This is a genomic window from Coleofasciculus sp. FACHB-542 (assembly GCF_014695825.1).
Lineage (GTDB): Bacteria > Cyanobacteriota > Cyanobacteriia > Cyanobacteriales > FACHB-T130 > FACHB-T130.
Genome location: NZ_JACJPB010000005.1, coordinates 1 through 55,831, shown reverse-complemented (window position 1 = coordinate 55,831; position 55,831 = coordinate 1). Strand labels below are relative to the sequence as shown.

Genomic DNA, 55,831 nt, shown 5'->3' with positions numbered 1-55,831 from the left:
CTCTTGCTAAATGTTTCAGAATTTGTAATTCTACATCCATTGCCCTACTTACCTTCCAGAGTTTTTTCTTTTAATCCTTTTATTCAGAATACTCGGAAAGTGACAGAAGAGGGGTAAAAACTTAACTCAGTGGAATCGTTCATTGTAGAAAGTCGAGTCTTAGAGCATTTACTGACTGCCGTTGACTTCACACTTCATGAATTCCTGTTCGTCCAGCAAGACTCGCTACAATGGTTGCTAATTCAGAAGGTTCCACAGGTTTAGGGATGTGCATTTGAAATCCGGCAGCGATCGCTCGCATCCTATCTTCAGCCCTAGCGTATGCTGTTAGAGCAACAGCAGGAGTTCGTCCCCCCTCTTCTACGTTCAATGCCCGTACTCTACGAATCAATGTGTAGCCATCCTCTCCAGGCATCCCGATATCGCTCAATAGAACATCTGGTTTAAGAATTTTTATCGCTTCAATCGCTGAATCAGCCGATCCAACGGCACACACAGAAGCTCCGCACTGTTCCAATAGCGTTGTGACAAACACGCGCGAATCAACCTCATCGTCTACGACGAGTATTTGTAAGCCATCTAACGAAGGCGGATTGTTAAATGAAACTCCCCTCCCAACCGTTGGGTGTACCCGCTGTCCCTCACTTGTCTCCATACGGACAGGCATCAGAGGAAGCTTTACGATAAATGTCGCTCCCTGCCCCTCGCCTTGACTTTCTGCACGAACTGTGCCACCGTGTAGCTCTACCAAGTGGCGTACAATCGCTAGACCAAGACCAAGTCCACTGTATGACCGGGTAATAGAACTATCAGCTTGACGAAAGCGGTCGAAGACATAGGGCACAAAGTCAGAGTTAATGCCAAGTCCTGTATCGATTACTGTTATTTCAACATGGGAGTTAATCCGTTCGAGGCGAACCTGAACTCGCCCTTCTTTAGGTGTGAACTTGATTGCATTGGATAATAGATTCCAAATTATCTGCTGTAAGCGGTCTGAGTCACCGGCAACCGGGCCTGCTGCCGGATCGACTACACTTTGGAGTCGAATAGCCTTAGCATCAGCCGCCGGACGGACGGTATCAACCGCCGCCTCAACAACCAAAGCCAGCTCAATTGGGCGGACATTTAGGCGTAACTTGCCCTGAATGATGCGGGAAACATCCAGCAAATCCTCCACCAGCTGAGCTTGTGCCCTAGCACTGCGTTCAATGGTCTCCATCGCCCGCGCAGTAGTCGCCTCGTCAAATTTGCGGGTATTGAGTAATTGAACCCACCCTAGCATTGCGTTGAGGGGCGATCGCAGTTCGTGAGACAGTGTTGCCAAAAACTCATCCTTCATGCGGTTTGCTGACTCCGCCGCAGTGCGTGCTTCCTGTTCGGCAACGAGTAGTTGGTTGCGTTCATCTTCAACTTGCTTCCGTTCAGTGAAGTCACGCATGATTTTAGAAAAGCCTCGTAGCTGCCCAGTCTCATCTCGTAAGGGCGTTACGATGCCACTTGCCCAGAAACGGGTGGCGTCCTTACGCAGGTACCAGCGTTCATTTTCAGCACGACCTTCTATTACTGCCGTTTCCAGTTCTTGCTTGTCTGCACCGAGTTCTAGGTCTTCAGGTATATAGATAATTGAGGCAGACTGACCGAGGATTTCGGCTTCCTGATAACCGAAAATGCGCTCTGCTCCAATGCTCCAACGAATAACACGCCCGCCTGGGTCGATGAAGAAAATCGCGTAGTCCTTTACATTTTCTAATAACAAGCGAAACCGTTCTTCGCTGGTTCGCAGCGCTTCTGATGCCCACTTGCGATCTGTGATGTCAGCTACGATATACACGGCACCCGTAAAAACTCCACTCTCGTCGAACACGGGATCTGTGGTTACAGAAAACCATCGTTCACCACACCGTAGCTCCTCGTTCTCGCGACGACGGGTTTCTTGGACACGAGTTAAGGGAGTTACCTCGACGCAGCCCAGGATATCGTGCATTACCTCCTGATAAAAGCAACCCTCGATCTTTCCGAACGGTTTTTTCAGAAGATTCGTCATGGCGCTGTTAGTTCGCAAGATTCTGCCACGGTGATCTAGTAAACAAACACCATCCTTCATGGCATTGAATGTCGTTTGCCACTCTTTCGCCAAAGCCATTGCCGATTCTTCAGCTTCTCGGATGCGGAGCAAAGCTTTCACAGTAGCGAGCAACTCGATTGGCTCCACCGGCTGGGCTAGATAGCCATCTGCACCACTCTCTAACCCTTGTGCCTTGTCTTTACTCTCGACAAAACTAGCAGACAGATGCAGGACAGGAATAGAGGAAGTAGCAGGGTTTGCCTTGAGGCGGTGGCAGACCTCAAACCCATTAATATCAGGAAGCTGCACGTCAAGGATAATTAAGTCAGGCGGTTGCTGCGCTACTAATTGCAGACCCGTTTCGCCAGTAGCAGCCTCTTGAACCTTATACCCCTCTTTCCGAAGCATTCGACTGACGACATAGCGGTTCGTTTCATTGTCGTCTACGTGCAAGATCGTGATAAGGGTGCGGTCAGACATGAGCAGCCTCTCCAGGCTCTAGAACTAGCCCAGCTAAAAGAAGTGCTTCTCGGACAAGAGCGATCGCTTCTTCACGAGATGAGTTTTCTTTTGAGAGAATCGCTACTGTGCTTTCGACAAGTATCGAGCGTTCCTCTGGTTCAAGAAGCTTTGAAGTATTAATAATTACTGGAATATTTTTAGTAGCTGGATCGGCTTTCATCTGTTCCAAAACCTCGAACCCGCTCATATCTGGCATAACTAGGTCGAGAAAAATGCAAGAAGGATTTTCTAAGCGGGCGTGACGGATACCTTCGTCCCCTGAAGTTGCCTCAATTATCTTAAAATTAAAACATTTTTCACGAGTGCTGCGACCCGTAAAATCGGCTAAATATTGCTTTAGTAGATAGTGGGATGCTGGGTCATCGTCAATAATCAAAACTTTTTGTAAATGCTCTTGTTTGACTAAAGTATTAAGTTTTTCAAGAAGCGATAATCGTTCTACTGGTTTCACAAAAAAGGCATCTGCACCTAAAGCACGAGCTTTCTTTTCGTTGTCAATAACAGTGATAACAACGATCGGGATATCTCGTGTCGCAGCGTTTCCTTTCATCTCTGAAAGGAAATCCCAGGTATTTTGCTCCTCAAGCAAAATGTCTAATAGCACAGCTCGTGGCTCAAACATTTGAAATGCTTGTTTTACTTGCTTGAGCGATCGCGCTGGGATAATTTGATAGCTCGACCCCGCAAAATACTTCTCGTAAATGAACAGTGTCTCTGGGTTATCCTCTACAACTAATACTGGATAGCGAGTCGCATCTAACTGCAAAGGAGCATCCGGTTCAGATACCTCCTCTATATCACCCTCGCCCCGGTAAACGAGTGGTATGGTGGCGAAAAACGTGGAACCTACCCCTTGTAAGCTTTTGATGGAGACACTCCCTCCCAGTAACTCGGCTAACTTCCGCGAAAGGGGCAGTCCTAGACCTGTTCCTTTAACCCGCTTTTGAAGGTGAGAATTTACCTGAATAAATTCCTCAAAGATCCGTTCAGTATCCTCAGGCGCAATTCCGATACCTGTATCAGCCACCGAGAAGACGACAGTGTTTTTGTCCAGTTCAGCTCTGATGCGAACTTCACCTCTTTCGGTATATTTCAATGCATTAGAAATAAAATTTCTCAAAATTTGGGCAACCTTCCCCTCATCGCTGTAGAGTGGGGGAAAGCCAACAGGTTCTTCAAAAACAAGAGAAATTGAGGAATTATCACTAAGAAGTGGGCGCAGCATTCCTCGAAGAGTAGCGAATAGCTCGCTAACTTCAAACGCATTCGGATGAACCACAATTTTTCCTGCCTCGACCTTTGCCAAGTCCAAAAGGTCGTTCACCAACTCCGAGAGTCCTTCAGCCGATTGACGGATAAACGTCACTTGCTGTTCTTGATCGGGTGTCAATTCACCATCCATCCGATCTAGCAGCAGTCGAGAGAGAGACATAATCGAGTTGAGCGGCGTGCGAAACTCATGGCTCATATTAGAGAGGAAGCGAGTTTTAAGTTCATTGGCTCGCTGTAAAGAAACTGCTTTTTCGTCTAACTCGGCATATAATGCCACAACACCCCGATTAGTATCCTCTAGCTCGCGATTGACCTGCGCCAATTCAGCTTGACGCTTTTCGAGTTCTGCTAGAGTGCGAAGCAGTTCTTGGTTTTGTTGCTGAATTTCCTCAAAGGGATTTTGAGACCCTCGCATCGCCAACTCATCAGCAATTTGCGCCAAGCGCTTTGCTGTCAAGATCGGTGCCCGCTTTGGCAAGGTTTTTTCCATCAGCACCTCTGTTCCCTGCCCTGGCGTGGACGCGATATGAAACCGATCCATCAGCCGCTTGGTGCCAATAATGCCTAAACCCATTCCGGTTTTTGATTTATACTGCCCATCCAGAATGCTCTTCAGATTGGCGATACCCGGCCCTTGGTCACGAATGCATACCACCAAGCTCTGAGGCAATTCGCCTTCCACCCGAAACTCTATTTTTCCCCCACGGGTATATTGGAAGGCGTTGCGGGCAATTTCCGATACAGCAGTGGCAATGCGCGTCTGATCCTGAGAGTCAAACCCCAAAGCTTGAGCAATCTGGCGTGCCTGCTGACGGGTCATCACGACATCTTGCTCAAATCGTATTTCTATCGTAAGAAGATTGGTCATTGGTCAATTGCTAATGGCTAATCGCTTGTTATTTATTATTCATCAGCCCCTGCTGTACTCCTTTGGCCTTCAGTCTTCTTCGCGAGCAACCAGCACAGTGATGTCATCGCGACCTCGGTAGAAATCCCGGTACAAAACTCCAGCAATTAGGCTGGGATGTCTGGTTATGAGACCAGCATAGCGATCCAATCGCCACTGTGTACTCAACCCATCGGAATGCATCACCAAAAGCCCTCCTTGAGGCCACTGATAGACAAATTCCTGGATTTTACGGACTTCATGCCCCACTGTGCCATTGTGGGAAACCATGCTGTAGCTTCCTGCGGGAGAAAAAACGCTGCCAGCGATATTACCAACTCCAGCAAAACGAACGACAAGAGTTTTAAAGTCTACTTCTGCGATCGCTAAAGCAGCTCCACGAGTACTCCGCAGGGCTACGTGAGCCGCTTCAATAATCTCTGCGGGACTTTTGCGGACATTCTCTCGAAATATCTGAATGGCTTCTAAGGATGCCTGGGCGGCTAGAGGGCCGTGACCCAAACCATCTGCGACTAATAGCAGACTGCGACCGGGCTGTTGGTCGGTTGCCCACCCATCACCCGATACCTCCTCCCCTGCCATCGGCAGGCACACCACGCCAATCTCTAGATTGTTGGTCGATTGGTTTGCCACTTCTGGGCAAGCCCAGAGGTGACTTAATAAAGCTGTACCCACGTTGGGAACAGAATGAATCTCAAAAAAAGCAGAAAGGCGGCTAACTGCCCCCAAACCATTTCCAGGCGTCCCTGCTGTAGAAAAACCGTCGCGCAGACACTCCTGGATATTGCTGATCCCTGGCCCTTTGTCCAAGGCTAGGATTTCTATACCCGTTATCTCGTTTTTGCTTAAAGGCTGTAGCAGCAACAGACCGTCTTTAGCGTGCAGAACCAGGTTATTGGCGATCTCAGTAACGACAATACCAACCTGCCCCCGCTCAGTTTCGTTGAAGCCGAGACGAGTCGCGATCGCGAGGGCTATTCGTCTCGCTTCACCAGCCTGACTAGACTCTAAAATGGGTAAGGCGACGGGAGCATTCATAATTAACTCACTTCCACTTTGTAATAGTGACTTTTGTGCCTTCTCCGACACGGGAAACGATATTGAATTCGTTCACCAGGCGCTTTGACCCACTCAAACCCATCCCCAGCCCGTTTCCGGTTGTGAAGCCATCTTTTAGCGCCAGATCGATATCCGGAATTCCTGGCCCACTGTCTTCAAAAGTTAGCCGCAGACCCCGACGGAGTCCCTCCTCTAGGGCTTCGAGTTGCACCGTCCCGCCGCCGCCATAGTCCAGGGTGTTGCGTGCCAGCTCGCTCGCCGCTGTCACGATTTTAGTCTGGTCTATTAGGCTAAAACCCAGTCCTAGGGCAAACTGACGCACGGCTTGCCGTACTAGGACAACGTCTGCCGAAGACTGGATGCTTATCGTTTCAGACCTCTGCAAGACCATCTATGCTCCCCCTAGGAGAAGCCTCCAACGATTTATGCAGGAGGGACATTCCCTTTTCAACGTTTAAGGATGTGCGAATGCCGGTTAAGGAGAGTCCCAACTCTACTAAAGTGATGGCGACTGCTGGCTGCATACCTACAACAACCGTTTCAGCATCAAGTACTCGCGACATCTTGGCAATATTTCCCAGTATCCGTCCAATAAAAGAATCAACGATCTCCAGTGCTGAAATATCTATCAGCACACCACGGGCACTTGTTTGGCTAATGCGGTCGGTCAGGTCATCTTGCAAAGCGATCGCTAGGCGATCGTGCATATCAACCTGAATCGTCACTAGCAGGAATTCACCCATTTGTAATATGGGGATACGTTCCATAAAACTCCTTAAGTGCGTGTTTGGGCGCGAGAGATCGTGGCTCCAGTTCGCTTCAGCGCCAAAGCAAATGCGTCGCATAGAGAAGCCTTGGTGATCACATCAGCCAGATCCACGCCCAAGTAGACAATCGTTTGAGCAATCTGGGGCCGAATCCCGCTCAGGATGCAATCAGCGCCCATTAGACGAGCCGCAGTGACTGTCTTAAGTAAGTGCTGAGCGGTGAGAGTATCAACGGTGGGCACTCCCGTAATATCGATGATGGCGACTTCCGAACCCGTCTCTACAATCTTCTGTAAGAGGGACTCCATCATCACTTGGGTGCGGGCGCTATCAAGGGTGCCAATGATAGGTAGGGCTAAAATGCCTTCCCACAGTTTCACGACCGGCGTTGAAAGTTCCATCAGCTCCTCTTGTTGGCGCAAGATCACTTCCTCGCGAGCTTTCTGATAGCTCTCAGTTGTCCAGAGACCAAGCTTGTCCAACAGAGTCGTAACTGACCAAATCTCTTCCAGAAGGCTTTCGCTATCCTGTGCAAGTTCTAGGCGCAAGCGGCTGAACAAAGGTTGCTTCAAAGAGAAAACAAAAGTTGCGGTTTCTGTTGGCGTGAAGCCTTTCTGGCTGCGCGATCGCGAAATCGAGCCAAGCATCTCGCGCACGCTACGCCATTCAGTCGATTTAATGTCGGTGAAGTTACCTTGCTGGACAGATGCCGAGAACAAGTCCAGGAATTCTCTGCATTCTTCACGCAGCTCTATTTCCTTAATTAGGTCTTTGCGGATACCAGCAGTTATTTGCTCTGAGATCCAGTCTGTTAGCAGTTGGGATTGATCGGTTTGGAGAATTTTCGGAATCTTACTTTTGCCGCTCAAGTTCATATTAACGGCCCCTTGTTTTAGCCTGTATTTGGCAAATTATTGTACAAGTCAACGATTTAGGCTTTTCGGCTAACTAGCTCAGTGGAGCCATTGAACAGCTTTCGTTGCGAGAATCCCTAGATGTACTTTTTTATCGTTAAGAAAATCTAGTTGACGAACTAGGCAGTATGAGGTAGTCCCTGAAAGGCTGATTGACCAAGATTAATTATAAGGATAAGGCGGGACAAAATAAGTACGTGTTACCGAAGTTTCACCGTCACGTTCCTACGCTTATGGTTCGCCCTAAAATCTGCAAGCCAGCCTAGAAATCATACCCATCATCTAGGCTAAAGGTTGCTGAGTGCGTCCTGTTGCGTTGCGTAATCAACTGTAATTGAACCAAGGCGATCGCGCGAAGGCACCCTATAAACTGCTCTGTGACAGTTACACAAGTCCTAAGCAAGTATCTTCACGTCTTCGCACTCGCTACAAGTCCTCTATTGAGAACTTTTGTGCTAAAGCAGCAGTGAGAGTCAGGAAGTTTTGAGAATCTCGAATTGTTAATTGCAGAGGATGAGTGGGAAAAATATTAGTAACCCACTTGCTTATCCACTACATTTCGCAGCGGTAAACCAGCTTGATAGCGGCTCAAATTCTCCAAAAACAGTTCTAAGGATCGCTGGTAAGTTTGTGGCGAATCTGCCGAACAGTGGGGTGAAATAAAGACGTTAGGCAGAGACCAAAAAGGACTATCTGGCGGTATGGGTTCTGCGGAAAAAGTGTCTAATGCAGCGCCTGCAATCCAGCCTTCTCGAAGAGCAGTCAGCAATGCAGCTTCATCGACGATTGCACCTCTAGCAATATTAATGAAAAAGGCAGATGGACGCATGGCTTGAAAAACTGCTGCGTCCATCGTGCCTTTCGTCTCCGGTGTCAAAGGTGTGCTAACGACGACATAATCAGCTTCCGGAAGCAGCGATCGCCATTCGGTTGCACTCACGACTTTGTCAAACTCCGGTAGCGGTTCGGGATGGCGACGGCTACCCCAAACTCTCATTCCAAAAGATGACGCACGTTGCGCGATCGCGACGCCAATACTTCCCGCACCAATAATTAGCAAGGTTGCATCCTTCAACTCTTTCAGTGTTATGCCTCTCCCCCAATTACGTTCAGCTTGAAACGCTTGTAGTTGAGGTAAATTCTTCGCATGATAGAGCATAAACATCAGGACAAATTCCGCAATCGGAATTGCATGAACCCCTGCGCCATTCGTGAGCGTAATCTCCCGTTCCAAAAACGTTGGTGTCAGAATGTGATTTACCCCGGCACTAGGGGTGTGTTGCCAACGCAGCGCGGGTGCAGCCGCGAGAACTTTATGCAAAGTAGTTGGTTTTAGCAGAATCCAGTTGAAATAAACTTCAGCATCGCTGGCATCGCCGTCAAGATTGCCCTCACTATCCACACGTACCACCTGTAAATTGGGAGGTAAACGCGGCTCGATATCAGATGCAATTTCGGTAGGGATTATTAGTTTCATATTTGGTCTGATATCGGAACGAATTTGCCATCCATCGCGTGATAGCAGATGGTTTGGTGAATTCTGGACTATGTATGCAGGAAGTGGGGGGAAGTGACGACACGCAAGGGTTTTGGTCTTTAGGCTGTTTTTGATTCAACCGCAGATGGTTTGGTAAGCTTGGGGCGGGAACCGCAAATAGTTTGGTGTAAACTCTCCGATATTGAGGAGAGTGATGTTTTCTGTCGTTGCAGAATTCTGCACGAAATTCGTTCTACTTAGTCTCCAGTAGAGTAGAGTGTGTACGCCAAACCATCTGCGATCGCGACTCAGGAACACCTAGTTTGAGATGTTAAGCGCTAGCTCTGTGGAACTTTGGGCAAAAGTTTCTTAGAATTTCAGGAACTTCCGCGAACATTTGGCAGATTGAATGGACGCACGGGAGGAGCAGCCGCTGCACCATAATTCACTCGGCAGCCAATATTCAATATGTTGGCTCCACACTCAAGTGGTACGACTTCGCCACCTAGCATGGCGCTACAGCTAACATAACCATCATTGTTCGTGTCCTTAATCATGCACTCAATCGGTGTGGCACGCGCATGGCTAGACCAAGACCTCATACCCATCCCTGCAATCATGTGCTGCCAAAAGAAACCGAGAACAAACAAGCCAAAAACAACAGCAATGACTGCCGTAGCGATAATCCCGACTCTGGTTTTCCAATTGCTGAGAATTCCTCCCGGCTTGAGTTGTGGAGAATTCTGTACGGTGGGAGCAGCATTGGTTTTTTCTGGTACTGGTTGAGTTTCAGACATGGTAATGCTTCTTTACTCAGTAAGCCGCCACTTTGAGTGGCTTACCTAAAGTCTACAAAATGGCGCAAAAATAGGGGTGCGATGTATAAAATCGAGTGGCAACAGAAAGAATCAAATTCTCTTGAGGATTTCTAGAGAGCGATCGCATCCCACTCTTACTTCTACTGAGTGTAGGGAATCTCTATCCGCAGAAGCATCTTTTCGCGTGGTTTCTTTTCCCCGTTAGTCTTTTTGGCAGTCATCACCGGCGACTGCATCGTAACGAATGCATCGTAACAACCATCATTGGATCATCCGCCGACAGAAAATTGAAATTTATCAGTTCCACGATGAGCGCTACGTTTTAGTTCAACAGAGCCAATTTTTCCCTAGATTTGACTTGAATGACATCTTTAGCGAGTGCATTTCTGAGGCAGACTAATTGGGATCTGGCGCGATTGATAAATTAAGCGATCGCTATCCTCACCAATGCTGAAATGCGATTGCTGCCTTTGGCGTAGATATTGGACGGAAGTGGGCGTTGGCTTACAAGAGCGTCAACCCAAGCTACGGCGGTAGGCGATCTCACTAAAAGTTTAAGGCAATTGTCATTGCATAGATTTAGGTATTAGTTTTAACTTTACAGCTAGATTTTTGACAGCTGGTTTAGATAAAACTAATTCTTGAATATTTTTTCGATCCCAACGAATAACATGAATATATGAATGAATCTTTTCCCAATCTGATATTTCATCTCTACAATTATTAGCTAAATGACTTGAAACAGCAATAACAAAAACTGAAGGCTTGAATTTTTCTGCCCAAGTAAATGCATTTGAAAGATGTACCCAGTTTACGCCTTTTTTAAAGTGCTTGGCTTCAATAAAGTAGAGTTCTTCTCTCTCTTCATCCAAGCCACCATTTATTTTGAACTTAGCCTCTATATCTCTGCCCTTACCACCTGTTCCAGTTCTCCAATCGATATAATTTGGATTATAAGACTTGACTAGTTCATACACAATTTCTTCAAATTGCTTGTCATTAATAGCAGTCCAATTAAATCCATTTGCTTTTGATTTTGATTGATTGCTTTGACGAATGTTATGTGTATTAACTTGGTAATCTCTTTTTGCACCGTGTCTATTCCATGCTTGAATTACTTCGGGAGCTTCGTAGCCACATTTCTTGATCCAATTACAGACTGTGCGCTCGCTAACACAACATATAGCAGCAATTTTATAGGTTGACCAGTTCAATTTCTCATCTTCACCCATTGCCTCTAGTAGGGATAGTACCTTCTTAACAGTCCTACCCTTATCGTCATTTTTGCGTGGATAAATATACGGGTTAGAATGAACATCTACTAGGATAGTCTTCTGTCCCGCTAATTCAGCAGCTTTCAAAAGATTAATACCGTAAATAAGTCTGTAATGCTTGCCATCAAAAAAGCATATAACTGATGGATAATCGTCACCATCTCGCATAACTTTGGCAAAACGTTTAATTATACATATATGTTGTTTTTCCTTAGATTCAATATCACTGTCAGTGCGAATCATATCTAATGAGACGGATATTTCTTCTGATTGCGTCATGGTAAGATATTTCTGCAAGATCAAATCTTGATAGTAATGTGTATGTTAACAAACAGGTAATTTGCCTCTATTTGCTCTTCTACCGTCTTAGTTGTTCTAACTTGAAAGCCTATTTTTACAGCATTTCCTGCCCTAACTCCTCAATAGGGCGTGTTCGACCATGCTCTATACTCTCTATTCCTCGTTTGATGCCTGTACTTGTCTCCATTTGAGAGAATGAGGAGCGATCGCACTCTGGTTAATCTTTCTTTTTTTTACCTTTTTCCTTTTCTTTGTCCTTGTGCTTTTTCTTTTTGTCTTTACCTTTACCTTCAGTTTGTTCGGCTGCTCGTAAAATCAAATTTCGAGCTACAGTTTGCGTACCCGTATGCTCGTAGTAATTGGTTGACATATCTAGGAATGCAGCTAGATAATCCAACTTACTATCAGCCGTATTCATAAACTGTTGTAAGTGCCCCAAAACATTTTCTTGTGTTAACCCGCGAGATGCAACAAAGTTATTCATCCAGCCGTTAACTGAGGCAAAACTCTCACCGATGAAGCCTAATTTTCCAGCCGTAGTACCGCCAGGGATTGCACTGTTGATACTCTGATAGGTCGTATTTCCTTCTAATTGCGAAGGATTGACCTGGCTAAGAATAGATTGAGCTTTGAGGATGAAGTTGGGGCCAAGCGGAATCAATCCATCAACAGCAACTAGCGCAGCCATTCGCATTATGGATTCGTTGTGATAGTTTCCTAAAGAAGTTCTAAATGCTTCAATGCTGGTAGGAATGCCGTGCAACCGACAAAAGGCAATCAACTCGACAACCAGCTTTAGGGACAAATCAATCGCTTGTACGGTATCCGCTTTGGGAGTAAGCTGGTTTAAAAAATTCAGAAAACTGATTTTCTCGCCAACTTTGTTCGCCAGTGCTGCTGCACCGATAGCGCTATCGGCACGATCAATTGTTTGGTAAAGCCATAAGGTTTGTTGATAACTCTGGGTTGGATCGTTGTACAGCGCGATCGCTCTCTCGCCAATCTCCTCAATCAGGTCTTTGTCGGTAACACCTGTCACCGCACGGATAGTGTTTTCAAACCCTACGACGTTTTGCCACTCACCGGGAACGACATAATCAAGCGATCGCAGCATATAAACGGTCATGCTGCTACTTGGCAGGTTATCTACTAATCTAGAAATAGATTGATTCATGAATTTAGCTCCTTTTTTCAGTAGATGTCTACTTCTTTTTAGCCTAATTTATAGGAAGAAGTGCTTTTTTTAAGTGACAGAATCAAGGTAAAATCGCTAGTGCTACCGCAACAAAGCCCATAAATTAGGTTGAGCATTGAAAACTTAACCGCTGTTTTGTTAAACTGCTGTCTGATTACAAATTACTCGTTATTACTACTGTTGCTTAATTAATGTTCGGAGTGAAAACCAAGCAATGGCAGCAAGGGGAAGGACAATACCCATACCAATGGCAGCCCCTTTTAAGCGTTGCATCCAGAGTAGAGTCATTTTGATACCAAACACTGTCACCACAGTGTTTGTCCATTCTTCTAGTTGATTAGGAGAACTGGTAGGAACCAGAACCATAATCGAAAAAAACAGTGCCAGATAGAAAGCTAATAACGCCGCTCCACCACCAACTAGCCCTAGAATGACTTTTTTGAGTATCTCAAGAACTTCTTCCATAATCTAAATACTCGAAATGAATCGGAAATCCGTCACGTCCCCTACGATAGCGAAGATCGTACAAAAGCGATCGCGCTTTCCCAATTAACGGTCTGATGAAGCAGGGAGCGGATAAATAGCTCTTTTATAGTCCGAATTTCTTGTTCTTGGAGGTGCTTCGCCAAATGCGCCGCATAGGAGGGTCTATTCGTTACAGAAGTCGTTGCGAACCAGCGGTCAATTAAGGCTGGTGTAATATGCATAGAGGTTTGCGATCGCTCCTCAGTTACTTCAACCACCAATCCCGCCGACTCGAAAGCTTTTCTCAAATCAAACGCATCCCAGTTGACCATTGGATCTGACATGTCGCTGTAAATTGCCTCTTCCGCTGCCACTAATCGCTGGTATAAGTCGGCATTGGGTTTCGACTTTTCGAGCAAACGATAAAGTCGTTGCGTGTGGCGTGGCACTGTTTCTGCAAGTACCAAAACGCCCGACTGTTGCAGTAATTGGGCTAACCATTTGGCTGCTGCTGCTTTATCCGGTTCGTGGATAAGTGCATTGCGCCCGATGATGCAGTCAAATCGGATATCAGAGGATTGGGCAGCTAAAACCTTTGGCAATTGGGTTAAGGTAGCACTCAATAGGACGGGACGATTGAGTTCTGGAAGCGCTACCACTTGCTCTTGGAGTGCCTTTGCTTCATCAGCAGTGCGAGTACAGGCATAAACGCCACCTTCTGGCACGCGACGCAAAGCTTCAAAGGTGAGTAAACCACTCCCGGCATTTAAGTCCAAAATGACATGGTGACGCTGAAGTTGAGCAAGTGTGAAAATGCGATCGCGTATCCCTCCAAGTTGCTCGCCAATCTGACTCAACGTGCGCTGCAACCAACGGTCAACTGTGCGGTCAGTCGGGCCTGTTGTTAGCACTTCCACGGGTGAGATAAAAACACCTTCTGCCACTGCTTCCAACTGTGCTTCCCGATGACGCGCCACCTGCGTCTTAATTTCTCCTTCAAATCCCTGTGTTGAAGGTTGATAAAACACCTGTCCCTGCAAACTACTCGGTAAATACTGTTGTGCTACCCAGTGGTCGCGGTAGGCGTGAGGATAAAGATAGCCTGCACCATGTCCCAATCCTTTCTTGTCCCGGTTGGCATCCTTGAGGTGATTGGGTACCTCTGCCTCCCGTTCCTTTTCAACCACCGCTAGCGCATCAAAAAATCCCATCGTGCTGTTAGATTTGGGCGCATTGGCGAGATAAAGCGTGGCTTGAGCCAAGTGATAGCGTCCTTCTGGCATCCCCACCCACTCAAAGGCACTGGCGCAGGCATTTACAACAACTAAGGCATTGGGGTCAGCGAGTCCCACATCTTCACTGGCTAAAATTAACATTCGCCGGAAAATGAAGCGGGGGTCTTCCCCGGCATAAACCATTTTTGCTAGCCAATATAAAGCTGCATCCGGGTCGGAACCGCGCAAACTTTTGATAAAGGCACTAATCGTATCGAAGTGGGCGTCTCCTTCCTTGTCATAGAGTACAGCCCTCTGCTGAATCGATTCCTCCGCGACAGATAGCGTAATGCGAATCGTTCCAGTTTCGTCGGGGGGTGTGGTTTCGACGGCTAATTCCAAGGCATTGAGTAAGGAACGGGCATCACCGTTAGCGACATTGACCAAATGTGCGATCGCATCCGGCTCTAAGATTACAGATAGCTGACCATAACCGCGTTCTGAGTCAGCGAGTGCCTGTTCGAGGACGCGGCGTAAGTCAGCTTCATTGAGAGGTTTAAGCTGAAAGATGCGGGAACGGCTGACAAGAGCTTTGTTAACTTCAAAATAGGGATTTTCTGTGGTTGCACCAATCAGAATCACCGTCCCATTTTCCACCCAAGGAAGCAGGGCGTCCTGTTGAGATTTATTGAAGCGATGAACCTCGTCAACAAAAAGAATTGTGCGCTGAGTGTGTTCTTTTTGGCGTTTTTGAGCGGTAGCGATCGCATCCCGAATTTCTTTTACCCCAGAAAGGACGGCATTAATCGCAATGAAGTGAGCGCGGGTGGTATTGGCGATAATCCGAGCCAGAGTTGTTTTCCCCGTACCCGGTGGACCAAAAAAAATCAGGGAAGAAAGCTGGTCAGCTTGAATCGCACGGCGTAACAAACGCCCGGAGCCTAGGATGTGGTCTTGCCCGATAAACTCATCAAGAGTACGTGGGCGCATCCTCGCAGCCAGGGGTGCATCTTTTTCCACTAATTGTTGGCTATGCTGGTCGAACAAGCCTCTCTTCACCCGCTAGGAATTGCCATCTGTCAGTATAGACTAACCCATTCGACCTCCCCAGAAATTAGATTTCGGCTCAAGTCGCAAAAAGGTTTCTGGCTCTTTGAGAGTCGTCACGTTTCGTCGAAACTGTTGCCGAACACTTGCGTAATTTGCATGAGTTTAGCGCTAAAGGAAGGAACGCTAGCCCGATTCTCGTAGGTACCATCCGTATCCGTATTCCCTCTCTCCAAAGCATCTCTCTTAAGACGGATTCTCCTGACGTAGCGACTCAGATTGAATAGAGAAGACCGTGTATGTATACGGATGGCTGTTCATGAAGCGCGACGGCACAGGCAAGTTTGTTAGCAATTGGAACTCAGAGACGAAACAACGGGTTAGCCTATCTCTCACCGATACAGCATGGCGATCGCTCGATCAAGAGGCTCACAGGCGAGGAATTTCTCGCTCTGAAGTCATTGAACGCTTTGCCCGCACTCTTGAAAGCGAACAGTTGTTCCCTGCCCAAGAAACTGAACACAAGGTTGCAACGATTCTAGAAAGCATTACAGATGCTTTTGTCGCCTTCGATCGCGACTGGCGCTACACCTACGTGAATCGGGCGGCGGCTCAAATCCTGCACAAAACGCCAGAAGAGTTATTGGGCAAGGACGTTTGGAATGAGGTTTTTCCTGAGTTGGTCGGTGGCATTGCATATCGGGAACTACATCGGGCAGTGGCACAACAGGTTCCTGTTTCGTGGGAAGAATTTGGGGAACCGATCCAGTGTTGGATAGAGGCGAATGCCTATCCCTCGACGGCAGGGGTAGCCATTTATTTTCGAGATGTTAGCGATCGCAAGCAAGCGGAGGCAGAACGAGAACGGTTGTTGCACGAGCTTGAAATTGAACGCGCCCGATTTGAAGCCGTATTGCGACAAATGCCTGCTGGAGTCATGATTGCTGATGCGGCATCCGGTAAGTTAGCTCTGGCGAACGAACAAACCAAGCAAATTGTTGGGTATGGTTACGAACAGTTGCTTGAGCTTGAGGAATATGCACCCCTGATTCCCTGTGAAATCTTTCGCTTAAATGGTCAGCTCTATGCCCCTCATGAGTATCCATTGGTGCGATCGCTAAAAACAGGTGAGATCGTTACCAACGAACAGATAGAAATTCATCGAGATGATGGTAGCCGCGTCTTCATTAACGTCAACTCAGCACCGATTTTAGATAACCAGGGACAGATTATTGCAGCCGTCGTTATCTTCAAAGACGTGACCGATTACAAACAAATTGAACAGGCATTCCGAGAAAGCGATGAACGCCTGCAATTAGCACTGACGGCGGCTCAAACGGTTGTCTGGGATATGGATTTGCAGAGCAATCGAGTGGTGTGTTCTGCTAATGCTCTAGACTTTTGGGGTCTTTATGAAGGGACGGGAGAAGAGTTTGTTGCGCTCATTCATCCAGACGATCGACAACAGGTGATCCAAGCGACGGCAGGGGCAATGGCTGGAGAACAGCCCTACACACCGGAGTATCGAGTAATTTGTCCAGACGGCGTTGTGCGCTGGCTCAACAGTCAGGGGCAAGTCTATCGGGATGAGACGGGACGAGGAGTTCGCATGATTGGCGTTTCGGTTGACATCACCCAACGCAAACAAATGGAAGCGGAGCGCGATCGCCTTTTAAAACGAGAACAATCTGCCCGACTCGAAGCCGAAACCGAACGCCAGCGGTTGCATGACATCCTGATGCAATTGCCTGCCATGATTGGAATTGTGAAAGGTTCCGATCTTATATATGAATTTGCCAATCCAACCTATCTGCAAGTGGCTGGGCGCACTTCAGATATTATCGGCAAATCAATGCGGGACGTTTTCCCGGAGCTAGAGGGGCAAATTTACTTTGAAGCGCTCGATCGTGTTTACCGAACGGGAGAACCGTTCATTGGAAATGAGTCGCCTGCTTACTGGGATCGAAACAGCAATGGTGTGTTGGAAGAAGGATTTTTCAACTGCATCTTTGCGCCTTGGCGGGATGCGGAGGAAACCATTCAGGGCGTGTTGGTTTATAACATGGACGTGACAGCCCAGGTGCGGGCAAGGCAACAGATTGAGTCACTGCTGGCAGAGCTACAGGAAAAAGAACGACAGCAGCAGTTTCTGATTGAACTGAATGATGCGATTCGTGCCATTCAAGACTCGAAGGAAATTATGTGGCGGGTGGTTCGCTCCGCAGGAGAGCACTTCAATGTCACTCGCTGTACCTACGGTGAAATTGATTCCACTCAGGAATACGTCATCGTCGATCGCGACTATTGCAATGGTGTCATCAGCATCGTCGGTAGCCATCATATGGATTCCTTTGGTCGTGAACTCATTGCTGAATTAAAGCAGGGCAAAACTATTGTCGTAGACGATGTCGATCGCGATCCTCGGACAACCGGAGTTGGGGCGGCTGCCTTTGATGCAATTCAAACTAAATCTCTCGTGTGTGTTCCATTGGTGAAAGAAGGGCGATTTGTTGCATTGTTGGTGTTGCACCATGTGGCTCCCCGGCGCTGGACGGAGGAAGATGTGGTACAGATGGAGCGAATTGCTCAAAAAACCTGGCTAGCCGTAGAGCGATCGCGGGCAGAAGAACAATTGCGAGAAAGTGAAGCTCACCTGCAACTCGCCTTGAAGGTGGGACGCATGGGAACGTGGGACTGGGACATCCAGACCGATGCATTGCTTTGGTCAGAAGGCCACTTCACCGTCCTGGGTCTACAACCGAATGAATGCGAACCCAGCCATGAAGTTTGGGCAAGTCGGGTTCATCCCGATGACCTAGCAGAAGCTGAGGCGAAATTTCAGCAAGCGATAGCCCAAAAGAAAGAGTATCACCATGAATATCGCCTACGTTGGTCAGATGGCTCGGTTCACTGGGTGGAAGCGAGAGGAAAGTTTACTTATGATGTTCAGGGAAATCCCAAGCACTCGATTGGTGTCGTCATAAATATCACAGAACGCAAGCAAGCGGAAGAGGCGTTGCGTCAAGCGCTACAAAAGCTCAACTTCCATGTTGAAAACTCTCCAATGGCAGTGGTTGAATGGGATCGAGACTTTCGAGTCATTCGGTGGTCTGTTGGTGCAGAGCGCATTTTGGGCTGGAAAGCCGAAGAAATCCTGGGCAAATCTTTAACAGAGATACCTTTTGTCTTTGAGGAAGACCTGGAACCAGTTGCTGAAGTCTGCCAACGGCTGGTCTATGGTGAAGAACCCCATATTTTTTCATACAACCGCAATTACACGAAAGATCGCAACATTGTGCATTGCGAGTGGTATAACTCCAGTCTCAGGGACGAATCGGGACGGATGATTTCGGTGTTATCGCTTGTGCTGGATGTGACGGAGCGCAAGCAAGCAGAACAAGAACGAGAACAACTGTTAGAACGCGAACGCCTTGCCCGTTCTCAGACAGAAGCCGCACAGCGCCAACTGGAAACTATTTTTGAAACATCACCCATTGGACTTGCTCTGTTAGATGAAAAGCAGCGATTTATTGCCATCAACGAAGCATTAGCAGAAATTAATGGATTAAGCCGCGAGCAACACTTAGGACATTCCATTCCAGAACTTTTTGGGCAATTCGATCCCAAATTAGTTGAAGTCTTTCATCAGATCTACACCACAGGAAATCCCTTTATTTCACCGAACTTTGCGGTGAATGTTCCCGGACGCAGCGATCGCCGTCCCGGTTATTACAACGTTTACTATCTTCCGACTGTTAACTCAAATGGTCAGGTAGAAGGGGTTTTAATTTATGTAGTCGATGTGACTGAACGCGTCAGGTTAGAGCTTGCCCAACGCTTTCTCTCTGAGGCAAGTGCGGTGCTTGCATCCTCACTCGATTATCAAACGACTCTAGAGCGAGTCGCGCAGCTTACAGTGCCGGAATTAGCGGACTGGTGTACGGTTCACATGATAGAAGAGGAGGGTGCGATCGAGCAGATTGCAGTTGCTCACATCGACCCTGCCAAGCTGGAATGGGCCTATCAGATTAGAGACAAGTATCCTATAAACCCCGATGACCCTCGCGGTGCTGCATTTACATTGCGAACTGGGGAATCTGATTTGGTGCCGGAGATTCCCGATGAACTGTTGGTACAGGCAGCGCGTGATTCAGAGCATTTAGAGATTCTACGGCAGGTGGGATTCAGATCGGTAATGACGGTGCCACTACGAACTCAGGCACGAATTCTAGGGGTTATCTCCTTTATCGCCGCCGAATCTGAACGACAGTATACCCCGGCAGATTTGCAACTAGCAGAGGAATTGGCTCGTCGTGCTTCCTTGGCGATTGACAATGCTCAGTTGTACCGGGCGGCTCAAAGCGATCGCGCAAAAGCAGAAACCGCTAACCGGATTAAAGACGAATTTTTAGCGGTGTTGTCCCACGAGTTGCGATCGCCTCTCAATCCGATTCTGGGCTGGACAAAATTGCTCCGAACTGGGCGACTCGATGCCACAAAAACGCAGCAAGCCCTGGAAACGATCGAACGCAACGCCAAGCTGCAAGCCCAATTAATTGAGGACTTGTTGGATGTTTCCCGCATTCTGCAAGGAAAAATGACGTTAAACGTCGCTCCCGTAAATCTAGCAGGAACGATTGAAGCCGCCCTAGAAACGGTACGACTAGCAGCCGAAGCCAAACACATTCAAATCCAGACTATATTTAATCCCGTTTCAGGAACGGTTTTAGGCGATACGAATCGCCTGCAACAAGTAGTCTGGAACCTCCTTTCCAATGCCGTGAAGTTCACCCCAAGCGGAGGACGAATCGAAGTGCGACTAGAGCAAGTTGGCACGTATACTCAGATTCAAGTCAAAGATACTGGAAAAGGCATCAGTCGAGACTTCTTACCCTATGTGTTTGACTACTTCCGTCAAGAAGATGGGACAACGACCCGACAATTCGGCGGATTGGGATTGGGACTAGCGATCGTCCGTCATTTTACCGAACTGCATGGAGGAACCGTTCAAGCAGACAGCTTAGGACAAAACTTAGGGGCTACATTTACCATCCGGCTCCCGTTAAACCTCGTTGAGCCGGAACCCTCTTCCGATCGCAGGCATTCAGAAAGTGCGACAGACTTAGCAGGTGTTCGGGTCTTGGTTGTGGACGACGATGCAGATATGCGGGAGTTGGCAGCATTCACCCTGACGCAATCTGGTGCAGAAGTTACGACAGCCGCTTCGGGTGTACAGGCATTGACCCACCTGAATCAATCTGTCCCCGATCTGTTGTTATGTGACATTGGGATGCCAGAGATGGATGGTTATGCGCTGATTCGGCAAATTAGAAAGTGGTCGCCCCAACAGGGAGGCACGATTCCTGCGATCGCACTTACTGCCTATGCTGGAGAAATCAATCAGCAGCAAGCCTTAGCTGCCGGATTTGGGATGCACATCTCGAAGCCTGTCGAACCGGAAGAATTGGTGCAAGCGATCGCCCGTTTGCTAAGACGCTGAATGATTTGAGGACTAGCCTAATGCTGCTTGGCATAGATTTAGGAACAGGCTCTGCTAAGGCATTGCTCCTAGCGACAGACGGAACCACTATAGGTGAAGCATCAAGCTCTTATCCCGTTCATTCACCCCACCCTGGATGGGCTGAGTCGGAACCACAAGATTGGTGGTTAGCTGTTGCCTCGGCTGTTAGGAAGGCAGTGGGAGATCGCGCTGATGGGGTACAGGCGATCGCACTTTCAGGACAAATGCATGGTGTTGTCCTAGCTTCGGAGTCGGGTCAGCCTCTGCGTCCTGCTATCCTCTGGGCAGATACTCGCTCTAGTGCCACGCTTAACACTTATCATTCGCTCGATGCCACTATTCTAGAGCGCTTGGGCAACCCGGTTACGGCTGGAATGGCCGGCCCCACTTTGTTGTGGCTACGAGAACACGAGGCTACTGTCTACACCGAAGCCCGTTGGGCACTCCAGCCAAAAGATTGGCTGCGGTTACGGATGACTGGAGAAGTCGCAACCGAACCATCTGATGCTAGCGGTACTTTGCTTTACGATGTTGTGTCGGACAACTGGGCAGGGGATGCCATCTCAGCGCTGAATCTACGTTGCGATCAGTTACCTAAAATTATCCCGTCTAGTGCGATCTCCGGCTACCTAACAACTGTTGCTTCAGAGCATCTTGGCTTACCTGTTGGCTTACCCGCGATCGCTGGTGCTGCGGATACGGCAGCGGCGGCACTTGGTAACGGACTACTACCTGGTTTAGTTCAACTAACCATCGGCACAGGCGCTCAAATCATTACACCTCGATCCCAACCCATTATCGATCCTCATGGTCGTACACATCTCTATCGAGCCGCCGTACCGAACCAGTGGTACACCCTTGCCGCAATGCAAAATGCGGGGTTAGCGCTTGAGTGGGTGCGAGGTATCCTCGGCTTGAGCTGGGAGCAAGTCTATACTCAAGCGTTTTCTGTTCCCCCAGGATGTGAAGGGTTGACATTCTTGCCATATCTCACAGGCGAGCGAACTCCACATCTTGACCCCTATGTACGTGGGGCATGGGTAGGGCTTGGACTTCATCACACACAAGCGCACCTGATGCGGGCGGCTTTAGAGGGAGTTGCTTTTGCCTTGCGACAAGGTTTTGAAGCACTAGAGGCAACAGGTTTTAAAGCGACACAACTGCGTTTAGCCGGCGGTGGAACGGCAGAAATGCCTTGGAAACAATTACTAACTGATGTATTGAGAATACCCCTCTATGCAACTACCGTTGCTGCTGCTTCCGCGCGTGGTGCTGCTCTATTGGCGGGTATCGGAATTGGTGTATACGCAGATGCTAATGACACGCTCAAACTGGCAGCCACCCCAACGCTTGCTGCAACTCCCCAATCAGTTGATTCAAACTTAGAAGAGGCTTGGATGCGATATCAATCCCTTTATCCACAACTTAAAAAAATCTGAGAGAAGTTATGCCTCAAGAAGGTTAATTTAAAATGGGTATAAACTGAAATCTGTCTCTTCAGGTAGCGCCTGACTTCATCCTGAAACCCCTAGAAAAGAAGCTGGGCGACTGCCCAGAACTTGGCTTCTGTCAATGCGTAAGTCCTACCATCGGGCAATTTTATGAAAATATACTCTGTAGCTGTTGATACTGATGAAGCCAGCAAATAATGACCAATCGAAACTACGCCAACCGAAACTTGCAAAATTGCTCTTTCAAAGGGCAGGACTTGGCTGACGCAGACTTCAGTGGCTCTGACTTGCGGGGGTGCAATTTCACCGGGGCGACCTTAATTGGGGCAACGTTTGAGAGGGCCAAAACGGGTCAGAGCCGCCGCCAGGTAAATATTCTAGTTGCTGCCGCTATCGTTGGTCCAGTTGTTTTACTTGTCTTCAGCGCGATCGCTGCCCAAGTGTCAATGGTATTGTTGGGCGATCGCTCTAATAAGGGACTCAACTTCTTTTTCAGCGCGCTTCCGATATTAGCTCTGGTGTTGGGAGGCTTCATCCGGGATAAGATTGCCTTCCGCTTTCCACAAATCACGAGCTTCTTGAACATTGCAGCCATTGCTGTACTGTTTGCAGTAATGGTGACGCTCACCCTTGGGCTTGTGATTGTTAGCATCCTTGGCTTCGTTGATGGAGCAATCGTTCAAGGATTGTTCCTCCTACTGCTGATGTTCGTTTCCGCGTTCTTGACCTTCCGTATTCTCAAATGGCTAATTCAAGCGATTCAAAGTAATCCTGGAACGTCCTTTAGGAAAGCGAACTTAACCGATGCCAACTTCAGTCATTGTGCGATTCAAAATACAGATTTTTCCTTTGCTGTGTTGACAGGAGCTTGTATCTTTGATTGGGCGATTAAACGCCACACTCAATTTACGAATATTTATTGTGAATACCTTTATTTGGAACCAGCGCACCAGAATCGGCAACCTGCTGAGGGTACTTTTCAACCGGATGAGTTGGAACGTGTACTAACTCAATTCATAGACTGAATTTTATTGAAGAATAAATTTTAACTTTTCAATAGCCGCAGGCAAGTAGTATTACAGCTTATAACAATCTTAAATAATGCGTAAATTTCAGTAAAAACAAAATACATCGCGTCTCTAAATTAGAAAAAATACCTGTTTACAGCTTTAAAAAGATTGCTATATTACGGCGTTCATACCTATTTTTGAGCTAATTTGCAAGAGATATAATAAACATGACGAACATCATTTTTAGACGAGCATTAGCGGCTGATTATCCTGAAATTCTCGCTTTGCATAGAAAGAATCTCGTGTCTAACTTGTCTGAGCTAGAGAGGCAGAATGGCTTTCTATCAATTGACTTTAAGGATGATTTTCATCTGGCAGCGCTCAACGAAAATTTGGCAGTAATGGTTGCTGAGCAGGAGAACCTAGTGGTTGGATATGTTTGTGCAACAACTCAAGAATACTCTCAGGAGATTCCCTTGCTCAAATATATAATGAGCTTGTATCCAGACATAATGTTTTATGGGCAACCTTTAAGCAATTATCATTCCTTTTGGTATGGTCCGGTTTGTGTTGCAACTGCTTACCGTGGAAGTGGTATCTTACAAGGTTTATTTCAAGCACTTCTAGCTCAAGTCGCCACACGGTTCAATGCTGGCGTTGCTTTCGTAGTCAATGACAATTTGCGAAGTCTTCGGGCGCATACTCAAAAACTTGGTATGGAGATGCTCAGAGAGTTTGAGTTTAACGGCAAATTCTACTTCATACTTGGATTCGCAGTGCCACCTTTGCCACCTTCCTAACTAATTTCTTTAAGAGCGCATCTGTTTGATTAAAGCCGTAAGTTGTGTTTTAGTGCGAGCGCTTGACAACTGACAAGATACTCCTGTCAATGGAGTTGTTGTGATGATTCATCACCGGAGCAATAACTTTTTTTGCTAAACTAAAATGATATTTTTTTATATTACTAATTAAAATAGGTTAAAATTAACCAGTTCATCTCTAGAGATGAACTGGTTAATTTTAGAATTAAGGAGTTTGCTGGCAAAGAAAATTGAACACTTCGGGCAGTTGCCAACCAGTCAGGAGTCCCCTACAACATGGTCAAAATTTATGCCCGTTCTCCTGGAAGGACAATGGTTGATATGGGTGCGCTCCGTAGATTACCTAAAACCTTTGATGTGTTGATTGAAGACTGGTTTGAGGCAGTGAACAATAAAGGCTTTAGCATTCTAAACAAGAGCTTTAGCAATGATTGCCAAATATCAGCAAGTTTAGCATTAGTAACTGCGTTATTAATTTTTAGTAAATCGTATATTTTTTATGAAGTTTACAGAAGCATTGGACATACAATTATCCACGAAAAATTTGAACTGGACGTAGTTGATTCTTTTGAATTTTGACAATGTTTTATAATACCGCTCTTCTGGAGGAAGCAGCCAATGCCACTTGCACCAACTGAAGAAAAGATGTGGGAGGTGTCAACCTCAAAAAATCGCACAGAAATGTCTGATGGTGAGATAAATGCAAAGTACGAGAAAGGAGAGCAAAGAATACTCACCGAAATCAATCGTGAAAAGCTTCCTAACTTTGTTGAAGCCTTAAAAAAGCCTGATTATATGGATTTACGACCTTTTTATCAGAGAAGGGCGCGTTGGGATTCAAAGATGCAATCACGACTAATCGAGTCGTTTCTTATAAACATTCCCGTCCCTCCAATTGTTCTTTACGAGACGAAGTTTAACTCGTATGAGGTGATGGATGGTCAACAGAGAATCAACGCCATTCAAGCTTTTTATGAAAACCGACTCAAGCTGACTGGACTCGAACTTTGGCCAGAACTGAATGGACGTAATTACGCTGAACTTCCTGGGAAAATTAGGGCAGGAATTGACCGTCGCTCTATCTCATCTATAGTACTTATCACAGAGTCGGCATCTAATCCTGAAGAAGCGCTGCTCCTAAAGCAGCTTACCTTCGAGCGCCTTAATAATGGAGGGGTGGATTTAAGTTCCCAGGAGGTACGCAATTGTTTGTATCAGGGAAAGTTCAACTCACTGTTGCTCGAACTAGCGCGTCATCCCATATTTGCGGAGGCTTGGGGAATCCCTATAGAAACTCCTGAAAAAACAGAGGCAGTATCGAATAAACTGGCTAAAAACAAACTCTATCAAAAGATGGAAGATGCGGAGTTGATTCTTCGTTTCTTCTCTTTGCGGCACGCCGATAACTTTCAGAGCGGATTAGAGAGATTTTTCAACCTCTATATGATAAGAAGTCTGAACTTTTCCGATGGAGATATCAAGTTCCTTAAAAACCTTTTTTTAGAAACCCTCACTCTGGCTCACACAATCTACGAAGAGGCTTTATTTAAGCCCTATGATCCGGAGTCTAATACCTGGAAGAATCGCGCTCATAAAGCCTATTACGATGCAGTTATGGTCAGCTTTAGCAGGAATTTGCCCCACGCAAACGTGTTAGTTGAACGAAAGTTAAGAGTGATTGAAAAGACAAAGGAGCTTTTTAGAGAGGATGAATCAAAACTATTGATAGGTGCTGGAAGGACTAAGGCTGATATCCAGGAGCGACTAAGACTATTCGATGGCATGATTTCGCAAGTCATTGGAGAGTAAATGACGATGTTTCAAGGGCTTCTCAAGACAGTGAAAGGGAATATTTACACTGTCCGGGCACTCATCCAGACTAACGAGAGGGTTAGAGGAATTGTGTTTGCAAAGGGTTCTGTAACAAGACAGGAATCGGACGAGGAAACAGAACTTACTGTACTAATGAAGGATGTGCCAGGGCTAACCGAATGGCGAGTGTACGATCACTGTACTGTGGTAACGCGCTTGTATGCCATTTATGAACGTTTTGTTGAAAACTTAGTCACCGATTGGGTAAGGCTTCTGCCGAGTATATTTCCACGTTATATAGATCTCGAAAAAACAATCCAGAATACTCACCGGATGGGTGTGGGACGTTTGCTGTGTGACCTAAAGAAGAACAGGTTTGAACACCTTTCGATTGACCAGGTTGTTCGAGGTTTATTTCGTGGGGTTACTGGTGAAGAGGAATACGCCTTGTTGCCCGATGCGTTTCTCTTGCACGAGCAAAATTTATGGAAAGGAGTGCTGGAGCAATTGTTAACTAGCGCTGGAATCCCAAATGCTTGGGGCTGGGTGGAGAAGCATAGAGCCGTAAAGCATTTCTTGGAGGTTCGGGCAAGTGGAAACACTGCGGAAGGAGAACTCAAGGAACTGATTACCTATCGCAATGATGCAGCTCACGGGGCTGATATAGACAACATCCTGGGTTCAAAGGCGCTGCTAGAATTATGCGACTTTGTCGAAACCTTGTGTCAAGCCCTAGCTGAGTTGGTGACTTATAAAGTTGTTGATCGGCAGAAATCAATAGGACAAGCGAAGGAAATTGGTCAAATTACAAGGTGGTTTCCGGCTTGTAAGGCTACAAGAGCAAAGATTAAGGAAACTACCTTGTTAATCGGGACAAGCCTTTTTTTGATTAACGAGGCAAGTTCGTACTGTCAGTTGGCCACCATTGAGAGTATTCAGATGGAAGAGGGTGGGGTATGGGTTGAGAAAGAGCAGGCGGTAATAAACACTGAAGAAAAGGTGGTGGGGTTAAAGTTCGACGCCGAAGCGAGAGAAGGGTTACGCCTGTATATGGTTTCGTAAAAGAGCGATCGCGTCCCATCCATAACCTCCCAACTACCCCAGGTATTTACCCGTGGCAAGCTTTATTCTTTAGATAGAAATTTATTTTCTAGTCAACAACTTTATTTTTTGTTTACACTTGTTTTCGATCTTGATAATTAGATTTCCTAGCTATTGCATCTGCCTAATGGCTGTTTGGTTACAGCTCATTTCCTCCTTAACTAGGATTGAGACTGCATAGCTCAAGGTAAAGAGAATGAAAGAAATCACGCGCCGCCAATTTATGGTTACGGCTACCCTGACAACAGGTTTTGCCCTAGCAGTGCAACCCATTTCTGCCAAAACGATTGCGACTGATGCCAAGGGATTAGTCACGGGTGCAGTGAAAATTCCAGTTAAAGATGGCGAAATTCCAGCTTACAGGGCGATGCCAGCAAAAAGTGGAAATTTCCCGATTGTCTTGGTGATTCAGGAAATCTTTGGCGTACACGAGCATATTCAGGATGTTTGCCGTCGCTTTGCCAAATTGGGGTACCTAGCGATCGCACCCCAATTGTTTGTGCGTCAGGGCGATGTTTTAAAGTTAAGCAACGTTGATGAAATTCGCCAAGTAGTCGCCAAAGTACCGGATGCCCAAGTGCTGTCCGATCTGGATGCTACGGTAGACTGGGCGGTAAAGTCAGCCGAGGGGAATGCCGATAAATTGGCGATTACCGGCTTTTGCTGGGGCGGACGCATTACCTGGCTGTACTCAGCGCATAATCCCCAAGTCAAGGCAGGGGTGGCATGGTACGGTCGGCTGGTGGGCAATGCCACCGAACTGACACCCAAACATCCCGTCGATATTGCCTCGGCGCTGAACGTCCCCATTCTCGGACTCTATGGTGGCAAGGATACGGGCATTACCCTCGATACAGTAGAGCAGATGCGCGATCGCTTGAAGTCCAGCAGCAGCAAATCTGACATCATTGTCTACCCCAATGCACCCCACGCCTTTTTTGCCGATTATCGCCCCTCTTACCGCGAGAAAGAAGCCAAAGATGGTTGGAAACGCCTTCAGGCATGGTTTAAGCAGCATGGTGTGTAGGAGGAGAAATAATTGAGCGCATGGCAACCACAGCATTGATTATCTTTGAGCTGTCAGTTCGGCGCTGAAAGCGATCGCTAAAACCTAATCTTTGTAATATTCAGGAAACATCATCATGATTGACCTTTACTACTGGACGACACCAAACGGACATAAAATTACTCTGTTTCTAGAGGAAGTTGGGCTACCCTACACCCTCGTTCCGATTAACATTGGCACGGGCGATCAATTTAAACCAGAGTTCCTAAAGATTTCCCCCAATAATCGCATCCCTGCAATCGTGGATCGCGAACCTGCTGAGGGTGGCGAACCGATTTCTGTTTTTGAGTCTGGTGCGATTCTGCTGTATTTGGCAGAAAAAAGCGGAAAGTTGATTCCAGCAAATATTCGCGATCGCGCAGAGGTTCTGCAATGGCTATTTTGGCAGATGGGCGGACTCGGACCGATGGCAGGACAAAACCATCATTTCACTCAATACGCCCCTGAAAAAATTCCCTACGCGATTAACCGCTATGTGAATGAAACAGGACGTTTGTATGCAGTGTTGAATAAACGATTAAGCGATCGCGAATTTATTGTCGGTGATTATTCGATCGCCGATATCGCTGCTTATCCCTGGATCGTGCCCTACGAAAAGCAAAACCAAAAAATCGAAGATTTTCCCCACCTGCAACGCTGGTTTGAAGCGATAAAAGCCCGTCCTGCAACCATTCGCGCTTATGAGAAAGCAGAAGCTTTTAAAGATCAAGTAATCAGTCCAGATCAGGCGCGGGATCTGTTGTTCAATCAGTCCGCCGATACGGTCAAGCGCTAAACTTAAGCGGTTCTCACAGAAACAGCCGCTTCGCTATTTGCGATCTACCAGTCTTGATCGGTGGGTCGAATTAGAATTTCGTTGACATTCACACGCGGCGGCTGCGTCACGGCATAAACGATCGCGGCTGCAACGTCTTCGCTTTGCAGAGGAACGATCGATTTACGCCGTTCTTCGGTGCGCTGTTTGGCGATTGGATCGGTAATGTGGCTGTCGATTTCCGTATCCACCATGCCTGGTTCGATGATAGTGACGCGAATATTGTGCTTGCACACTTCCTGCCGCAACGATTCCGAGAATCCATTGACTCCCCATTTTGTGACATTGTAGCCACCGATTCCTACTCGTGCGGTTCGACCGGCAACCGATGAAATGTTAACGATATGTCCCGATCCTTGTGCCTTCAAGATAGGAAGAACCGCATGAGTTGCATACATCAATCCCAGAACGTTGAGATCGATCATGCGTCGCCAGTCAGACGTATTTGCTCCCTCAATATTACCTGACAAAGCAATGCCCGCATTGTTGACGAGGATATCCACTCGACCGAGTTGTGCGTTGGCTTTTTCTACTAGGTTCTGAACTTGAGTTTCATCCGTGATATCTGCCACGATTGGCAATGCTTTTCCACCCGTCGCTGCAATGCCATCTGCGATCGCATTCAGTCGATCAAAACGTCGTGCTGCAATTACTACGCTAGCGCCTTCCGCTGCTAGCGCAATCGCAGTCGCCTCACCAATTCCCGCCGATGCACCAGTGACGATTGCCACTTTTCCGTCTAATTTTCCTGCCATACATACTCCTTAATTTCTAAGCTGCGTCTGGCTCCTGCGATGAAAACGTTAGAATATTTGCTAGCACAAGGTTAAGCAGAAACGATTTCGTTTTACCTTTATCGATGCAGATTAATATAACTACCGACGCTACTAGGATTCAGGGCTTCTGAGCGAAGTACGTCACGTCATCCGTTGGCAAGACAAAGTTTAAACTTTTTTATATAAAATGGCTCTTTATTGCTCGAATCGTTGTAGCAACCCGAAGATGGCATTAAGCCGCAACTGATGGGATAAAGAGCGATTCTAAAAGGGCTGATAATGAACGCAGCGATCGCAAGGCCCACTGGGATTAATCGTACATCGAAGCAACTCAGAGCGAGCATTGTATGAGCAGGTGATATCTCCGATTACCCAGCGCCCGTCCAACAGACTACACTCTGCCGGGGTATCGAACTTTTGAACGTAAAGAGCAATTTTGTGAAGCTGATAACGGCCCGATTTGAGCAGATAGCGATGCCTACGTTCTAAAACCATATATGTTTGACCCTCGACTTCCAAATAGGCTCCAGGCTCAGGATTCCAGTCTAGATATAGATGACTCAGGGTAGAACGGGGATGGCTCAGAATGACTTCTGTAGGCAAAGGATTCAGCTTCATAAAGAATTAATATCGACAGACCGCCAGAAAATTTGCATCAAATCCACATCTATATACAGCAGTCCTATTCAAGTCCTAAAAAAAGTCATAAGAATACGTAGTGCGGTCATCTTGCCTGGGATTCAACGCAAGCAGGACGCTCACACTACGCAAAAATCTCACAACTGATTGAGGATTGCTATCGGTTATTGGCTCCGACAAATCGCTTCATCGGAGCCAATGCCCTAGTGTGCAGCCTGACGCTCTTTCGCTTCTTTGATCACCTCTTCTGCGATGTTACTGGGGCAAGGTGCATAGTGCGAGAACGACATTGAGAACTGTCCGCGCCCAGATGTCATGGTACGCAGATCGCCAATGTAGCCAAACATTTCGCTCAAAGGCACATCTGCCTTAATGCGTGCCCCCGTCTGATTTGTCTCCTGAGATTTCATCATCCCTCGGCGGCGGTTAAGATCGCCGATGATATCGCCCATGTAATCATCTGGTGCGAAGACATCAACATTCATGATTGGTTCGAGCAGCTGAGGCGCAGCCTTAGGAACAGACTGCCGATAAGCGGCTTTTGCAGCAATCTCAAACGCCATTGCTGACGAGTCCACCGGGTGGAAACCACCTTCAAGCAGCGTGAACTTCAAGTCCATGCAGGGGAACCCAGCCAATACACCGCGATCGACGCAGCTTTCAAAGCCTTTTTCCACTGCTGGCCAATACTCTCTCGGCACGGTACCACCTGTCACCTTTGACTCAAATTGGAAGCCGCTGCCTGGTTCACCCGGCTCAATTACATAGCCAATTTTGGCAAATTGACCAGAACCACCAGACTGCTTCTTGTGGACGTAACTGTCTTCGAGGCGTTTCGTAATCGACTCGCGGTAGGCTACTTGAGGTTTACCCACCTCAACTTCAACCCCGTGGGTGCGCTTCAGAATGTCCACCTTGATGTCGAGATGTAGCTCACCCATCCCCTTGAGAATTGTTTCGCCGCTCTCCCCATCTGTCACCATATGGAAAGACGGGTCTTCTTGCACCATCTTAGTGAGCGCGGCGACCATCTTTTCTTCACCCCCCTTTTGCTTCGGTTTGACCGAAATGGAAATGACGGGTTCTGGAAAGACCATTGGCTCCAGCGTCGCGGGATTCTTGGGATCGCAGATGGTGTGTCCGGTTCGGATGTTCTTCATGCCGACGATCGCCACAATGTCACCCGCCTGAGCTGAGTCGATCTCTTCGCGAGAATTCGCATGCATCTCAACTAAACGGCTGACCCGCTCAGTCTTACCTGTCGCGGTGTTCAGTACGGTATCGCCTTTGGACAATGTCCCGGAGTACAAGCGCGTGAAGGTTAAAGCACCGAAGCGATCGTCCATGATCTTAAACGCGAGTGCCCTCAATGGTTTGTCTGGATCGACAAGCGCAAAGCTGCCTGTTTCATTCCCTTCCAGATCGATCTCTGGCTGCGGTTTGACCTCCATCGGGTTCGGCAGGTAGTCAACCACGGCATCCAGCACCAACTGTACGCCCTTATTCTTAAACGACGAGCCGCAGTAGGTCGGGAAAAACGCCAAGTCGCGAGTACCCTTGCGGATACAACGCTTAATATCCTCCATCGACGGCTCTTCCCCTTCGAGATACTGTTCCATCACAGCATCATCCTGCTCAACCGCTAGCTCAATCAACTGTTCGCGGTAGGTCTCGACCTGATCGACCATGTCGGTAGGAACATCTTTGATCTTATAGTTCATCGGATCGCCAGAGTTGTCCCACACCCATGCCTTACGGGTCAGCAGATCGACCACGCCGCAAAACTGTTCTTCAATGCCAATTGGCAGCACCATCACCAGTGGCTTGGCTCCAAGCACTTGATCGACTTGCTTGACGACTCGGTAAAAATCAGCGCCGGTGCGATCGAGCTTGTTGATGTAGACGATGCGAGCGACTTTGGAGTCGTTGGCGTAGCGCCAGTTGGTTTCAGATTGCGGTTCGACTCCACCTGAACCACAGAAAACACCAATACCTCCATCGAGAACCTTCAGGGAACGATAGACCTCAATGGTGAAATCAACGTGTCCTGGGGTATCGATGATGTTCAGTTGGTGATCGTTCCAGAAACAGGTAGTTGCAGCCGACTGGATCGTAATCCCGCGTTCTTGCTCCTGTTCCATGAAGTCCGTCGTCGCCGCGCCTTCGTGTACTTCACCAATTTTGTGGATTTTACCTGTCAGCTTCAGGATTCTTTCAGTTGTGGTGGTCTTGCCAGCATCGACATGAGCGAAGATGCCAATGTTTCGATAACGAGTCAGGTCTTTCATAAATTGGTCTCTAGAGTAAATACAACGAACCGTTGGCGACCACCTGCAAGCATTACAAGCCAGGAAATCAATATTGCCTTTGTAGCCAGTGCAGGCTGGATTTCAATTACGCGGAATACAAAGAAATCCTTTTGCGTTTCTCTGGCGACATTACTAATTGTAAATTGTGGAATGTCAAGGTGACAGTGGTTAGAGAGATTAGACATATTTGCATCAGCGATATCGCCGCCGCAAAAGTGCGATCGCGCCAATTTCACTGTTCTCTACCAAGCCAGAGGTTCGGAGTTCGCTGGCTGGCGGCTCTAGTATTGTGCGGCTCTTGTTGGAGCGGTTACAGCTTCGTGAAACCCGAAAGCGATCGCTTTCGCGATTGAAGGCATATTCTCAACAAAAACTGAGTAAGGGGAAAGCTGGCTCTGTACAAAAAGAACGCTGCTTTTACAACCCTACTGGTAAGGTTAGCGTGAACGCGGTCTGTCCAGATAATGTCGGATCAAGCGTCAGATTACCACGATGCGATCGCGCGATTTCCCGCGCCAAGCTCAGTCCTAATCCAATTCCCTCTACTTTGCGGGTTCGGGCTGGATCGCCGCGATAGAAACGGTCAAAAATTCGGTTTCGCTCATCCAGAGGAATCTCTTGAGAGCAATTACTGATCGTAATCAACACATCTGTACTCTGACGACGAGCCTGAATCCGAATCCAGCCATTCGGGAGATTATATTTAATGGCATTGCTAATTAAGTTTTGCAAGACTTGAATGAGTAAGTCGCGATCGCCCTTTACGCACAAACTATCAGCAATTTCTGTTTGAATCTCCAAATGGGGTGCTAGCAGTTCGATATCCTCCAGCATCTCAGTTAATAAACCAGACAAATCCACCTCAACTCGATGCAGGTTCATTTGTCCGGCATCCGCTAGAGAAAGCAGCAACAGTTTACGTACAATCCCCGTTAATCGGCGCACTTCATCCAGCAAATTGCTCAAGCTTTGTTGCACCTCGGAGCCGGGATCGGTTTGTTGCAGAGTGCGTTCCAGTTCCCCTTGCAATATCGCTAGCGGAGTCTTGAGTTCGTGGGCAGCATCTCCACTAAAGCGGGACGCTTGCTTAAAACTGCGTTCCAGGCGTTCCAACATTTTGTTGAAAACCTGAATTAACTCGACAAATTCAACATCCGTTGTCCCGATAGGAATCCGTTGTTCTAAACCGCTAGCGGTGACATTCCCAATACTCGTGGTTAGCCGTCGGATGGAATGCAAGCTGCTTCCAGCAATTGCCCACGCACCCCCTGCTACAAGCAGAAGTACCCCTGGAATTGAAATCAGGAAGATGTTGCGGATGACGACCATCTCAGTTGCGATCGCGTTTAAACTCACTGCGATCGCAATTTGAGCAAAAGGTGTTGTAACGGCACCAATCCGCCATGTTCCGCTTGCGGTGCGCTGAGTGACGAATCGAGGCGTAGGCGGAGGTCGATCCGGCGGCGGTTGCGATCGCTCTGGAAATGGCGGGTTGGCTTCGGAAAAGGGGGCTGTTGGCCGCTCGGAAGGGGGTGATGGAAACGGCAGCAATTGGGGGTGCGATGTCCAAAGGTTTTTGGTATCGAGATCGGCAGTCCATTGCTCGGAACGATACAGCACATTGTTATCTGCACCGATTATTAGTAAGGCGATCGCTGTTTTTGTATCGGTTCTAAACAACTGCCCAAGTGAGTCTTCATAAGACTGCCAGCCACGCGGTCGAGGGCGACTTACCCGCATCAATTGGCTTTCCAATTCTGCATCCAGACGGCTCACCTTTGCCTCATAAATCAGCCACCAGGAAATTAATCCAAACCCAATGAGGGCGCTACCTGCCAGAACAGCAGACAATAGAGCAATCCGGATACGGAAAGAACGCAGCTTCACTCTTGAGACTCTGATTGACGAAATCGATATCCAACGCCGCGAATGCTTTCAATCCAACCCGCGCCACCGATAGAGTCAATTTTTTTACGAATCCGTTGAACGCACACATCGACCACGTTGGTATTGGGATTAAAGTCATAGCCCCAGATGTGTTCCAAGATTTGCGTTCGGGTGAAGACTCGTCCAGGCGATCGCATTAGGTATTCCAAGAGGTTAAACTCGCGGGTGGTGAGTTCAACGATATGTTGATTGCAAGTGGCTTCTCGCGTGATGCGATCCAGTTTGATGGGACCAACGCAGACTAGATTTTGGCGATCGCCCGCAGTCCGACGTATCACTGCATGAATCCGGGCAACGAGTTCTTCAACAAAAAATGGTTTCGCGATATAGTCGTCAGCACCCAAATTTAGACCTTCAAGTCGGTCATCCAATTCATTACGAGCAGTCAACAAAATGACTGGAACATTCTGTCCTTTCCGGCGCAGGCCCTTGAGGATAGACAAACCATCTTTTCCCGGCACCATGATGTCAAGCACGAGCGCGTCATACTCGTTGTCCAAGGCGCGAGTATACCCCTCGTCTCCGTTGTCACAGTAATCGACGACAAATCCCTGTTCCTTCAATCCAGCTCGGACGAAGTTGGCAATTTTCGCTTCATCTTCAACGAACAGAATATGCATGGGTTTCTCATGCGTCGGACGGCTTGGGCGTTTATTCAGTTTAACCTGTGGTTATCTGTAAGCCACCTGTTCCAATAAGTTTTCCCTGCAAATTCAGAAGTTAGCTCTATCGGCTAGGCAATAATTGAATTGACCAATTTTGGTAATTCTATGAAGCTAAATCAGTTGATCGCTGTGTTGCAATCTGTTAAAGCAAATGCCAACAAAGGCAAAGCCGAAGTATCGCAACTGGGTCAGAAGAGTACATTATTTCAAGGATTGAGCAGAACTTACCAGCCTAGAGAAGAGGATGGATTTGTATATCCTCCTGAATCGCAAAAACTGACGCTGAGGGCTGATGAGTTGCTCGAAAAGTTTGTGCAATCTTGCTCTGAATTTTTAGACCTATCAGCTACTCAGGACTACGCTAATACTGAAGCTAAAGCATCTGTAATAGTAGATGGACAGACTATTATTGCAGATGTTCCTGTTTCCTATCTATTATTTCTTGAAAAGCAGCTTCAGGATGTGAAGACGTTCATTGCTTCGCTACCCGTGCTTTCGATTGATAAAGACTGGCAGCATGACCCCAATCGAGGATGCTACGTCACCAGTCCCAAAGAAACTGTGAAAACCAAGAAAATTACTGATTTTGTCGTTGCCTATGAAGCAACGGAACATCACCCTGCCCAAATCAAGGAGGTTTCCAAAGATATTGTGGAAGGAACCTGGAGTTTGATTGAGTTCTCAGGGGCACTTCCTCAAGACCGCGTGAATCGAATGCTGCGTAGAGTGGATATGTTACAAAAAGCCGTGATTCAAGCTAGAGAAGAAGCCAATAGCAAGGAAGTGCAGCAGCGGCAAGTTGCTAATGCGATTTTTGGCTATTTATTTGCAGATTAAACTACACTGGATTTGGAGTACAAGTTCATTTTTAGCGAGTAGGGATTTGCAGGTTCGATTCCTGCCCCCCAGTTTATCTGGGGGTAGGCAAATGGTAAAGCCGCCCTAGCGCATTAAGCTCAGAATAAAGCTCAAGCTATTGCTCCAATCTCATTTTAAAAATCGCTCCCTGTATCATTCTCTGTAGAACAAGGCTAGCGAGACGCGGGTTCAAATCCCGTCCCCTGCTCTAATTATGCAGGGGTAGTTTAGTGGAAAAACCTCACAGCATCAGATTGATTCTACGGAACCGGGAAATCTCTCATATAGGCTCAGCGACTTAAATCTTTCCCGGCATTCAGGATACGAGTGCCGGGATTTTAAATTGGGAACACTTTTGAGGTCATATCAAATTCGTTTAGATAGTCATAGTTTCGGAAAGGAGTTGGACGACCTTGCCCTTATGAGGGTTGTAATATGCAAATGGAACTTTAACTTGTTTAGTGGCATGGCTAACAACTGCGTGTACCGGATTGACTAATGCTTCTTGTGCTGAGTTCAAGCTGATCTGCAATCGATAACGCTAGCCGTTAGACCTTAAAACAAATGTACAATTATCGCGCTAAATACGGAGAAGACTACAAGTATCATCTCACAGCCATACACTGGTCAAATGGGAATCTGAGAGCTAGCCTCACCGCATTCAACGAACAGGAGATAAAGCCTGTTCAAGTAGAATGGGAGCAGTAAGCAGGGCTAATCACATAGCAGGGACAGGAACAGCAGTTTGTGTATTTGAGGTGCTTGACCAGTGTTTGAGCAGCAATTGGACTAGAGACAATGCTTTAAGATTAATCTGTAGGGTAATGGCGATTATCTGAAGCAATTAAGGCTCAAGGGAAAGCAGTATGAACTTAATAACTCTCGCTGCTCAGAACGTTAGCATTCATATCCTTGAAGCCGCTGCACCTGTCACCACTATGGAATGCAAGCTACTGCCAGTAGTGTTTGTGCATGGTATGGCGTGTTCCGCAGACCTCTGGGATGAACAACTTGCTTATGCCGCCCGGACTCGACGTGCGATCGCGATCGATTTGCGGGGACACGGTGCTTCCTCACTGCCTGAGGATGATGACTACTCTCCCGCCTCGTGTGCAGCCGATCTCTTGGCTGTATTAGAAGCCCTTGGACTTGAGCATATCGCGCTCGTTGGGCACAGCTTCGGAGCTTGCGTCGCACTCGCTGCGGCGGCGGCTAAACCTAACGCGATCGCGCAGTTGGTGCTGGTAGATCCACCAATAGATTGCACTCAGTTCCCCACAGAGGTATATGAGGCACAAATCGCTCCGATGCAAGCGGCACTCGCAACCGACGGCTGGCGATCGGTACTGGAAGACTCTTTCCGCAACGCACTGGCAGGGGGCACCTCGGCAACGCAAGATCAAATACTCGCCCGCCTTGCTGCCACCCCAAAGGATCGGCTGCTTGGAACGTCTCGCGGTTTGTTCGCCTTTAAAGCACTAGAAGCTCTTGATGAGTACCTCGCTTCGCCGGGAGCACGCGCTCACGCTATTCTTGCTCCGTCGAATAACTCGCCGTTCAGCCTTCACGTCCTCCGTCCAGCACTAACCACAATCACTCTACCCGCTACAGGACACTGGCTCATGCTTGATGCGCCTGAGCCGTTTGCTACGGCACTCGATACCTGCCTAGCAGTCGTCTAACCAAGAACTCCGTTGTCATCTATGCTTGCTTCATCACCCGCGTTGAGGGCAAATATAGTAAGGATAAAAATTCTGCCAGTTCAACAAGTCCTTCTGCTTCTTGTTGTTCTGCTGGAGACGGCGTATGACCCTTATCCTGACGAGCCAACAAAGATTGCAAGTGTGTTTGAACCGCCTGGGGAAGTTGGAATCGAGTTAGTTTGATAGAAATCTCAACGATTTAGGGTACAAAGCTGTTGGCTGAATTAGGAACCTTGGGATAGCCTCGTTGTATTCCACATCTAACGCACATAGTTGAACTGGTCAAGGAAGGAAGTGAAGATCAATCTCAATGGAAACTGGGTGAATGGGGCATTTTCAGATGGGTGAAGGTAGATTGCGTTGCTGATTTCAGCGCTCCTCACCGTATTCCCCTCGATAAAGATGTCATGAGAGCAGATTGGGGGTGGCAAGATACTAAAGCAAAATCGTTAGCCAGTCCCAGCCTAATGTCTCGGTGGAACAATATTGAAAGTTTGAGAACACATTTAAAGGAAGTGTTTAGCTAATAACTGGACTTGAGTGTTTAGTTATTGTACACGGCGGTCTAACAATCTCAATGCAGCTTTCTGTCGTTCGGCGCGATCGCTGTAGGTGATAAAAAACGTGCCTATCGTGCCAGTCAGGGTTGGCTGCACCACAACATACTGCTTTTGTGCAGCAGCTAGGGAAGGAATGAGGAGCGATCGCTCTTAAGTAGTAAAGCTATAAGGCTCCAGTAGTACCAAACTTGGTGCAGTTATCTTAGAAGTAGGCTCTCTAAAGAAAAGATTGTGTCAGCCGATTCCAGCAACTCAATCTCACGAGGGTTGCAGGCAAATTATGAAAAAGTCTAAAACAGCACTACAGGAGATTTTATGTACGGCTTAGTCAACAAAGCAATTCACGATATGGTGTGTAGTCGCTTCGGTGAAGAAACCTGGAAAGAGATTCACCATAAGTCTGAGGTCGAGGTGGATGCATTCATCAGCATGGAGTCTTACCCGGATGATGTGACCCACAGACTTGTAAAAGCTGCAAGTCTTGTTTTAGGTTTATCTGCTTCAGAAATCATGCAAGCTTTTGGAGAGTTCTGGGTTCAATACACCGCTGAAGAAGGGTATGGGGAACTAATGGCAATGAACGGTGATACGCTTCCAGAATTTTTAGAGAATTTGGACGATCTTCATACCCGCATTGGAGTCAGTTTTCCGAAACTACAGCCTCCATCCTTCACCTGTAACGAAGTTGAAGAACAAACATTGCACCTCCACTATCATTCACACCGAGAGGGATTAGCTCCAATGGTAGTGGGATTAGTGCAGGGATTAGGAACACGTTTAGATACGGTTGTTGAAGTTACGCAGATCCAAAGTAAGTCTGAGGGTGCAGACCATGATGAGTTCTCAATTCAGTACAAGCCTCACTGAGCCTTTCTATGCACCCTCCCGATCTGACTTTGCCTCCTCAATTGTTTGCTCAAGCTTTTCCTTTTCATTTTGTGTTTAAGAGCGATCGCACAATCGTACAATCGGGGGAGGTTTTGCAGAGGCTTATTCCTCAAATCATCGGGTCACAACTTGACCAGTGCTTCCAAATTAAGCGTCCCATTATTCAAAATGCTAATTTTGCTGCTATTAGTAAGCAATCTCATAGTATCTTTACGCTGAAATCGCTTTATAGTGAAATGATTCTAAAAGGGCAGATGATGCCTATTACTGACAGCGAGGTTATTTTTTTTCTGGGTTCCCCGGTCGTTACGGAAATTAGCCAGTTAAACCAACTAGGAATTAAATTAAAAGACTTTGCAATTCACGACTCTGTTACCGACTTTCTCTTTCTTTTACAAGCAAAGGGTAAGTTGATGGACGAACTGACAGAGCAGCAGACCAAATTAAAAGATGCTTTGAGAGAAAAAGAGGCGATCGCTTCCCTAGCAGAGGCGAGAGCTAAAACCGTAGAACAAGCAATCGAAAACTTACAGAAAACTCAATCGCAACTGATTCAAGCTGAAAAAATGTCTGGACTGGGGCAAATGATGGCAGGAATTGCCCATGAGGTCAACAACCCGCTAAACTTTATCAACGGTAATCTTAGCCACATAAACAACTATGTTAAGGATTTAATAAGCCTGCTCAACCTCTATCAAAAACACTTTCCTCAAGCCTCTCCTGAAATCATTAATTACATGAAGGAAATCGACTTGGAGTTTTTGCTGGAGGATTTACCCAGTCTCGTTTCATCTGTAGAAATGGGAGGTCATCGCATTAGAGATATTATTTTGTCATTACGAAACTTTTCTAGATTAGATGAAGCAGAACAAAAAAATGTGGACTTACATGAAGGAATTGAGAGTACATTATTAATTCTAAATCACAAGCTGAAACATGATGTTGAGGTTGTTAGGAACTATGGATGTCTGCCAAAAGTTCTGTGTTATCCAGCCCAGCTAAACCAAGTTTTCATGAATATTCTTTCTAATGCTGCTGATGAATTATTAGAGACAGATATAAAATCCAAGCAGATTGCGATCCAAACCAGTGTAAATGAATTGAATTACGCCTGTATTCGCATTCAAGATAATGGGAAAGGCATTCCTCTGGAAATTCAAGAGAAAATTTTTACTCCATTTTTTACGACCAAACCTATCGGCAAAGGTACAGGATTAGGACTATCAATCAGCCATCAAATTATTGAAAAACATCATGGTTCAATCGAGGTAATCTCTGAAGTAGGAAAGGGAACCGAATTTACTATTAAAATTCCACTTTCCTAATTGCAGTATGTTTCTCTAGGTCAAGGGATAAAGTTACTGAGCGATCGCACACGATTCCATTTTGCGATCGCGTTGTTATGTCTTGCACTCAAAGCAAAACTCGTGAGGAAGCAATTCGTAATGGTAAAAACGTAATCGAAATGTAAGAGGATGCATAGCTTGCAAAAGGTGAATTACTCCCTGAACCTAGTATGCTGCAAATTGCTTAATTCTTATTAATCTTCTGACGCAGATTGGGCACAAAATCTGTTTTGACTTGACCTCAAACATCAAAGCAGGGACTAACTGAGCATGGTCTCCTGTTGCTTGCCGCGATCGCTTTCCTTGGACTCAAAGCCTAATCGCTTCGATTCAGCTAGATACAGACTATTCAACAGAATTCCATGTAGATAACTCTACATAGAAAATATAGTTGAAGCGGGTGGTGTTTGATAGCGAATGCGGTACAACTAATAGTTGTGCAGCTTATGTTATGAGTGAGGGTATTATTTGAAGCTTGTCCATTAGCATCTAATGTAAAAGGGTTTTGAATTGGTGGTAAAAATGGAGTCAATATGAATCAGCAATTGCCTCAGTTCATCCACCGTGTTGTTGAACGTTTACAGTCAATTCAGGGAATTGCAGCGATCGCTCTAGGGGGTTCAAGGGCACGAGGCAACCATACACAGAAGTCAGATGTGGATCTAGGAATTTATTACAACCCAGAGAATCCGCTTGATGTGACTGCTCTAAATCACCTGGCCTCTGAACTTGACGACAATCACCGCGCAAATCTAATCACCCCAATTGGTGGATGGGGAAAATGGATTAATGGCGGTGGTTGGCTAAAGATAGAAGGAGTATCTGTAGATTTTCTCTATCGTGATGTGGCTCAGGTTAATCGTGTCATTAATGATTGCCATGCTGGGCAAATCACGATTGATTACCAACCCGGACATCCACACGGTTTTGTGTCCTCCATTTATATGGGTGAAGTTGCTATTTGTCTGCCACTCCACGATCCGTATAACGTTTTAGACGCTTTAAAGGCAAAGACAACCCCTTACCCTATTCAGCTTAAACAAGCAACTATTAATACTTTTGCCTGGGAAATTAGTTTTTCACTGTTCATTGCACAAAAAGCAATTGCACGCGGTGATGTTGCCTATGCGGCAGGTTGCTGTTTCCGTAGCGTAGCTTGTATGAATCAGGTATTATTTGCACTCAATGAAGAATACCTATTGAATGAGAAAGGCGCGGTAGCAGTTGTCAACAGCTTTGCGCTCTGTCCACAAAACTATCAACAACGGGTTGAGTCAGTGTTTGCTTTGTTAGCAGTTGATGCAAAATCAATGATGGATGCGATCGCAATCCTTGAAGGAATTGAGCATGATTTGAGTCAATGGTATGGCAATCGTCGGTTAGTTATGTAAAGTCTAAGGGGCTAGTATTGAGCATAGTCTCCTGTTGCTTGCCGCGATCGCCTTAGCTCTGGTTCCTGAATCAATCTGACTGACGCAGAGTTCAGGAATGATGAATTTTCAAGTTCTGAGTGTCGCTGGACTGGTCGGTGAAGGCTTTGAACTCGATCGCATCGTGACTGCAAAAGAGGCGCACGTCGTTACTGCGATCGCGTGATCATGCACGTAGCCGATCTTGATCATGGAGCCTCGGCTCGCGATCCACTACTACCAACACCAATGTCCCAAGCATCGGTTAGGTTAATAAAGAAACACTACTAGCTAGATAAATTATGCAATACGTGTTAATTATCCATGAAGTTGAAGACTACGAGTCGTGGAAGAAGGTTTTTGACAATGCATCCGACATCAGAAGGGAAGCTGGAGAGAGGTCGTATCAGGTCTTAAAGTATGAAAGCGATCCCAACAAAGTGGTGCATTTCTCATTGTGGACATCGATAGACGATGCCAAGCGTTTTTTTGAATCTCCTAAACTCATTAGAATCAGAGCTGAAGCCGGAGTAAAGGCTCCTGATTTCATATACTTGGAGCAATTAGAGTCAGGCACTTTGTAGGATCGGGTAGTAAAAATTCCCTACAAGTCTGTCTGCGTGTCTATGACACAAATCCAACTCGCCTATCCCAAAATTCCACTAAGGAAGGACGAGGATTCATGAGTCGATACAGCACGATCGTTCAATGGTAGTAATTGGGCATTGCTGACCTCTATTTTTACGCACTGACTACCGTAGCTTGTCCTTTAGCTGCTGGAGCTAAAATAGCTAAGACTTCTGGTGCTAACGGCTTCAAATCTGCCAAACGATGAGATGGTGCTGTGAAGACGCGATCGCAACTGTAGGAGGATGTATGTCTTGCATCTATGTCAATCTATTCCTGAACCCAGTACGCTGCAAAAGCGTACTTTATCCTAGTATTAACATTTAATTAAGCGATTACTTAAAATGTCGAAACTACTTGAACGAATCATAGTAAATCCTAGACTGTATGGCGGTCGTCTCTGTATTTATGATTAAGCGGATGAAATGTGGAGAAGTAAGAATATGTTTTTAACAGGCCATGTGTATTCAAGTGGTTTTAAGCTCCAGTATATTGTTGAGGGTGACGGCACTCCTACCATCGTGATTGGAAGTTCACTGTATTACTCTAGAACGTTTTCTAACAATCTTCGTAGCAGTCTAAAGTTGGTCTTTGTCGATCATCGAGGTTTCTCACCTCCTTATAATTGTAAAGACACCTCTTTGTTCCAGTTAAACTCACTGGTTGATGATATTGAACTGGTTAGGAAAGAGCTAGGGTTTGGCAAGATTATTGTTATTGGTCATTCAGGTCATGGATTTATGGCGCTGGAGTATGCCAAGAAATATCCTGCCAATGTGTCTCATGTGGTAATGATGTGCTTAGGACCAAATTACTCCCATGAAGGGCATCTGGCTGCGGAACGTTATCTGAATGATTCTGTTTGTCCTGAGCGTAAAGCGGCTCTTGCTAAAAACCTGACCAGGTTGCCTCAAGAAATATCTGCTGCGCCTGAGAAAGCTTTTATTACCTATTGCCTTCTCATGGGACCCAAAAGTTGGTTTGACTACAACTATGACGCGACAAAACTTTGGGAAGGTATAGAAGTCAATATGGCTATGTTTGATTATGTCTGGGGCGAGGTTTTTCGGGATATAGATATTACTGAGAACTTAGATAAGTTGCAAGCACCTGTATTGCTTGCACTTGGTCGCTACGATTACCTCGTTCCACCACCCTATATGTGGGAAGGAGTAAGAGACAAGTTTAGTAATCTTACTATCCGCATATTTGAGAAGAGCAGCCATGCGCCTCACTTTGAAGAGCCAGAGCTATTCGACAAAGAGTTACTCGATTGGCTTTTCAATCGCTAACCCTTTTTTGATAGGAGGCCTAACATTTTCTTATTTTCATATAAACCAATCGCAAGTCAACTAAAACTCTAACCTGCGTTCATAGAGCTAGAGATTCCTGAGACTTCTGACGCAGCTTAAATAAGAAGTCAGTTTTGGACTTGACCTCAAACATCAAATTGGGGACTAACTGAGCATAGTCTCCTGTTGTTCGCCGCGATCGCTCTTAATTCCTGCTTCTTCAATCAATCTGATTGACGCAGACTTCATGAATGATGAATTTTCAAGTTCTGAGGGTCGCTGGACTGGTCGGCGAACGCTTTGAACTCGATCGCATCGTGGCTACAGAAGAGGCGCACGTCGTTATTGCGATCGCGCGATAATGCACGTAGCCGATCTTGATTGTGGAGCCTCGCCTCGCGATCCACCTCCATCATCCATTGGTAGAAACGCATTCCCGGCGTGCAACGTGGTTCGGAGGAGTCCATCTCGTGTCGGTAAAAGTAGGCATCGCCTGCATTCAGGAGCCAACTATCTCCTGTCTGGATGGCAATGCCAGCATGACCCCGTGTGTGACCCGCAAGTGGGATGAGGAGAATCTCTGGCGGTAGTCCCTCAAGATCGCGGGCTGCCTGGAAGCCGAACCAGGGTTCGCCCCCTGGCGAATAGAACTTCCAGCGTTTTACCTCGTCCCACTGCTCTGGACGATAGCGCTGGCTGGTAATGAAGCCGTGCCGATCCTGCGCTGCGTCAATTTCAGTCTGCATTACGTGTACGGTTGCTTCAGGGAAATCTTCCAGCCCACCAGCATGATCGAAATCGAGGTGGGTAAGCACGATATGGCGCACGTCCCGTGCGGAAAATCCTAGTTGCTCGACCTGAGCGATCGCTGTGTACTTGCGATCGAACTGGATACCATTGAAATGAATAAAAAACGGGCTGAGTCGCGCGTAAGGCGAGTTGACATCGCGCAGACCAAAGCCAGTATCGATTAGAACGAGTCCCTGGTTCGTTTCGATAAGCAAGCAGTGGCAGACAAGGCGAGCCGTCAGCCCGCGACTGAAGCCATCGAAGAGCGCCCCACCGACCGGGCACATACAGCCACAATTGAGATGATGAATGTGCATAAGTATTCTGCTTAAAACTACTTTTTGCCTACGGGTATTGATGTCTGCACCTCACTCGACGCTTGCATTTGCTCCAGTCGGTATGAGAATGCCTGCCAAAAGACCTTTATATACAACAGATGATCGGGAAGGCACTGCGTGCGTTACTTGTTAGCCGACTCAGGCTTAGTCATCTGACGATGCAGTTCAGCCTTGACGGTATCAGGCAAAACCTTGCTTACATTGCCCTGAATCTTCGTCAGGAGCGAACCGGCGATGATGTGATCCTTGCCTGCCATTAAGGCATCGAAACCCTGTTTGGCGACTTCAGCCGGGTCATCGTTCTGTTTTGTACCCACCGTGGTGTCGTCCATTCCCGCACTATGGAAGAAGTTGGTATCGGTTGGTCCAGGCATGAGTGAGGTAACAGTGACGCCTGTATCCTTCAACTCGTTGCGTAGCGCTTCCGAGAAGGAGTGTACAAATGCTTTGGAAGCCGCGTAGACTGCTTCAAATGGCCCTGGCATGATGGCAGCAATTGACGAAGTGAAGAGGATTCGACCCTTACCACGCTCGACCATATCTTTCACTACCCGTTTGGCTAGATGCACAGATGAAACGACGTTCAGGTTGATGAGATTCAGCTCGTCCTTTAGGTCAGTCTCGCGGGCGAAATCACCGCCGACACCGACCCCTGCATTTATCGCGATCGCATCTACCGATCTGCCAGTCGCCTTAATTTGGGTGTAGAGAGACTCTACACCCTCATAAGTAGCAAGATCAGCTTGCACCGTCTCGACCTTGGCACCCAGTCCCTCAAAGGTTTGAGCGGCTTCATCGATACTCGATCCGGTGGCTGTGACGAGGAGATCAAAGCCGTTTTGGGCGAACTGTTTGGCAAGCTCGTAACCGATGCCCTTGGAGGCACCCGTCACGACAGCTAGAGGTCGGTTCGACGAACTGTTCATAACCATTTAAACTCCTGTAGGACTGCACCACGCTTGGAAAGCTGTGGATTGTGCTTCTTTTTCGCTATCAGTAAAGTCTGCGCGAATGCGATCGCAACTCTTACTCATCCTAGGAAGACATCTGTGCGATCGCGTCTTTCCAAGGAAGTATGGCTGTTGTGTGTTTGAGGTTGCTTTTGTGGAGTTCACGCGATCGCCTGCGGTTCCGATGCCCGACTTTTTGGAAAAGTCGGGCATCTCGCATTCACTAGCTCAGATTACAAAACTGTAATTTAGACGAAGGGCAAGCTGTAATTTTGGTTGAGCTTAATTGAATCTATAGACACGTTTCAAGATTCAACCGAAGGAGAAAGCTTGTGATGAATACCCGCCGACTGCTGGCAGCGATCGCGATTCCTGTTCTAGTTGGGACGTTTGGATGTGTGACTCTTAATCAGGCAACGGCTCAATCGCCTAACCGACAAGCCCAAAACTCATCCCAGCCCAATCAACAACAGCAGGGACAGGGACGCAGACGAGGACCAGATTTTGCCACAGCGGCTCAGAAATTGGGCATTTCAGAAGCTAAGTTAAAAGAAGCACTGGGAGTGCCAGCGAATCCTACACCAGGACAACGCCCACCTCGTCCCGACTTTAAGGCAGCGGCGGCAAAACTCGGCATTACCGAACAACAATTGGTAAATGCGTTGGGAGTTCCGCCCCGTCCGCCCCGTCCCGATTTTGCAGCCGCAGCGCAGAAGCTGGGTGTGTCAGAAGCCAATTTGAAGGCAGCACTGGGAGTGCCAGCGAATCCACCGACAACGCCGCCCGAACCGGGACAACGCCCTCCCCGACCCGACTTTAAGGCGGCGGCAGCAAAACTCGGCGTGACGGAAGAGCAACTGGTAAATGCGCTGGGAGTTCCGCCCCGTCCACCTCAAGATGGCAACCAATCAGACGTACCTCCTCCTCAGCAATAAGCTTGAATCAATTTAGCGACCCTTTCGTGGATACGACCAAATTTTCAATAAGCCCTGGCGATTAGAAATCGCGGCTAAACAAACTAAGTCCGCCTGCGCGGACTTAAGACAAATCAAAGATTTTGAAACCCGCGCAGGCGGGTTTTGTCTGTGTAGACGCGGTTTCAACCGCCCAGGTAGATTGCGATAATTCTATTTAGAGCAGATGAAATGAAAAAAGACCGTGTGAAAGGAATTCCTGTTATCTCTATGATGAAGCGACGACAGGTACTTGGCTTCCTAGGGGGAACAGCGGCAGTATCGCTTGTGGGATGGTGGCGCGGAGAATCTATCTCAGCAAAACCGATAAGTCCATCAACTCAGACACGGACTCCGATAGCGATCGCGCAGACTCCGACTTGCGTGGTAAAACCCCAACAGACGGAAGGGCCATATTTCGTGGATGAGAAGCTTAACCGCTCTGATATCCGCTCAGATCCCGCTGACGGTTCGGTGAAGCCAGGAGTACCGTTGCGTTTGGTGTTTCGGGTCTCTAGGATTGATGGAAGATCCTGTACCCCTTTGAGGGGTGCAACAGTGGATATTTGGCACTGTGACGCGCTGGGCGTTTATTCGGATGTTCGGGACTTCAACGGGGATACGCAAGGGCAGAAGTTCCTGCGTGGAAATCAGGTGACGGATGCAAATGGAACCGTCGAGTTCGTAACGATCTACCCTGGTTGGTATCCAGGCAGAACGGTTCACATTCACTTCAAGATTCGCACCGATTCTGCGTCCGGGCGGGGTTCTGAGTTTACTTCGCAGCTTTACTTTGACGATGCCCTCACGGATCGAGTCCACGCCCAGTCTCCCTACGCCGCTAAGAGACAGCGCACCCAGAGGAACGATGGAGATGGCATCTTTCAGGATGGCGGCGATCAACTGATTCTCCAGCTTACCCAAGATGCACAAGGCTACGTGGGAACCTTCGATATTGGGCTTCAGATGACTTGAACGAGCGGATTTTACTTGTGAGCGATCGCATTCTCCATCATTGCAGAGTTGATAGAATGCGATCACCCAAAATGCCCAACTCACTCACGACGAAATACAAACAGATTGCCTGTTCCACCTCGTCCTACCCTTATTTCCTGGTCTAAGTAGGAGGTTGTCCACTCTGCCTCATTCCGGAGAAATTCCAATACTGGGATTTTCAGTTCAGGAAAACTCCAGCTTTCCATGCTAAAGAGCTTTGTTGCTTGCATCGAAAAACTATCAAAAGTCACTTTAGCTGTCTTCTCATCCGCGCCCCAAGTCCAAACGCCGTCAGCTTGTAATCGCCATTCTCCCAACAGGGTTAAGTCAATCAAAGCGCCGTTAGAGGCAAAAATTTTCCTCGTACCGTCTGCAACCAACCTTTGCCACACCCGTTTGATGTTTATGGTTCCCCCAAAATCTGGAATTGATGCAAGTTGGCGAGTAACAACTGTTCCTTTTGAGGCGTACACCAATTGCCAGTTACCAAGTAGAGAAGGGAGATAGTCGGGGTGGAGTGGCTGTGGGATGGGATTGATGCTTTCTAGCTGTTGCACAATTGCATCAATTGGGTCTCCATCAGATGGAAATAAGGCTTGCTGTAGCCCTAACGCTTCTACTCGTTGCAAGAGTTCAGTTTTTAAAGCAATTCTCGTTGTGTTATCTCCTACCATGTCTTGATGTTCCACTTCCATGCTTTGAAAAAAGCATACATCAGGGTCTTGAAAGGGTAGCTCCTCCTATCAGGATTATCCAGGATGACATAACAATCCTTCTAACGCTCTGAATAAGCGGGTAAAACGATTATCTTGCCGGAAGGTAGAATCGCCAAGAGTCAAGAAAATAAAAAACCGCCTTTTTCAGCGGTTTGCAGCATTAACATCACCTTACGTGAAACACTTGACCTATAAGGCAGCTATATGAAAAATGGCTTTTCTTAGCAGTTAGATACTGGTAATCAGCGCCGGCCAAGACTTTTTGATGTACTCACAAAGCTGCTCATAACTTTTGTCTTTGAGGCGTGGCAACTCCTTGGAACTAAATCCCTGCTTTTCGGCATATCCCAGGATAATGGCGATGAGACGTTGTTTACAAGCCTCAGCCTCCGCCTCAGTCTTAGTCTGCTGAACCTCCCGGTTGAACCCAAGAAACTTGTTGAATTCTTTAAGAAATTCAGTGGGATCATCTACCTTCGGTAAGGTAGATGCTACTACAGCTAGAAGATCGGGCTGTAAGTAACGTTCATCTGAACCCTTGTTATTCAAAGTAAAGGTCATAAGAATTTATCCTTGTTTTAGGGTTAACGACATCGACGGTGCAAGCATTAGGCAGCTTGCTCGTGGGTGAGGGTTCGTCAAACCAGAGAGAAGAGCGCTTCTGGAGGCAGGAAAGAGACCAGAGGAGCTTTATCGCATTTGTGCGACCTTCTGAAATCTGGCTATCGCTAATAGTAGCATAGCGTAGTAAGCAAGCGTACTGCAAATGGTAAGATAAGAGCAACTAACCCTCTAGGACTAATCCATGCCACACCCAACCTTTGCACTTGAGGAGCTGGGGCAAATCTTTCAAGGAATTCCGCTCAGCCGTTACCAGAACGACCAGGGTTCACCTGAACCCATTGTCAATGTGGGCGACCTTGAGAAGTTATGTCTCAAGAATAGGGATAGCCTTAGCCAAACTCAACTCAAGGTGCCCGATCTTAAGCGGTATCAGTTACACACTAACGACGTGGTTATAGCGATTCGAGGCACACTCCTTAAGACTTCAGTGGTCAAAGACGAAGTGCAAGGAAGTGTAGCAGGTCAGAACGTAGCGGTTTTTCGGCCTAAGCTAAATAAGGTTAATCCGTTTTATGTAGCTGTATTGATGCGTTCAAAATGGCTTGAACAGTCGCTTAATATCTTGCAAAGGCAATCCACTACTACGCTGCCAGCAATTAGAGTTTCTCAGTTACGCACTATTGAGATTCCATTACCCGATTTGCCTACTCAAAACCAAATAGCTCAGCTTTTTCTGCTAGCAGAGCGTGACGCCGAAATTATTCGAGAAGAGCTGGAAACTCAAAAAAAGATAGTTGAATTTACTCTATTTAAGATTTTGGAAAAATAGAAATGATTACTTTAGAGCAATTAGTAGATGAAGTTTGGAGTGCTGTGTATATCCTGCGAGATAATGTCAACATAATCGATTACAAAAACTATCTCTTAAGGCTATTACTTCTCAAGCGATTGTCCGATCTGTTTGAAGAAAAAAATGAAAAGATCAAACAAAAAGCTGGCAGTCAAGACCTCAGTTTAAATAGTCTAAATAAACCTCGTTTTTTTATTCCCAAAGGCGCTCGTTGGTCGGATTTACAGAGCTTAGAAAAAAACATTGGAGCTGGGCTTGACGAAGCTTTAACTGTTCTTGAAATAGCTAACCCTGAGCTTCGAGGAATTTTTACTGACACTGATAATTGGAGGCAAGTTAGCGACGAGCTTTTGCTAAAGCTAATTCAGCACTTCTCAACCCTCAACCTCCAGAACAGTAATTTGGTTGAGCCAAACCTGTTAGGGTATGCCTGCGAAGACCTGATTGAAAAATTTGCTCTCAGTGAAGCCAAGACGAATGGAGTATCTACGACTCCGCGTCAAGTTGCAAAGTTAATGGTTCGCTTAATTGAGCCGCGAGAAGAAATGCACATTTGCGATCCAGTTTGCGGAACAGGGAGTTTATTAGTTGAGTATGCAAATCAGACTGAGAATTATAAAGATAGTTCACGTAATATGCTACTTTATGGTCAAGCGTTGAACAAAGAAAGCTGGATAATTACCAGAATTAATTTACTATTACACGATATTTTTGATTTTGATATTCGCTTAGGTGATACTCTCAATGATCCTGAACTGCTGCAAGATGGAGAATTAATGCGCTTTGATCGGGTAGTTGCTAACCCACCATTCAGCATTAGAAATTGGGGGAGAGATGGAATAATTAACTTAGACAAACGACGCTACAATCGCTTTTATTATGGAACTCCCCCAAAAAACAATAGCGACTATGCTTTTATTCAGCATATACTAGCTTCTCTGAAAGAAACAGGCAGAGCTGTGGTGCTAGTATCGCATGGAACACTTTTCCGTAGAGGAGCTGAGGCGCAAATTCGTGAGGGCATAATTAGAGATGATCTAATTGAGGCAGTAATTGGGCTTGCACCTAAGTTGTTCTTCACCACTAGCGTCCCCGGTGTCATCCTGGTTCTCAATAAAGATAAGGAGAAAGACCGTCGAAAAAGAATTTTGTTGGTTGATGCCAGTCATGAGTACCAAGCAGATAAAAGCCAAAATCACCTGCGGGACGAAGACCTGAAGCATATTATCTCGGTATACCATAATTTTCAAGACGAAGAGGGATACGCCAAGGTAGTCTCTTGTGAGGAATTAGCTGCCGATGATTACACCCTTAATATTGAACGCTATGTAACGTCTCCTAAGCTCAAAGTTGATCTTGAGGCGGAAATTAGTAAGTTAAGTAAATTAAAGGCTGAGCGCACTAGGGTCGAGAGTGAGATGAATGAATATCTGCAAGCATTAGGCATTAAAATTTAACATCAAACTTGTAATCAGAAAACTGCGCTGTCAGGGTAGCCTTCGCAGTGAGTTATTGGGAACGATCGCCAAGCGCATCAAAAAAGGCAACGTCAAAGTCGTTGATAATTAACTGACAGTCGTTGCCAAATAGCGATCGCCAAACCGTATTTCGTACTGCACCGCCAGCTAACCACCAGTCGGGGAGATTCAAAAGCGCGATCGCCGGTAACACAACACCAACCGGCGAATCGACTAAAATCTTCTGAAGGCGAGTGGCACTATCCATGTTTTGCTTGTCTAGTTTTGTTCCAATCTTTCTAGTTATTGACTCAGTTGTATTTTAAGTTCGCGCAGCATCCGACTGGTTCCCTCATCAATCGCTTTTTGCACCAGTTGGGGAATCATTTCGGTAATCGGCAAATCGGGAAAGATAGCACTGATGGATGATTCGGCGTAGCCACCGTTTTGGAGGATGTAAATCTTGAGTTGGTGATTCCGATAGATCCACACTTCCGGAACGCGCAGCGCTTCGTAGGCGTTCAAGGTAGTCTTTGAAGTGACATCAGATTTAATCGCGAGATCCGGGGGTGGGTAAACCGCTAGATCCATATTGGTGCAACCCCAAACACGACTGGCATTTTGGATGTAAAAGCAGGTATCGGGTTCGACTCCGGCAATTTCTGGTTGTTTTAGAGTAGTTGAGCCAAAATCTTCCCAGTCCCGCCCTTGAGCATCTAAGATAGCTTTGACAATATCAGCAATAATGCGATGGGGGCGTTCGTGCAGTGCCAAAGGGGACATGATTTCCAGCGTTCCTCGGTAGTATGCAATGCGGGTGCTGCGCTTTTCTCCCAGTTCCGTAAGAATCTGTTCAAAATCTTGCCAAGACAAGTTATGAATGCTAATCGTGCTACCGGGAGTGAGTTCAATGGCACGAATGGGAATGGTAACGGTCATTGGTGTTCCTCCATCGATTGCTGAGGTAGCTTCTTCAACCGTAACTCGCTATTCACCCATAATTATCATTAATGACTAACTAACAGTTATTGCTAAATAGCGATCGCCAAACCGTATTTTGTACTGCACCACCAGTTAACTACCAGTCCGGGAGATTCAAAAACGCGATCGCCAAGCGCAGCTGCTTGCAGCAGATTGCAGCCCTACATGGGTTCTAAACATTACCTATAGCGATCCTATCCGTAAAAGCTAGCGATCGCTTTGTATAAATCCTTTGGGGGGAGATATATGAGTTCTTAGTAGTAAAGGTCTCTCACTCTCAGGAGTATACAAGCAAACATGAGAATTATTAAACAAACTTCCGATCAACTAATTTTACAAAATCGAGATGCAAGTTCATACAGTTTTATTGCCCTGATCATATTAGTTGCAGGTTTAGGTCTCTTGTTTAGCGGCTTATCTTCTCCTGTTAAAGAACGCTTAGTTTGCAATCGTACTGAGCCGAATAAAATAAACTGCAATATTACTAAATTCTATTTAAATGGAAGCAGCATTAACGAAGAGATTAATGACTTAAAAGGCGCGACGATAAAAGAACATTATTCAGGCAAAAAAGTAAATTACGAGGTGGCACTGCAAAGCAATGTTAGTGAAGTATCTTTAGTGATTAACGCTGATGGCGGGAGCGAGACGCTGGCTGCAACAGTTAACGATTTTGTAGCGCTTCCTCAACAGCCAACTTTAGAAATACAGGCAACGGCTTGGGGGAATTTATTTTATTCAGTCTTTGCGGGGTTACTGGCGGCTGGGGTATGTTCAGGGGTTATCTTGGCAGGCTCTATAAAAACTTGCACATTTGATAAGAACCTTAATCAAGTAGTTTTTCAAGAAAAAAGCTTCATAAAAAAAGAAGAATTAAGTTTTCCCACCGATAAAATTTTAGGGTTTAAAGTAGAACGGATTGATAAATTATACGAAATTATCTTAGTGTTTAAAACTGGGGTATATTTACGTTTAGTTACAGGCTATGCCACCCAAGGCTCTGCTAATAAAATAGCTGTAAAAATCGAAAATTTTCTAGGTATTAAAAAGGCATAAATAGATAACAGTCCTATTTGATTTATCAGATGCCAACAGTTAAAATCCCCGACTTCTCTCAGAAGTCGGGGATTTCGGTTTCACTAGGAGGCGATCGCAGGGCGCTTAAGCAGTGTGCAGTCTTTTTCGAGCGCGTCCTGGTGCAGCGGGCTTTTTGCTGCGGGTGGGTGCAGATGGTGTCTGGGACTTTGCTCGGTTACTGCGTCCTTGATTTGCGCGTTGACCCTTCGCTTGGTCTACCACTTTCTGGACTGGGGCAGTTGGCTCGTAGCCTGGAATCACATCTTTCACAAGGGTTTTATTGAGCAATCGTTCGATGTCTTTGAGGAATGAGTATTCATCTTCGCTGACGAGGGAAACCGCTCTTCCTTCGTTGCCAGCGCGACCTGTGCGACCAATGCGATGCACGTAATCTTCTGGTACGTTAGGGAGTTCAAAGTTGACTACGTGGGGCAGCTGATCAATATCTAGACCCCGTGATGCTACATCGGTGGCAACTAATACTCGCACTTTTCCTTGCTTAAAGTCTTGCAAAGCACGGGTACGGGCTGCCTGACTTTTGTTGCCATGAATTGCAGTGCTTTTCAACCCATCTTGAGCAAGTTGCTCAGCTAGACGGTTGGCTCCGTGTTTCGTCCGGGTGAAGACTAGCACTTGTTGCCAATTGTGGAACCCGATCATATGAGAAAGCAGTTCTCGCTTGCGATTGCGATCGACCGGATGAACTACCTGCTCTACCTGCTGTGCGGCGGTATTCCGGGGAGCTACTTCGATCTGGGTCGGAGACTTTAGTAGGGTGCTGGCAAGCTGCTGAATCGGTTTAGAGAAGGTGGCAGAAAACATCAGCGTTTGCCGGGATGGAGGTAGCACTGCCAAAATTTTGCGGATGTCGCGGATGAAGCCCATGTCTAACATGCGATCGCATTCATCCAGCACCAGTATCTCTATCTTCGAGAGATCGACCGTCTTTTGCCCAACGTGGTCGAGCAACCGACCGGGTGTAGCGACTACAATATCAACTCCCCGATGCAGCGTTTGAACTTGCGGCTTAATTCCCACGCCGCCATAAATTGCTGCCGCTCTCAGCGACAGGTATTTGCCATAAGTTTTGACGCTATCTTTTACCTGATCTGCCAGTTCGCGAGTAGGTGTGAGGATGAGGGCACGAGGTCTGCGATGCACCTGGTTGGCGTTGGCAGTACCCAGGAGTTGCAGTAAAGGCAGGGTAAAGCCAGCAGTCTTGCCCGTTCCAGTTTGGGCGCTAGCGAAAATGTCTTGCCCTTTCAGGATGGCGGGAATTGCTTGCTGCTGAATGGGGGTTGGCTCAGTATAGCCAGAGTCAGCCACAGCACGAAGCAGGTCCGTTGAAAGACCGAGGTTACGAAATGTCATGGATGCGATCGCTCCTAGTAATGCCCCTATCCCAAATCAAGTGCCTGGGGCCAGTCTAAGAGCAGGAAATTTGTAGTTTCAGTTGGATGGCTTAAATGAGCTTTTTTCCAATGCGCCAGCAACAGACCGGAATGTACTGGCAGAAACTCATCCTAACAGACATTTGGACAAAATATCTGAAGAAGGATGGCGTAACCTAAGCTCTTCACAACGCTCTCCCGCTTCTTGGGAGTTTGTTCAATTTTACTCAAGTCGCCGTACACTGCGGTCAACAGGGTTAAAGCAGAAACTCTTAATTCATCCGTAGCTTTCCCTCGCATTGTCTTAATCTGCTACTTCTTAATCTGCTACTTTTGCTATCAAAACGCTTACTTTGAAAGCTACGTGTGGGTTTGTTGAGTTTGCATCATTTGGGTACCACGATTGCACTTTTAATGAGTCAGGGCTTGCAATCGGCTCAACATTTCTTCCGTTGAGTTCTTAGCGGCGGTGTTCTTGAGCCTTAATTCAGAACTAGCCCCTCCTTAGTAATGCGCTGGTCGCTCATCAAAAAAAGCCGCTTTTTCTAACGATTGAGTAGCCAGGAAGATCCAATATCAAAGTGGAGGTCAGTCAAGGTCGCCACTTTATTCACCATCTACCTACGGATACGAGCGCTCGCCTCGCCAATCTCTCCAGCCACAGCAATGTGATTATCCTTGATCATCACAGCATCATCTAGTTCCATCCGGTGGTTCATCGCTCCTCCCATCTGCATCGCGTACTTTGACTCGAGCGATCGCCGCGACCGACATCCTCCAACAACCAGCTGCGTAACATCGGGTCTAATAGGATCGAGGGAGGTAGAACAGCCCTGGGACTCACCACTTCAGTTTTCC

Annotated in this window: 47 protein-coding genes and 2 pseudogenes; 22 read left to right on the top strand and 27 right to left on the bottom strand. The window is 46.8% G+C overall.

Annotated elements, in window-relative coordinates; all coding sequences use genetic code 11:
• Positions 1–187 precede the first annotated feature (187 nt).
• From H6F52_RS00625 to H6F52_RS00565, 12 genes are all read right to left on the bottom strand, one after another.
• Entirely contained in the window at positions 188–2,545 is a 2,358-nt protein-coding gene (locus H6F52_RS00625; protein WP_190531220.1) for a response regulator, read from the bottom strand.
• Positions 2,538–4,727: an ATP-binding protein gene (locus tag H6F52_RS00620; protein ID WP_190531218.1), complete on the bottom strand. Its 2,190-nt coding sequence runs from the start codon at positions 4,725–4,727 to the stop codon at positions 2,538–2,540. The genes H6F52_RS00625 and H6F52_RS00620 overlap by 8 nt, the downstream gene beginning before the upstream one ends.
• 69 nt (positions 4,728–4,796) lie before the next feature.
• Positions 4,797–5,804, bottom strand: coding sequence for an ATP-binding SpoIIE family protein phosphatase (locus H6F52_RS00615; protein ID WP_190415967.1), 1,008 nt, complete (start codon positions 5,802–5,804; stop codon positions 4,797–4,799).
• Between the two features lie 7 nt (positions 5,805–5,811).
• Positions 5,812–6,216, bottom strand: a complete 405-nt coding sequence (locus tag H6F52_RS00610) for an anti-sigma regulatory factor (RefSeq protein WP_190415968.1) — start codon at positions 6,214–6,216, stop codon at positions 5,812–5,814.
• Positions 6,197–6,592, bottom strand: coding sequence for an STAS domain-containing protein (locus tag H6F52_RS00605; protein ID WP_190531216.1), 396 nt, complete (start codon positions 6,590–6,592; stop codon positions 6,197–6,199). Before H6F52_RS00605 ends, H6F52_RS00610 begins: the two co-directional genes overlap by 20 nt.
• An 8-nt stretch (positions 6,593–6,600) precedes the next feature.
• The gene (locus H6F52_RS00600) at positions 6,601–7,467 is read right to left on the bottom strand and encodes an STAS domain-containing protein (protein WP_190531214.1); all 867 of its coding nucleotides are present in this window, start codon (positions 7,465–7,467) and stop codon (positions 6,601–6,603) included.
• A 568-nt stretch (positions 7,468–8,035) separates the two neighbouring features.
• Positions 8,036–8,983 carry a D-2-hydroxyacid dehydrogenase gene (locus H6F52_RS00595; protein WP_190531212.1) on the bottom strand — a complete coding sequence of 316 codons (948 nt, stop codon included), beginning with the start codon at positions 8,981–8,983 and terminating at the stop codon, positions 8,036–8,038.
• 377 nt (positions 8,984–9,360) lie between these two features.
• Entirely contained in the window at positions 9,361–9,780 is a 420-nt protein-coding gene (locus H6F52_RS00590; protein WP_190415972.1) for a hypothetical protein, read from the bottom strand.
• 587 nt (positions 9,781–10,367) lie between these two features.
• The gene (locus H6F52_RS00580; protein ID WP_190415974.1) at positions 10,368–11,354 is read right to left on the bottom strand and encodes a restriction endonuclease; all 987 of its coding nucleotides are present in this window, start codon (positions 11,352–11,354) and stop codon (positions 10,368–10,370) included.
• Between the two features lie 238 nt (positions 11,355–11,592).
• Complete coding sequence (locus H6F52_RS00575; protein ID WP_190531208.1) at positions 11,593–12,549, bottom strand: hypothetical protein; 957 nt, start codon at positions 12,547–12,549, stop codon at positions 11,593–11,595.
• A gap of 195 nt (positions 12,550–12,744) precedes the next feature.
• Positions 12,745–13,035, bottom strand: a complete 291-nt coding sequence (locus H6F52_RS00570) for a hypothetical protein (protein ID WP_190531206.1) — start codon at positions 13,033–13,035, stop codon at positions 12,745–12,747.
• Between the two features lie 41 nt (positions 13,036–13,076).
• Entirely contained in the window at positions 13,077–15,296 is a 2,220-nt protein-coding gene (locus H6F52_RS00565; RefSeq protein ID WP_190531204.1) for an AAA family ATPase, read from the bottom strand.
• A 319-nt stretch (positions 15,297–15,615) separates the two neighbouring features.
• Here H6F52_RS00565 and H6F52_RS00560 point away from each other — a divergent pair, with 319 nt between their 5' ends.
• The 9 genes from H6F52_RS00560 (at position 15,616) to H6F52_RS00520 (ending at position 28,853) form a co-directional block, all read left to right on the top strand.
• On the top strand, positions 15,616–20,796 hold the full coding sequence (locus H6F52_RS00560) for a PAS domain S-box protein (protein ID WP_190531228.1): 5,181 nt from the start codon (positions 15,616–15,618) through the stop codon (positions 20,794–20,796).
• Positions 20,797–20,816: 20 nt separating this feature from the next.
• On the top strand, positions 20,817–22,256 hold the full coding sequence (gene xylB / locus H6F52_RS00555; RefSeq protein WP_190531201.1) for a xylulokinase: 1,440 nt from the start codon (positions 20,817–20,819) through the stop codon (positions 22,254–22,256).
• A gap of 209 nt (positions 22,257–22,465) precedes the next feature.
• The gene (locus H6F52_RS00550; protein ID WP_190531199.1) at positions 22,466–23,293 is read left to right on the top strand and encodes a pentapeptide repeat-containing protein; all 828 of its coding nucleotides are present in this window, start codon (positions 22,466–22,468) and stop codon (positions 23,291–23,293) included.
• A gap of 212 nt (positions 23,294–23,505) precedes the next feature.
• Positions 23,506–24,078, top strand: a complete 573-nt coding sequence (locus H6F52_RS00545; RefSeq protein ID WP_190531197.1) for a GNAT family N-acetyltransferase — start codon at positions 23,506–23,508, stop codon at positions 24,076–24,078.
• Positions 24,079–24,375: 297 nt separating this feature from the next.
• Entirely contained in the window at positions 24,376–24,678 is a 303-nt protein-coding gene (locus H6F52_RS25545; protein WP_242033804.1) for a hypothetical protein, read from the top strand.
• A 39-nt stretch (positions 24,679–24,717) separates the two neighbouring features.
• Positions 24,718–25,908 (top strand): DUF262 domain-containing protein, encoded by a 1,191-nt coding sequence (locus tag H6F52_RS00535; protein WP_190531195.1) that lies wholly within the window; start codon positions 24,718–24,720, stop codon positions 25,906–25,908.
• A complete protein-coding gene (locus tag H6F52_RS00530) occupies positions 25,909–26,973 on the top strand; it encodes an MAE_28990/MAE_18760 family HEPN-like nuclease (RefSeq protein WP_242033803.1) in 1,065 nt (354 codons plus the stop codon).
• Between the two features lie 235 nt (positions 26,974–27,208).
• A complete protein-coding gene (locus H6F52_RS00525) occupies positions 27,209–28,039 on the top strand; it encodes a dienelactone hydrolase family protein (RefSeq protein WP_190531193.1) in 831 nt (276 codons plus the stop codon).
• A 115-nt stretch (positions 28,040–28,154) separates the two neighbouring features.
• Positions 28,155–28,853 (top strand): glutathione binding-like protein, encoded by a 699-nt coding sequence (locus H6F52_RS00520; protein ID WP_190531191.1) that lies wholly within the window; start codon positions 28,155–28,157, stop codon positions 28,851–28,853.
• 44 nt (positions 28,854–28,897) lie between these two features.
• Here the strand turns inward: H6F52_RS00520 and H6F52_RS00515 are convergent, their stop codons facing one another.
• The 3 genes from H6F52_RS00515 to fusA all read right to left on the bottom strand — a co-directional run bounded on the left by H6F52_RS00515 (position 28,898) and on the right by fusA (position 32,595).
• Positions 28,898–29,647: an SDR family oxidoreductase gene (locus H6F52_RS00515; RefSeq protein WP_190531189.1), complete on the bottom strand. Its 750-nt coding sequence runs from the start codon at positions 29,645–29,647 to the stop codon at positions 28,898–28,900.
• Between the two features lie 285 nt (positions 29,648–29,932).
• Positions 29,933–30,286, bottom strand: a complete 354-nt coding sequence (locus tag H6F52_RS00510; RefSeq protein ID WP_190412930.1) for a DUF6464 family protein — start codon at positions 30,284–30,286, stop codon at positions 29,933–29,935.
• Positions 30,287–30,510: 224 nt separating this feature from the next.
• The gene (fusA, locus tag H6F52_RS00505; RefSeq protein ID WP_190531188.1) at positions 30,511–32,595 is read right to left on the bottom strand and encodes an elongation factor G; all 2,085 of its coding nucleotides are present in this window, start codon (positions 32,593–32,595) and stop codon (positions 30,511–30,513) included.
• 179 nt (positions 32,596–32,774) lie between these two features.
• On the opposite strand from fusA, the gene H6F52_RS00500 reads away from it, so the two are divergent.
• On the top strand, positions 32,775–32,969 hold the full coding sequence (locus H6F52_RS00500; RefSeq protein WP_190531186.1) for a hypothetical protein: 195 nt from the start codon (positions 32,775–32,777) through the stop codon (positions 32,967–32,969).
• A gap of 64 nt (positions 32,970–33,033) precedes the next feature.
• Here the strand turns inward: H6F52_RS00500 and H6F52_RS00495 are convergent, their stop codons facing one another.
• Both H6F52_RS00495 and H6F52_RS00490 read right to left on the bottom strand, forming a co-directional pair.
• Positions 33,034–34,503: an ATP-binding protein gene (locus H6F52_RS00495; RefSeq protein WP_190531184.1), complete on the bottom strand. Its 1,470-nt coding sequence runs from the start codon at positions 34,501–34,503 to the stop codon at positions 33,034–33,036.
• Positions 34,500–35,183 (bottom strand): response regulator transcription factor, encoded by a 684-nt coding sequence (locus H6F52_RS00490; protein ID WP_190525517.1) that lies wholly within the window; start codon positions 35,181–35,183, stop codon positions 34,500–34,502. The genes H6F52_RS00495 and H6F52_RS00490 overlap by 4 nt, the downstream gene beginning before the upstream one ends.
• A gap of 150 nt (positions 35,184–35,333) precedes the next feature.
• Here H6F52_RS00490 and H6F52_RS00485 point away from each other — a divergent pair, with 150 nt between their 5' ends.
• The gene (locus H6F52_RS00485; protein WP_190531182.1) at positions 35,334–36,065 is read left to right on the top strand and encodes a hypothetical protein; all 732 of its coding nucleotides are present in this window, start codon (positions 35,334–35,336) and stop codon (positions 36,063–36,065) included.
• 887 nt (positions 36,066–36,952) lie between these two features.
• The gene (locus H6F52_RS00480; RefSeq protein WP_190531180.1) at positions 36,953–37,768 is read left to right on the top strand and encodes an alpha/beta hydrolase; all 816 of its coding nucleotides are present in this window, start codon (positions 36,953–36,955) and stop codon (positions 37,766–37,768) included.
• Positions 37,769–37,787: 19 nt separating this feature from the next.
• Here H6F52_RS00480 and H6F52_RS26290 read toward each other — a convergent pair whose 3' ends face one another.
• Positions 37,788–37,988: a hypothetical protein gene (locus H6F52_RS26290; RefSeq protein ID WP_190531224.1), complete on the bottom strand. Its 201-nt coding sequence runs from the start codon at positions 37,986–37,988 to the stop codon at positions 37,788–37,790.
• Between the two features lie 676 nt (positions 37,989–38,664).
• Here H6F52_RS26290 and H6F52_RS00470 point away from each other — a divergent pair.
• The 5 genes from H6F52_RS00470 to H6F52_RS00450 all read left to right on the top strand — a co-directional run bounded on the left by H6F52_RS00470 (position 38,665) and on the right by H6F52_RS00450 (position 43,911).
• Complete coding sequence (locus H6F52_RS00470; protein WP_190531178.1) at positions 38,665–39,216, top strand: heme NO-binding domain-containing protein; 552 nt, start codon at positions 38,665–38,667, stop codon at positions 39,214–39,216.
• An 8-nt stretch (positions 39,217–39,224) separates the two neighbouring features.
• A complete protein-coding gene (locus H6F52_RS00465; protein ID WP_190531176.1) occupies positions 39,225–40,562 on the top strand; it encodes an ATP-binding protein in 1,338 nt (445 codons plus the stop codon).
• Between the two features lie 554 nt (positions 40,563–41,116).
• Complete coding sequence (locus H6F52_RS00460; protein ID WP_190531174.1) at positions 41,117–41,974, top strand: nucleotidyltransferase domain-containing protein; 858 nt, start codon at positions 41,117–41,119, stop codon at positions 41,972–41,974.
• Between the two features lie 320 nt (positions 41,975–42,294).
• A complete protein-coding gene (locus H6F52_RS00455; protein WP_190412920.1) occupies positions 42,295–42,576 on the top strand; it encodes an antibiotic biosynthesis monooxygenase in 282 nt (93 codons plus the stop codon).
• Positions 42,577–43,062: 486 nt separating this feature from the next.
• Positions 43,063–43,911: an alpha/beta hydrolase gene (locus tag H6F52_RS00450; RefSeq protein ID WP_190531172.1), complete on the top strand. Its 849-nt coding sequence runs from the start codon at positions 43,063–43,065 to the stop codon at positions 43,909–43,911.
• Positions 43,912–44,156: 245 nt separating this feature from the next.
• Here the strand turns inward: H6F52_RS00450 and H6F52_RS00445 are convergent, their stop codons facing one another.
• From H6F52_RS00445 to H6F52_RS00435, 3 genes are all read right to left on the bottom strand, one after another.
• Entirely contained in the window at positions 44,157–45,017 is an 861-nt protein-coding gene (locus tag H6F52_RS00445) for an MBL fold metallo-hydrolase (RefSeq protein ID WP_190531170.1), read from the bottom strand.
• Positions 45,018–45,160: 143 nt separating this feature from the next.
• Complete coding sequence (locus H6F52_RS00440) at positions 45,161–45,964, bottom strand: SDR family NAD(P)-dependent oxidoreductase (RefSeq protein WP_190531168.1); 804 nt, start codon at positions 45,962–45,964, stop codon at positions 45,161–45,163.
• A gap of 6 nt (positions 45,965–45,970) precedes the next feature.
• Positions 45,971–46,201 (bottom strand): hypothetical protein, encoded by a 231-nt coding sequence (locus H6F52_RS00435; protein ID WP_190531166.1) that lies wholly within the window; start codon positions 46,199–46,201, stop codon positions 45,971–45,973.
• A 122-nt stretch (positions 46,202–46,323) separates the two neighbouring features.
• Here H6F52_RS00435 and H6F52_RS00430 point away from each other — a divergent pair, with 122 nt between their 5' ends.
• Positions 46,324–46,923, top strand: coding sequence for a hypothetical protein (locus tag H6F52_RS00430; protein WP_190531164.1), 600 nt, complete (start codon positions 46,324–46,326; stop codon positions 46,921–46,923).
• A 210-nt stretch (positions 46,924–47,133) separates the two neighbouring features.
• Entirely contained in the window at positions 47,134–47,916 is a 783-nt protein-coding gene (locus H6F52_RS00425) for an intradiol ring-cleavage dioxygenase (protein ID WP_190531162.1), read from the top strand.
• 80 nt (positions 47,917–47,996) lie between these two features.
• Here the strand turns inward: H6F52_RS00425 and H6F52_RS00420 are convergent, their stop codons facing one another.
• Together H6F52_RS00420 and H6F52_RS00415 are read right to left on the bottom strand one after the other, a co-directional pair.
• Positions 47,997–48,632 carry a PAP/fibrillin family protein gene (locus tag H6F52_RS00420; RefSeq protein WP_242033802.1) on the bottom strand — a complete coding sequence of 212 codons (636 nt, stop codon included), beginning with the start codon at positions 48,630–48,632 and terminating at the stop codon, positions 47,997–47,999.
• Positions 48,633–48,881: 249 nt separating this feature from the next.
• A complete protein-coding gene (locus tag H6F52_RS00415; protein ID WP_190531161.1) occupies positions 48,882–49,214 on the bottom strand; it encodes a hypothetical protein in 333 nt (110 codons plus the stop codon).
• Positions 49,215–49,458: 244 nt separating this feature from the next.
• On the opposite strand from H6F52_RS00415, the gene H6F52_RS00410 reads away from it, so the two are divergent.
• Together H6F52_RS00410 and H6F52_RS00405 are read left to right on the top strand one after the other, a co-directional pair.
• Positions 49,459–50,046, top strand: a complete 588-nt coding sequence (locus H6F52_RS00410) for a restriction endonuclease subunit S (protein ID WP_190531159.1) — start codon at positions 49,459–49,461, stop codon at positions 50,044–50,046.
• Between the two features lie 2 nt (positions 50,047–50,048).
• Positions 50,049–51,524, top strand: a complete 1,476-nt coding sequence (locus H6F52_RS00405) for a class I SAM-dependent DNA methyltransferase (protein WP_190531157.1) — start codon at positions 50,049–50,051, stop codon at positions 51,522–51,524.
• 55 nt (positions 51,525–51,579) lie between these two features.
• Here H6F52_RS00405 and H6F52_RS00400 read toward each other — a convergent pair.
• Both H6F52_RS00400 and H6F52_RS00395 read right to left on the bottom strand, forming a co-directional pair.
• Positions 51,580–51,792 (bottom strand): annotated as a pseudogene (locus H6F52_RS00400) (nucleotidyltransferase family protein); the annotation flags it as partial.
• A gap of 35 nt (positions 51,793–51,827) precedes the next feature.
• Entirely contained in the window at positions 51,828–52,463 is a 636-nt protein-coding gene (locus H6F52_RS00395) for a Uma2 family endonuclease (protein ID WP_190531153.1), read from the bottom strand.
• 339 nt (positions 52,464–52,802) lie between these two features.
• Between H6F52_RS00395 and H6F52_RS00390 the strand changes: the two genes are divergently transcribed.
• The gene (locus tag H6F52_RS00390) at positions 52,803–53,561 is read left to right on the top strand and encodes a hypothetical protein (RefSeq protein WP_190531151.1); all 759 of its coding nucleotides are present in this window, start codon (positions 52,803–52,805) and stop codon (positions 53,559–53,561) included.
• A 105-nt stretch (positions 53,562–53,666) separates the two neighbouring features.
• Here the strand turns inward: H6F52_RS00390 and H6F52_RS00385 are convergent, their stop codons facing one another.
• Positions 53,667–54,953: a DEAD/DEAH box helicase gene (locus tag H6F52_RS00385; RefSeq protein ID WP_190531149.1), complete on the bottom strand. Its 1,287-nt coding sequence runs from the start codon at positions 54,951–54,953 to the stop codon at positions 53,667–53,669.
• Positions 54,954–55,596: 643 nt separating this feature from the next.
• Positions 55,597–55,719, bottom strand: a pseudogene (locus tag H6F52_RS00380) (nicotinate-nucleotide diphosphorylase (carboxylating)); the annotation flags it as partial.
• Positions 55,720–55,831: the final 112 nt, after the last annotated feature.

Excerpts from the sequence above, each read along its gene's own strand:
- H6F52_RS00430 (WP_190531164.1), top strand. The coding sequence starts at position 46,324 with ATGAATACCCGCCGACTGCTGGCAGCGATCGCGATTCCTGTTCTAGTT.
- H6F52_RS00600 (WP_190531214.1), bottom strand. The coding sequence starts at position 7,467 with ATGAACTTGAGCGGCAAAAGTAAGATTCCGAAAATTCTCCAAACCGAT.
- xylB (WP_190531201.1), top strand. The coding sequence starts at position 20,817 with ATGCTGCTTGGCATAGATTTAGGAACAGGCTCTGCTAAGGCATTGCTC.
- H6F52_RS00530 (WP_242033803.1), top strand. The coding sequence starts at position 25,909 with ATGACGATGTTTCAAGGGCTTCTCAAGACAGTGAAAGGGAATATTTAC.
- H6F52_RS25545 (WP_242033804.1), top strand. The coding sequence starts at position 24,376 with ATGGTCAAAATTTATGCCCGTTCTCCTGGAAGGACAATGGTTGATATG.
- H6F52_RS00520 (WP_190531191.1), top strand. The coding sequence starts at position 28,155 with ATGATTGACCTTTACTACTGGACGACACCAAACGGACATAAAATTACT.
- H6F52_RS00415 (WP_190531161.1), bottom strand. The coding sequence starts at position 49,214 with ATGACCTTTACTTTGAATAACAAGGGTTCAGATGAACGTTACTTACAG.
- H6F52_RS00470 (WP_190531178.1), top strand. The coding sequence starts at position 38,665 with ATGTACGGCTTAGTCAACAAAGCAATTCACGATATGGTGTGTAGTCGC.
- H6F52_RS00610 (WP_190415968.1), bottom strand. The coding sequence starts at position 6,216 with ATGGTCTTGCAGAGGTCTGAAACGATAAGCATCCAGTCTTCGGCAGAC.
- H6F52_RS00485 (WP_190531182.1), top strand. The coding sequence starts at position 35,334 with ATGAAGCTAAATCAGTTGATCGCTGTGTTGCAATCTGTTAAAGCAAAT.
- H6F52_RS00595 (WP_190531212.1), bottom strand. The coding sequence starts at position 8,983 with ATGAAACTAATAATCCCTACCGAAATTGCATCTGATATCGAGCCGCGT.
- H6F52_RS00480 (WP_190531180.1), top strand. The coding sequence starts at position 36,953 with ATGAACTTAATAACTCTCGCTGCTCAGAACGTTAGCATTCATATCCTT.
- H6F52_RS00455 (WP_190412920.1), top strand. The coding sequence starts at position 42,295 with ATGCAATACGTGTTAATTATCCATGAAGTTGAAGACTACGAGTCGTGG.
- H6F52_RS00560 (WP_190531228.1), top strand. The coding sequence starts at position 15,616 with ATGAAGCGCGACGGCACAGGCAAGTTTGTTAGCAATTGGAACTCAGAG.
- fusA (WP_190531188.1), bottom strand. The coding sequence starts at position 32,595 with ATGAAAGACCTGACTCGTTATCGAAACATTGGCATCTTCGCTCATGTC.
- H6F52_RS00580 (WP_190415974.1), bottom strand. The coding sequence starts at position 11,354 with ATGACGCAATCAGAAGAAATATCCGTCTCATTAGATATGATTCGCACT.
- H6F52_RS00590 (WP_190415972.1), bottom strand. The coding sequence starts at position 9,780 with ATGTCTGAAACTCAACCAGTACCAGAAAAAACCAATGCTGCTCCCACC.
- H6F52_RS00570 (WP_190531206.1), bottom strand. The coding sequence starts at position 13,035 with ATGGAAGAAGTTCTTGAGATACTCAAAAAAGTCATTCTAGGGCTAGTT.
- H6F52_RS00535 (WP_190531195.1), top strand. The coding sequence starts at position 24,718 with ATGCCACTTGCACCAACTGAAGAAAAGATGTGGGAGGTGTCAACCTCA.
- H6F52_RS00460 (WP_190531174.1), top strand. The coding sequence starts at position 41,117 with ATGAATCAGCAATTGCCTCAGTTCATCCACCGTGTTGTTGAACGTTTA.
- H6F52_RS00510 (WP_190412930.1), bottom strand. The coding sequence starts at position 30,286 with ATGAAGCTGAATCCTTTGCCTACAGAAGTCATTCTGAGCCATCCCCGT.
- H6F52_RS00385 (WP_190531149.1), bottom strand. The coding sequence starts at position 54,953 with ATGACATTTCGTAACCTCGGTCTTTCAACGGACCTGCTTCGTGCTGTG.
- H6F52_RS00390 (WP_190531151.1), top strand. The coding sequence starts at position 52,803 with ATGAGAATTATTAAACAAACTTCCGATCAACTAATTTTACAAAATCGA.
- H6F52_RS00405 (WP_190531157.1), top strand. The coding sequence starts at position 50,049 with ATGATTACTTTAGAGCAATTAGTAGATGAAGTTTGGAGTGCTGTGTAT.
- H6F52_RS00450 (WP_190531172.1), top strand. The coding sequence starts at position 43,063 with ATGTTTTTAACAGGCCATGTGTATTCAAGTGGTTTTAAGCTCCAGTAT.
- H6F52_RS00615 (WP_190415967.1), bottom strand. The coding sequence starts at position 5,804 with ATGAATGCTCCCGTCGCCTTACCCATTTTAGAGTCTAGTCAGGCTGGT.
- H6F52_RS00425 (WP_190531162.1), top strand. The coding sequence starts at position 47,134 with ATGAAAAAAGACCGTGTGAAAGGAATTCCTGTTATCTCTATGATGAAG.
- H6F52_RS00395 (WP_190531153.1), bottom strand. The coding sequence starts at position 52,463 with ATGACCGTTACCATTCCCATTCGTGCCATTGAACTCACTCCCGGTAGC.
- H6F52_RS00620 (WP_190531218.1), bottom strand. The coding sequence starts at position 4,727 with ATGACCAATCTTCTTACGATAGAAATACGATTTGAGCAAGATGTCGTG.
- H6F52_RS00625 (WP_190531220.1), bottom strand. The coding sequence starts at position 2,545 with ATGTCTGACCGCACCCTTATCACGATCTTGCACGTAGACGACAATGAA.
- H6F52_RS00420 (WP_242033802.1), bottom strand. The coding sequence starts at position 48,632 with ATGGAAGTGGAACATCAAGACATGGTAGGAGATAACACAACGAGAATT.
- H6F52_RS00550 (WP_190531199.1), top strand. The coding sequence starts at position 22,466 with ATGACCAATCGAAACTACGCCAACCGAAACTTGCAAAATTGCTCTTTC.
- H6F52_RS00410 (WP_190531159.1), top strand. The coding sequence starts at position 49,459 with ATGCCACACCCAACCTTTGCACTTGAGGAGCTGGGGCAAATCTTTCAA.
- H6F52_RS00490 (WP_190525517.1), bottom strand. The coding sequence starts at position 35,183 with ATGCATATTCTGTTCGTTGAAGATGAAGCGAAAATTGCCAACTTCGTC.
- H6F52_RS00515 (WP_190531189.1), bottom strand. The coding sequence starts at position 29,647 with ATGGCAGGAAAATTAGACGGAAAAGTGGCAATCGTCACTGGTGCATCG.
- H6F52_RS00525 (WP_190531193.1), top strand. The coding sequence starts at position 27,209 with ATGAAAGAAATCACGCGCCGCCAATTTATGGTTACGGCTACCCTGACA.
- H6F52_RS00435 (WP_190531166.1), bottom strand. The coding sequence starts at position 46,201 with ATGCCCGACTTTTCCAAAAAGTCGGGCATCGGAACCGCAGGCGATCGC.
- H6F52_RS00605 (WP_190531216.1), bottom strand. The coding sequence starts at position 6,592 with ATGGAACGTATCCCCATATTACAAATGGGTGAATTCCTGCTAGTGACG.
- H6F52_RS00445 (WP_190531170.1), bottom strand. The coding sequence starts at position 45,017 with ATGCACATTCATCATCTCAATTGTGGCTGTATGTGCCCGGTCGGTGGG.
- H6F52_RS00465 (WP_190531176.1), top strand. The coding sequence starts at position 39,225 with ATGCACCCTCCCGATCTGACTTTGCCTCCTCAATTGTTTGCTCAAGCT.
- H6F52_RS00545 (WP_190531197.1), top strand. The coding sequence starts at position 23,506 with ATGACGAACATCATTTTTAGACGAGCATTAGCGGCTGATTATCCTGAA.
- H6F52_RS00440 (WP_190531168.1), bottom strand. The coding sequence starts at position 45,964 with ATGAACAGTTCGTCGAACCGACCTCTAGCTGTCGTGACGGGTGCCTCC.
- H6F52_RS00575 (WP_190531208.1), bottom strand. The coding sequence starts at position 12,549 with ATGAATCAATCTATTTCTAGATTAGTAGATAACCTGCCAAGTAGCAGC.